Source organism: Nocardioides ginkgobilobae (assembly GCF_054781275.1).
The window spans coordinates 1-56712 of sequence record NZ_BAAGUS010000019.1 but is presented as its reverse complement, the minus strand read 5'-3'; the positions used below and the strand labels follow the sequence as shown (position 1 = coordinate 56712).

General features: G+C 72.0%; 50 protein-coding genes and 3 tRNA genes (1 of these 53 only partly in view). 15 read left to right on the top strand and 38 right to left on the bottom strand.

Translation table 11 applies throughout. The features are described from left to right. The 4 genes in view from ACYVID_RS15810 to ACYVID_RS15795 are tightly spaced (at most 26 nt apart) and all read left to right on the top strand, a layout consistent with a single transcriptional unit that may run on beyond the window. Positions 1-615 carry the 3' portion of a hypothetical protein gene (locus ACYVID_RS15810; protein WP_460738658.1) on the top strand. It extends 255 nt beyond the left edge of the window, so 615 of the gene's 870 nt are visible here — the last part of the coding sequence; its start codon lies beyond the left edge, outside the window; it ends in the stop codon at positions 613-615. Then, positions 612-1781, top strand: coding sequence for a hypothetical protein (locus ACYVID_RS15805; protein WP_460738656.1), 1170 nt, complete (start codon positions 612-614; stop codon positions 1779-1781). Before ACYVID_RS15810 ends, ACYVID_RS15805 begins: the two co-directional genes overlap by 4 nt. After that, positions 1778-3238, top strand: a complete 1461-nt coding sequence (locus ACYVID_RS15800) for a PstS family phosphate ABC transporter substrate-binding protein (protein WP_460738654.1) — start codon at positions 1778-1780, stop codon at positions 3236-3238. Before ACYVID_RS15805 ends, ACYVID_RS15800 begins: the two co-directional genes overlap by 4 nt. Before the next feature lie 26 nt (positions 3239-3264). Then, on the top strand, positions 3265-4293 hold the full coding sequence (locus ACYVID_RS15795; protein WP_460738652.1) for a hypothetical protein: 1029 nt from the start codon (positions 3265-3267) through the stop codon (positions 4291-4293). A 256-nt stretch (positions 4294-4549) separates the two neighbouring features. Here ACYVID_RS15795 and ACYVID_RS15790 read toward each other — a convergent pair whose 3' ends face one another. The 17 genes from ACYVID_RS15790 to rplJ form a co-directional block, all read right to left on the bottom strand. Beyond that, positions 4550-5335, bottom strand: coding sequence for a lysophospholipid acyltransferase family protein (locus ACYVID_RS15790; RefSeq protein WP_460738650.1), 786 nt, complete (start codon positions 5333-5335; stop codon positions 4550-4552). Between the two features lie 32 nt (positions 5336-5367). Beyond that, on the bottom strand, positions 5368-6660 hold the full coding sequence (locus tag ACYVID_RS15785; RefSeq protein WP_460738648.1) for a geranylgeranyl reductase family protein: 1293 nt from the start codon (positions 6658-6660) through the stop codon (positions 5368-5370). A gap of 174 nt (positions 6661-6834) precedes the next feature. Next, positions 6835-10713 carry a DNA-directed RNA polymerase subunit beta' gene (locus tag ACYVID_RS15780; protein ID WP_460738646.1) on the bottom strand — a complete coding sequence of 1293 codons (3879 nt, stop codon included), beginning with the start codon at positions 10711-10713 and terminating at the stop codon, positions 6835-6837. Between the two features lie 92 nt (positions 10714-10805). Next, on the bottom strand, positions 10806-14279 hold the full coding sequence (rpoB, locus tag ACYVID_RS15775) for a DNA-directed RNA polymerase subunit beta (RefSeq protein WP_460738644.1): 3474 nt from the start codon (positions 14277-14279) through the stop codon (positions 10806-10808). A 243-nt stretch (positions 14280-14522) separates the two neighbouring features. Beyond that, complete coding sequence (locus ACYVID_RS15770; RefSeq protein ID WP_460738642.1) at positions 14523-15467, bottom strand: DnaJ domain-containing protein; 945 nt, start codon at positions 15465-15467, stop codon at positions 14523-14525. After that, the gene (locus tag ACYVID_RS15765) at positions 15464-16183 is read right to left on the bottom strand and encodes a hypothetical protein (RefSeq protein ID WP_460738640.1); all 720 of its coding nucleotides are present in this window, start codon (positions 16181-16183) and stop codon (positions 15464-15466) included. Before ACYVID_RS15765 ends, ACYVID_RS15770 begins: the two co-directional genes overlap by 4 nt. Then, the gene (locus ACYVID_RS15760; RefSeq protein WP_460738638.1) at positions 16180-17472 is read right to left on the bottom strand and encodes an MCE family protein; all 1293 of its coding nucleotides are present in this window, start codon (positions 17470-17472) and stop codon (positions 16180-16182) included. The genes ACYVID_RS15765 and ACYVID_RS15760 overlap by 4 nt, the downstream gene beginning before the upstream one ends. Further along, positions 17469-18890, bottom strand: a complete 1422-nt coding sequence (locus ACYVID_RS15755; protein WP_460738636.1) for an MCE family protein — start codon at positions 18888-18890, stop codon at positions 17469-17471. The genes ACYVID_RS15760 and ACYVID_RS15755 overlap by 4 nt, the downstream gene beginning before the upstream one ends. Continuing rightward, entirely contained in the window at positions 18887-20035 is a 1149-nt protein-coding gene (locus tag ACYVID_RS15750) for an MCE family protein (RefSeq protein ID WP_460738634.1), read from the bottom strand. The genes ACYVID_RS15755 and ACYVID_RS15750 overlap by 4 nt, the downstream gene beginning before the upstream one ends. Continuing rightward, positions 20032-21018 carry an MCE family protein gene (locus ACYVID_RS15745; RefSeq protein ID WP_460738632.1) on the bottom strand — a complete coding sequence of 329 codons (987 nt, stop codon included), beginning with the start codon at positions 21016-21018 and terminating at the stop codon, positions 20032-20034. The genes ACYVID_RS15750 and ACYVID_RS15745 overlap by 4 nt, the downstream gene beginning before the upstream one ends. Beyond that, positions 21015-22049 (bottom strand): MCE family protein, encoded by a 1035-nt coding sequence (locus tag ACYVID_RS15740; protein ID WP_460738630.1) that lies wholly within the window; start codon positions 22047-22049, stop codon positions 21015-21017. Before ACYVID_RS15740 ends, ACYVID_RS15745 begins: the two co-directional genes overlap by 4 nt. Then, on the bottom strand, positions 22046-23326 hold the full coding sequence (locus ACYVID_RS15735) for an MCE family protein (protein WP_460738628.1): 1281 nt from the start codon (positions 23324-23326) through the stop codon (positions 22046-22048). The genes ACYVID_RS15740 and ACYVID_RS15735 overlap by 4 nt, the downstream gene beginning before the upstream one ends. 3 nt (positions 23327-23329) lie before the next feature. Next, positions 23330-24157, bottom strand: coding sequence for an MlaE family ABC transporter permease (locus tag ACYVID_RS15730; RefSeq protein WP_460738626.1), 828 nt, complete (start codon positions 24155-24157; stop codon positions 23330-23332). 5 nt (positions 24158-24162) lie between these two features. Continuing rightward, positions 24163-24948 (bottom strand): MlaE family ABC transporter permease, encoded by a 786-nt coding sequence (locus tag ACYVID_RS15725; RefSeq protein WP_460738624.1) that lies wholly within the window; start codon positions 24946-24948, stop codon positions 24163-24165. Between the two features lie 16 nt (positions 24949-24964). Then, positions 24965-25918, bottom strand: a complete 954-nt coding sequence (locus ACYVID_RS15720; protein ID WP_460738675.1) for an ABC transporter ATP-binding protein — start codon at positions 25916-25918, stop codon at positions 24965-24967. A 264-nt stretch (positions 25919-26182) separates the two neighbouring features. Next, positions 26183-26575, bottom strand: coding sequence for a 50S ribosomal protein L7/L12 (gene rplL, locus ACYVID_RS15715; RefSeq protein WP_460738622.1), 393 nt, complete (start codon positions 26573-26575; stop codon positions 26183-26185). Between the two features lie 83 nt (positions 26576-26658). Further along, the gene (gene rplJ / locus ACYVID_RS15710) at positions 26659-27336 is read right to left on the bottom strand and encodes a 50S ribosomal protein L10 (protein ID WP_460738620.1); all 678 of its coding nucleotides are present in this window, start codon (positions 27334-27336) and stop codon (positions 26659-26661) included. A gap of 267 nt (positions 27337-27603) precedes the next feature. Here rplJ and ACYVID_RS15705 point away from each other — a divergent pair, with 267 nt between their 5' ends. After that, positions 27604-28887, top strand: coding sequence for an aminotransferase class I/II-fold pyridoxal phosphate-dependent enzyme (locus ACYVID_RS15705; protein ID WP_460738618.1), 1284 nt, complete (start codon positions 27604-27606; stop codon positions 28885-28887). A gap of 301 nt (positions 28888-29188) precedes the next feature. Here the strand turns inward: ACYVID_RS15705 and rplA are convergent, their stop codons facing one another. From rplA to ACYVID_RS15680, 5 genes are all read right to left on the bottom strand, one after another. Continuing rightward, a complete protein-coding gene (gene rplA / locus ACYVID_RS15700; protein ID WP_460738616.1) occupies positions 29189-29911 on the bottom strand; it encodes a 50S ribosomal protein L1 in 723 nt (240 codons plus the stop codon). A gap of 113 nt (positions 29912-30024) precedes the next feature. Further along, on the bottom strand, positions 30025-30453 hold the full coding sequence (gene rplK, locus ACYVID_RS15695; RefSeq protein ID WP_460738614.1) for a 50S ribosomal protein L11: 429 nt from the start codon (positions 30451-30453) through the stop codon (positions 30025-30027). Between the two features lie 130 nt (positions 30454-30583). After that, positions 30584-31429, bottom strand: a complete 846-nt coding sequence (gene nusG / locus ACYVID_RS15690; RefSeq protein ID WP_460738612.1) for a transcription termination/antitermination protein NusG — start codon at positions 31427-31429, stop codon at positions 30584-30586. 72 nt (positions 31430-31501) lie between these two features. Continuing rightward, entirely contained in the window at positions 31502-31735 is a 234-nt protein-coding gene (gene secE, locus ACYVID_RS15685; RefSeq protein WP_300641381.1) for a preprotein translocase subunit SecE, read from the bottom strand. 107 nt (positions 31736-31842) lie between these two features. Beyond that, positions 31843-31915 (bottom strand) — tRNA-Trp (locus ACYVID_RS15680). Positions 31916-32093: 178 nt separating this feature from the next. On the opposite strand from ACYVID_RS15680, the gene ACYVID_RS15675 reads away from it, so the two are divergent. Both ACYVID_RS15675 and ACYVID_RS15670 read left to right on the top strand, forming a co-directional pair. Then, positions 32094-33137, top strand: a complete 1044-nt coding sequence (locus ACYVID_RS15675; RefSeq protein ID WP_460738609.1) for an adenosine deaminase — start codon at positions 32094-32096, stop codon at positions 33135-33137. A 57-nt stretch (positions 33138-33194) separates the two neighbouring features. Then, positions 33195-33698 (top strand): DUF4190 domain-containing protein, encoded by a 504-nt coding sequence (locus ACYVID_RS15670; protein ID WP_460738608.1) that lies wholly within the window; start codon positions 33195-33197, stop codon positions 33696-33698. Between the two features lie 55 nt (positions 33699-33753). On the opposite strand, the gene ACYVID_RS15665 is transcribed toward ACYVID_RS15670, so the two are convergent. From ACYVID_RS15665 to ACYVID_RS15655, 3 genes are read right to left on the bottom strand one after another with little or no spacing between them, the layout of a single operon-like run. Continuing rightward, the gene (locus tag ACYVID_RS15665) at positions 33754-34809 is read right to left on the bottom strand and encodes a UDP-N-acetylmuramate dehydrogenase (protein WP_460738606.1); all 1056 of its coding nucleotides are present in this window, start codon (positions 34807-34809) and stop codon (positions 33754-33756) included. Continuing rightward, entirely contained in the window at positions 34802-35182 is a 381-nt protein-coding gene (locus ACYVID_RS15660) for a MaoC/PaaZ C-terminal domain-containing protein (RefSeq protein ID WP_460738604.1), read from the bottom strand. Before ACYVID_RS15660 ends, ACYVID_RS15665 begins: the two co-directional genes overlap by 8 nt. Then, on the bottom strand, positions 35179-35634 hold the full coding sequence (locus tag ACYVID_RS15655; protein ID WP_460738603.1) for an FAS1-like dehydratase domain-containing protein: 456 nt from the start codon (positions 35632-35634) through the stop codon (positions 35179-35181). Before ACYVID_RS15655 ends, ACYVID_RS15660 begins: the two co-directional genes overlap by 4 nt. A 173-nt stretch (positions 35635-35807) precedes the next feature. Between ACYVID_RS15655 and ACYVID_RS15650 the strand changes: the two genes are divergently transcribed. Beyond that, positions 35808-36680 carry a hypothetical protein gene (locus tag ACYVID_RS15650; RefSeq protein ID WP_460738601.1) on the top strand — a complete coding sequence of 291 codons (873 nt, stop codon included), beginning with the start codon at positions 35808-35810 and terminating at the stop codon, positions 36678-36680. Between the two features lie 156 nt (positions 36681-36836). Here the strand turns inward: ACYVID_RS15650 and rpmG are convergent, their stop codons facing one another. From rpmG to ACYVID_RS15635, 3 genes are all read right to left on the bottom strand, one after another. Next, positions 36837-37007 (bottom strand): 50S ribosomal protein L33, encoded by a 171-nt coding sequence (rpmG, locus tag ACYVID_RS15645; RefSeq protein ID WP_179529838.1) that lies wholly within the window; start codon positions 37005-37007, stop codon positions 36837-36839. A gap of 37 nt (positions 37008-37044) precedes the next feature. Then, positions 37045-37121, bottom strand: a tRNA-Met gene (locus tag ACYVID_RS15640). Between the two features lie 49 nt (positions 37122-37170). Next, a tRNA-Thr gene (locus ACYVID_RS15635) sits at positions 37171-37243 on the bottom strand. A 48-nt stretch (positions 37244-37291) separates the two neighbouring features. Here ACYVID_RS15635 and ACYVID_RS15630 point away from each other — a divergent pair. Further along, entirely contained in the window at positions 37292-38080 is a 789-nt protein-coding gene (locus tag ACYVID_RS15630; protein WP_460738599.1) for a thioesterase family protein, read from the top strand. A gap of 132 nt (positions 38081-38212) precedes the next feature. Here ACYVID_RS15630 and ACYVID_RS15625 read toward each other — a convergent pair whose 3' ends face one another. From ACYVID_RS15625 to ACYVID_RS15600, 6 genes are all read right to left on the bottom strand, one after another. Continuing rightward, entirely contained in the window at positions 38213-39616 is a 1404-nt protein-coding gene (locus ACYVID_RS15625) for an amidase (RefSeq protein WP_460738597.1), read from the bottom strand. A 102-nt stretch (positions 39617-39718) separates the two neighbouring features. Beyond that, complete coding sequence (locus ACYVID_RS15620; protein ID WP_460738595.1) at positions 39719-40414, bottom strand: LrgB family protein; 696 nt, start codon at positions 40412-40414, stop codon at positions 39719-39721. Beyond that, positions 40411-40764, bottom strand: coding sequence for a CidA/LrgA family protein (locus ACYVID_RS15615; RefSeq protein ID WP_460738593.1), 354 nt, complete (start codon positions 40762-40764; stop codon positions 40411-40413). The genes ACYVID_RS15620 and ACYVID_RS15615 overlap by 4 nt, the downstream gene beginning before the upstream one ends. A gap of 103 nt (positions 40765-40867) precedes the next feature. Beyond that, positions 40868-41449, bottom strand: coding sequence for a DNA-3-methyladenine glycosylase I (locus ACYVID_RS15610; protein ID WP_460738591.1), 582 nt, complete (start codon positions 41447-41449; stop codon positions 40868-40870). A 228-nt stretch (positions 41450-41677) separates the two neighbouring features. Further along, on the bottom strand, positions 41678-42673 hold the full coding sequence (locus tag ACYVID_RS15605; protein WP_460738589.1) for a pirin family protein: 996 nt from the start codon (positions 42671-42673) through the stop codon (positions 41678-41680). Then, the gene (locus tag ACYVID_RS15600) at positions 42670-45081 is read right to left on the bottom strand and encodes an FdhF/YdeP family oxidoreductase (protein ID WP_460738587.1); all 2412 of its coding nucleotides are present in this window, start codon (positions 45079-45081) and stop codon (positions 42670-42672) included. Before ACYVID_RS15600 ends, ACYVID_RS15605 begins: the two co-directional genes overlap by 4 nt. 298 nt (positions 45082-45379) lie before the next feature. On the opposite strand from ACYVID_RS15600, the gene ACYVID_RS15595 reads away from it, so the two are divergent. Both ACYVID_RS15595 and ACYVID_RS15590 read left to right on the top strand, forming a co-directional pair. Next, complete coding sequence (locus tag ACYVID_RS15595; RefSeq protein ID WP_460738585.1) at positions 45380-45976, top strand: hypothetical protein; 597 nt, start codon at positions 45380-45382, stop codon at positions 45974-45976. A 207-nt stretch (positions 45977-46183) separates the two neighbouring features. Beyond that, positions 46184-47245, top strand: coding sequence for a hypothetical protein (locus ACYVID_RS15590; protein ID WP_460738583.1), 1062 nt, complete (start codon positions 46184-46186; stop codon positions 47243-47245). A gap of 85 nt (positions 47246-47330) precedes the next feature. On the opposite strand, the gene eda is transcribed toward ACYVID_RS15590, so the two are convergent. Genes eda through zwf form a run of 3 tightly spaced genes read right to left on the bottom strand, consistent with a single transcriptional unit; the run spans position 47331 to position 51344 of the window. After that, positions 47331-47948 (bottom strand): bifunctional 4-hydroxy-2-oxoglutarate aldolase/2-dehydro-3-deoxy-phosphogluconate aldolase, encoded by a 618-nt coding sequence (gene eda, locus ACYVID_RS15585; RefSeq protein ID WP_460738581.1) that lies wholly within the window; start codon positions 47946-47948, stop codon positions 47331-47333. After that, on the bottom strand, positions 47941-49830 hold the full coding sequence (gene edd / locus ACYVID_RS15580) for a phosphogluconate dehydratase (protein WP_460738579.1): 1890 nt from the start codon (positions 49828-49830) through the stop codon (positions 47941-47943). The genes eda and edd overlap by 8 nt, the downstream gene beginning before the upstream one ends. After that, complete coding sequence (gene zwf / locus ACYVID_RS15575) at positions 49827-51344, bottom strand: glucose-6-phosphate dehydrogenase (protein ID WP_460738577.1); 1518 nt, start codon at positions 51342-51344, stop codon at positions 49827-49829. The genes edd and zwf overlap by 4 nt, the downstream gene beginning before the upstream one ends. 82 nt (positions 51345-51426) lie before the next feature. On the opposite strand from zwf, the gene ACYVID_RS15570 reads away from it, so the two are divergent. Continuing rightward, on the top strand, positions 51427-52617 hold the full coding sequence (locus tag ACYVID_RS15570) for an ROK family protein (protein WP_460738575.1): 1191 nt from the start codon (positions 51427-51429) through the stop codon (positions 52615-52617). A gap of 57 nt (positions 52618-52674) precedes the next feature. Here the strand turns inward: ACYVID_RS15570 and ACYVID_RS15565 are convergent, their stop codons facing one another. Next, on the bottom strand, positions 52675-53850 hold the full coding sequence (locus ACYVID_RS15565; RefSeq protein WP_460738573.1) for a homogentisate 1,2-dioxygenase domain-containing protein: 1176 nt from the start codon (positions 53848-53850) through the stop codon (positions 52675-52677). A gap of 76 nt (positions 53851-53926) precedes the next feature. Between ACYVID_RS15565 and ACYVID_RS15560 the strand changes: the two genes are divergently transcribed. From ACYVID_RS15560 to ACYVID_RS15550, 3 genes are all read left to right on the top strand, one after another. Continuing rightward, complete coding sequence (locus ACYVID_RS15560) at positions 53927-54760, top strand: hypothetical protein (RefSeq protein WP_460738571.1); 834 nt, start codon at positions 53927-53929, stop codon at positions 54758-54760. Further along, positions 54757-55926 carry a fumarylacetoacetate hydrolase family protein gene (locus ACYVID_RS15555; RefSeq protein WP_460738569.1) on the top strand — a complete coding sequence of 390 codons (1170 nt, stop codon included), beginning with the start codon at positions 54757-54759 and terminating at the stop codon, positions 55924-55926. The genes ACYVID_RS15560 and ACYVID_RS15555 overlap by 4 nt, the downstream gene beginning before the upstream one ends. Before the next feature lie 161 nt (positions 55927-56087). After that, entirely contained in the window at positions 56088-56555 is a 468-nt protein-coding gene (locus ACYVID_RS15550; RefSeq protein WP_460738567.1) for a nitroreductase family deazaflavin-dependent oxidoreductase, read from the top strand. The last annotated feature ends 157 nt before the right edge of the window (positions 56556-56712 follow it).

The following is a 56712-nucleotide window of genomic DNA, read 5'->3' as shown; positions in this document are numbered from 1 at the left end:
CCGGACGACGTGCCGGGCGACGGGGCGCGCGAGGACGCCGGCGCGGACGACGTGGCGGACGAGGACGCCGGCTCCGGCGCCGACGAGCTGCCGGTCGAGCACGCCGCTGAGCACCCCGCCGTGCAGACCGACGCGCGCGTGGAGCAGCAGGACCCCGACGACTTCCTGCTCGCCCCGCCCGCGGACGACTCCCCCGCGGCACACGCCCGCACCGAGGCGTCGGCGCAGGTCGCGGCCCTGCTCTCGCTCGTGCCGGCCGAGGACGTGGACACCGTCACCGAGGACGTCACCGAGGTCGTCGAGGGCGTGCTGGCCCGCATCCGCGAGGTCCAGTCGGCGACCCTGGCCCACCTCGAGGCGATCGAGGTCGAGGCCGCCCTGCGCTGCGAGATGCTCACGGCGCAGGCCGAACTCGACGCCGAGCTGATCCGCCTGCACGCCCGCCGCGAGGCCCACGCCATCCTCGCGGCCGCCCGCGCCCGCTCGGGGATGCCGCCCGCGGCCCCCGACGACGTACGCCGCCTGGAGCACCTCGCCGGCACCGCCTCGCGCTTCGTCGAGTCCCTCGAGGGGCCCGACGCGCCCCGCTCCTCCGACCACCCGTTCCTGCCATGAGCACGCCGCACGCCGCCCCCGGTCCCCGCCCCGACGCCGACCGCCGGCGCCCGGCACGCGCGACCACACGTCCCGCCCGGGCGACGGGGGCCACCGCGCTGGCAGCCGTGCTGGCTCTGGGCCTGGCCGCCTGCGGCGACGACGCGCCGCAGCAGTCGGGTCGCACCCCCGCTGCCGAGGTGACCGTCACCGCGGGCACCGTCGAGGAGACCGGTGGCGTGGTCCTGGCCGAGGAGCGGCTCTTCTCCGAGGACTCCCCGTGGAACCAGCGCGTCGACGCCGCCCCGGTGGACCCCGACTCCGACCGGATGATCGACCGCGCGCAGTACCGCATCGGCGTGGTCGAGGACGCCACCGGCGTCCGCACGGTCCCGCGCCGGATCGACGACCCGCTCTACATCAACACCGAGGCCTGGACCGTGCCCGTGGTGGCAGGTGGCGAGCCGACCGCCGTCGTGTGCCGGCAGGACCAGTGCGGCGACGGCGACGACACCGTCACCCTCACGATCCCCTCCGACATCGACCCCGACCCGCGCTACGACGGCTGGTTCACCATCGTCGACGCGAGCGAGGACGTGGCCTACGACCTGTGGCGGGCCCGCCGCGAGGACGACGGCTCGATCTCCTACCACTACATGAAGCGCTGGGCGCTCGACGGACCCGGCTACCAGGAGCCCGGCCAGGTGTCGGCCCGCGGCTCGGGCCTGCCGCTCTTCGGCGGGCTGATCCGCCCCCGTGAGCTCGAGGCCGGCCTGATCGAGCACGCCCTGGCGATCAGCATCCCGGGCCCGGCCCAGGGCTCGTTCGTGCAGCCCGCGTCCTCGACCGACGGCAACGGCGAGGTCACCTCGGTGCCGGAGGGAGCCCGCATCCGGCTCCGTGCCGACGTCGTGCCGGAGCGCCCCCGCGACCCCCGCACCGGGAAGCTCATCGCGTTGACCGCGCAGCAGCAGCGCCTGGCCGACGCCATCGTCCTGACCCTGCGCACCTACGGCGCCATCGTGGTCGACCGCGCGGAGGTCCCGACGCTCTACGCCCAGCGCGACGTCACCGCAGGACTCATCAACGGCAACGAGCTGCAGGGGCTGACCCTCGACGACTTCGAGGTCGTCGAGCTCGGCCCGCGCTACGACTACCCGCCGATGGAGCGGAGGAGGAACCGATGAGCACCCGGATCCCCGGCCGCTCCGCCCGGATCGCCGCCCCGCTCCTCGCGCTGGGCCTGCTGGCGGGCTGCTCGGAGCAGCCGGCGCAGGAGGCCAGCGACATCGTGGCCGACGCCCAGGCCCAGGACTACGAGGCCGACCGGGCCGAGAGCGCGCGGGTCCGTGCCGCCTACCGGGACCTGCCCCAGCCCGTCGCCGGCGTGGTGCTCATCAGCGGCAACCGCGGCTCGCTGACCCCGGACGAGGTCGTGGCGTTCGGCCAGAGCGGCACCGCCACCGACGTACGTCTCTCGTACGACGGCGAGGACGCCGCCTTCGCGGCGCTGTGCCGCGGGGAGATCGACGTCGTCGACTCCTCCCGCACCGTCAGCGAGGCCGAGCTCGAGGCGTGCCGACGCGTGGGCCTGGACCTGGTCCAGCTCCAGGTCGCCTCCGACGCCGTCGTCGTCGCCACCAAGAACGAGTCCGACGTGGGCGGCGACTGCCTGAGCACCGACCAGGTGCGCGAGGTCTACCGGGCCGGCTCCCCCGTCACCCGCTGGTCCCAGCTGGGCGGCGGGTACGACGACGTCCCGCTGCACGTCGCGGGGCCGGACCCGGAGAACAACGCCTTCTCGTTCTTCGGCCAGTACGTCCTCGACGCACCCGAGCCGTCGCTGACCAACCTGCGCTCGGACTACAAGGCCTTCGACACCGACCAGGGCTCCCGGCTCTTCGTCGTGGGCCGCGACCGCGACGAGCTGCTCGCCGCCCAGCTGCGCGACCGCACCCGGCGCCGCGACCTCGCCAAGGCCGAGCTCGAGACACAGTGGCAGGTCGTCAACGACGCCCGTGCCGAGGTCGAGGAGGCGTCCGCTGAGGTCGAGAAGGGCATCCGCGACCAGCGGCCGCTGGCCACGCAGCGGGCCGACCAGGAGCGCAAGGACCGCGCCTGGGAGGCGCTCAGCCTGGCCCAGGCCCGGATGCGGGAGCTGGAGGCGCGCAAGCGTGGGCTCACCGTCGTCTGGGAGCGGTCGGTCCGGGCCCGCGAGCGCCTCCAGCGCGCCCGCGGCAACGTCGCCTACTTCCGCTTCAGCTACTACGAGCTCTTCGAGGAGCAGCTGCGCCCCTTCGAGGTGACCCTGCCGCCGGGCGAGGGCGCCGAGCGCAGCTGCATCTTCCCGAGCCAGCAGACGATCACCAGCGGCGAGTACCCCCTCGCCCGCCGGCTCCTGCTCACCACCACGGTGCGCTCGCTCGAGCGGCCCGAGGTCCAGGAGTTCCTCCTGCACTACCTCGACAACGCCGAGGACCAGGCCACCCGGGCCCGCCTCGTCTCCGTCCCCGCGGCCGACGTGGCCACCCAGCGAGCCTGGGTCACCGACCGCGAGGAACCGGTCCTCGTCACCCTCGACCCCGCCCCCGTCCTCTCCGCCGAGGGCGACGGCGAGTCCACGACGCTCCAACCGGCCCGATGATCGGCGCACGCAGGATCCGCGCACGCATGACCACGGCGCTCCTGGCGACGGCGCTCCTCGTAGCCGGTGGCCTGGTCGGGACCACGACCGCCGCGCCCGCGGCACCGGGCCCCGCGGGGCGCCGGGCCCCCGACGACGTCGTCACCAAGACCCTGACCCTCTCCTGGCAGGGCAGCACCCCGAGGTCCCGCCTCGACCAGACCGCCTCCACGCGGGTGCCGGGCATCGGGCAGCTGAAGCTCGTCTGCAAGCCCAACAACACGATGGTCAAGATCGTCCCGGACGACCGGAACCGCGAGACCACCATGTGGCTGGCGAAGTACGAGAAGAAGGGCGGACGCCCCGTCGTCGCGGTCAAGAACGTGCGGGTCTACCGCTTCGACACCGCCCTCGACGAGGGCACCGGCGGCACCGGCCGCGCGGCCCACGAGGGCCTCAACCAGGAGACCCCGGTCGAGACGTTCTCCAGCGGGTACGCCGAGGGCGTCATCAGCACCCGCACCGGACGGCACCTCCCGGGCGGGGCGATGCCGGCCGTCCCTGCGACCGCGCTCAAGCTCAGCTGGTGGTGGGAGAACTTCCGCGAGCCGCAGGAGTACCGCACCTGCCGGATGGACGCCACCCTCAGCACCGATCCCTCCCAGGCGGCCCTGCTCACCTGGCACGGCGACCAGGACGCGGGCAGCGTCGACGGGAGCAGCGACCGCACCGTCGTGACCGCCGACCTCGCCCCCCTCGGCACCCTCGAGCTGCGCTGCGAGCCCGGACGCCGTGGCGTCCGCTGGGTCTCGCTGCTCACCGACGACCCGGCCGCCACCGTCCTCGCCCGCACCATCTCCGGCGAGGGCGAGGTCCGCGACCACGTCGAGGAGGACTCCCTCGACGCCGGCGGCGGGCGCGTCGGCCCGCTCGACCTCCCCGAGAACGGGATGATGGAGCTGGGCTGGACCGCCCACGGCCGCACGAGCAGCATGTTCCTGTCGTCGTACTGGATCACCAACGACGAGACCTCCCCCGCCCTCAACCTCTGCGAGGTCGCCGCCGCCCCCTTCTGAGGGCACGCCGACCTGACGGACCGACCGGGCCCCACGACATCGGCGGGCGGTGCCGTGGCCGGCCTCGGGTGGGCGGGGCGACGGTCGACCGAGGCGCCCCGGAGGAGCGTGGATGGGCCTGGCCCCCTTCTCGTGAGGGACGAACGAGAAGGGTGGTTTGCGACGAAGGGGCGCCTCGGTCGACGGTCGCCCCGACCGCCCGTCCGCCGGTTACGGCACCGCCCGCCCCACCCACCAGCGCCCCCACACACCAGCCTCAGACCTGCGGACCCCAGGTGGGGCGGATCGCGGAGCGGGGCAGCAGGTCGAGCGGCTCGGCCGCCGTGCGGGTCGGGGCGGTCCCGCCGAGGTGCGCGGGGTGCCACCGGGCCTGCTCACCGGGGCGCGGTCGCTGGTGCGGCAGCGACTGCAGCCCTTCCAGCAGCACCGTCATCCGGTGGCCCAGGTGGCGGGTGACCTCCACGAGGTCGGCGTCGGGTCCGACCGAGAACGCCGGGCCGAACGCCACGTCCACCCGCACCCCGCGCCGCAGGGAGAGCTGCGCCCGCTCCTCGAGGTGGCGCCGCAGCGGCCACAGCCGCTGCTGTCCCCACACCGCGACCGGGACGACCGGGACCCCGGTCTCGCGCGCGAGCGCCGCGACCCCGGGCATGAGCGCGCGGATCGTGTAGCTGTGGGAGACGCCCGCCTCGGGGAACGCACAGACCGGCTCGCCCTCACGCAGCAGCCGCCGCGCCGAGAGGTACGCCGCTGCCGGGGCCTCGCGGTCGACCGGCACGTGCCGCATCGACCGCATGGCCCGCCCGACGACGGGGACGTCCCACATGTCGTGGCGGCACAGGAAGCGGATCCGTCGCCCCCGCGAGAGACCCGCCTCCCCGACGAAGGCGAAGTCCGGGAAGGAGGCGTGGTTGCTCGCGAGCAGCACCGGTCCGTCGGTGGGCAGGTGCTCGGTGCCGTGCCAGGCCCGCTCGACGTCCAGGCCGCGCAGCAGCCCCTTGCCGAGGAGGATCGTGCCGGCGTACCACGGCTCGCGTGCCACCGCGTTGGCCATCGTCCGGCTGAGCGTCCGGCTCAGCTGAACGGCGGGCGGGCGTCGACCGCCAACGAGCGCCGCCCGGCCCAGCGCCAGACCCGGGCCGCGGTGTCACGGTCCTCGTCGGTGACCAGGTTGCCCATCCACCGCAGCGCGAGGGTCATGAGCAGGTCAGAGCGCATCCCGGCGGGACCGAACCGGGGCAGGACCCACGGCACGGTGACGAGCCCCGCGAGGCGGCGGGCGATGGAGAAGGCCTCGCCGTAGTGCTCACGCAGCAGCTCCGGCCAGCGGGTGCTGAGGCCGGCGGCCCCGGGCCCGAGCTCGACCAGCAGGTCGGCGACCATCCGGCCGGTCTCGAGACCGTAGTCGATGCCCTCGCCGTTGAGCGGGTTCACGCACCCGGCGGCGTCCCCGATGAGCGCCCAGTTGGCCCCGGCGACACCGCTGACGGCGCCGCCCATCGGCAGCAGCGCCGAGGTCGGCATCCGCAGCTCGCCGGAGAGCCCGAAGTCCTCCTTGCGCTGGTCGGCGTAGAACTGCATGAGGGGCTTGATCGCGATGTCCGCCGGGCGCTTGGCGGTGGCCAGCGTGCCGACGCCGACGTTCACCTCGCCGGTGCCGAGCGGAAAGATCCAGCCGTAGCCGGACAGGACGGCACCCTTCTCGTCCCGCAGCTCCAGGTGCGAGCTGATCCACGGGTCGTCGGTCATCGTCGAGGTGACGTAGGAGCGACCTGCGACGCCGTAGACGGTGTCGCGGTGCCACTCGCGGCCGAGCACCTTGCCCAGCGGCGAGCGCACGCCGTCGGCGACGACCAGGCGTCGGCAGGCGATCTCGAAGCGCTGCGTCGTGGCGCGGGCGCCGTCGACCCGCGGGCCGCGCCGCTCGAAGACCACGGCGGCGACGCGGGCGCCGTCCCAGCGCACGTCGACGGCGCGGGCGTCCTCCACCCCGATCGCCCCGGACTTCAGCGCGGTGGTGCGCAGGTGGTCGTCGAGCTCGGTGCGGGCGACCGCGCTCCCCCACGTGGGGAGGTTGCCGCCGGGCCACGGCAGGTGCAGCACCTGGCCGAAGCCGTGGGCACGCAGGCCCTGGTTGACCTTGTGGGCGCGCAGCCAGTCCTCCAGCCCCAGCCGGGAGAGCTCGTGGACGGCCCGGGGCGTGAGCCCGTCACCGCACGTCTTGTCCCGGGGGTACGTCGCCGCGTCGGCCAGCACCACCTCGACCCCCGCGCGCGCCAGCCAGGCCGCGGCGGCCGAGCCCGCGGGGCCGGCGCCGACGACCAGGACGTCGGTCTCGGTCGGGAGGGTGGGGGTCGTGCTGCTCACGGGTCAGATTCTCCCAGATGGTCGGTAGCGGGCCTGAGCCGCCGGCGGCGGTCGGGCGACCGTTCTCGGACAGCGACTGGATCTCGACACACGACACGACCCCGCCGGCGCGAGCGCCGGCGGGGTCGTGTCTCGCTCGATCTGGTTCCGGGTTACCAGAGCCAGCGCTTCGCGCTAGCTCTGGTAGGAACCAAAGTCGAAGTCGTCGAGGGCGACGGCCTGGCCGCCGCTCCCGCCGAACTCGTAGTCGTAGGAGTCGTAACCGGTGACGGAGTACGCCGCCGCGCGGGCCTCCTCGGTGGGCTCCACCCGGATGTTGCGGTACCGCTCGAGGCCGGTGCCCGCCGGGATCAGCTTGCCGATGATCACGTTCTCCTTCAGGCCACGCAGCGAGTCGCTGCGCCCGTTGATGGCCGCGTCGGTGAGCACCCGGGTGGTCTCCTGGAAGGAGGCCGCCGAGAGCCACGACTCGGTCGCCAGCGAGGCCTTGGTGATGCCCATGAGCTCGGGACGACCCGCCGCGGGCTTGCCGCCCTCGGAGACGACCCGACGGTTCTCCTCCTCGAACCGCACGCGGTCCACGAGGTCGGAGGGCAGCAGGTTGGTCTCGCCCGACTCCAGCACCGTGACCCGACGCAGCATCTGCCGCACGATGATCTCGATGTGCTTGTTGTGGATCGACACGCCCTGCGAGCGGTAGACCGCCTGGATCTCGTGCACCAGGTGCTCCTGTGCCTTGCGCACACCGAGGATGCGCAGCACCTCCTTGGGGTCGGGGGTACCGCTGGTCAGCTGCTTGCCGACCTCGATGTGCTCGCCGTCGGCGACCGCCAGGCGGGTACGCCGGCTGACGGCGTACTCGATGACGTCGGAGCCGTCGTCGGGGGTGACCAGGACCTTGCGGGCCTTGTCGGTCTCCTCGATCTGCACGCGACCGGCGACCTCCGAGATCGGCGAGACGCCCTTGGGCGTCCGCGCCTCGAAGACCTCGACCACGCGGGGCAGACCCTGGGTGATGTCGTCGGCCGAGGCCACACCACCGGTGTGGAAGGTACGCATCGTCAGCTGCGTGCCGGGCTCACCGATCGACTGGGCGGCGATGATGCCGACCGCCTCACCGATGTCGACGAGCTTGCCGGTGGCCAGCGAGCGGCCGTAGCACTTGGCGCAGGTGCCGGTGCGGGCCTCGCAGGTCAGCACGGAGCGGATCTTGACCGAGTCGACCCCGGCCGCGATCAGCTCACCGATCTTGACGTCGCCCAGGTCCTCGCCGGCAGCGGCGAGCACCTCCCCGGTCTCGGGGTGGGCGATGTCCACGGCCGCCGTGGTGGCGTAGACCGAGGTCTCGACGTCGTCGGCCGCCACGAGCGTGCCCGACTCGGTGCGCGTGGCGATCGTGCGGGGCAGGCCGCGCTCGGTGCCGCAGTCCTCCTCGCGGATGATGACGTCCTGCGACACGTCGACCAGGCGACGGGTGAGGTAGCCCGAGTCGGCGGTGCGCAGCGCGGTGTCGGCCAGACCCTTGCGAGCACCGTGGGTGGAGATGAAGTACTCCAGGACCGAGAGGCCCTCACGGAAGTTCGCCTTGATCGGGCGCGGGATGATCTCGCCCTTCGGGTTGGCCACGAGGCCACGCATGGCGCCGACCTGGCGGATCTGGTTCATGTTCCCGGACGCACCCGAGTGGACCATCATGTAGATCGGGTTGGTCGGGTCGAAGGCCTTCTCCATCGCGTCACCGACGCGGCGGCTGGCCTCGGTCCAGATCTCCACGAGCTCCTGGCGACGCTCGTCGTCGGTCATCAGACCGCGCTCGAAGTCCTTCTGGACCTTCGCGGCCTGCTTCTCGTAGGACTCGAGGATCTGCAGCTTGTCCGCCGGGGTGGTCACGTCGTCGATGGAGACGGTGACGCCCGAGAAGGTCGCCCACCGGAAGCCGGCGTCCTTCAGCGCGTCCAGGGACGCAGCGACCACGACCTTGGTGTAGCGCTCGGCGAGGTCGTTGACGATCTGGCCCAGGCGCTTCTTGCCCACCTCGCCGTTCTCGAACGGGTAGTCGGCCGGCAGCGTGTCGTTGAACAGGATCCGGCCCAGGGTGGTGTCGAGGGTGATGACCCGCGACTCCTCCCAGTCCGCACCGAGCTCGAGGTCCAGCGGCGGGACGATGTCGTCGAGACGGACCTTGACCCGGCTCTGCAGCGAGATCTCGCCGCGGTCGAAGGCCATGATGGCCTCGGCCGGGGACGAGAAGACGCGACCCTCGCCGGGCTCGCCCTCGCGGTCGGAGGTCAGCCAGAACAGGCCGATGATCATGTCCTGCGAGGGCATGGTCACCGGACGGCCGTCCGAGGGCTTGAGGATGTTGTTGGTCGACAGCATCAGCACGCGGGCCTCGGCCTGGGCCTCGGCGGACAGCGGCAGGTGCACGGCCATCTGGTCACCGTCGAAGTCGGCGTTGAACGCGCCGCAGACGAGCGGGTGGATCTGGATGGCCTTGCCCTCGATCAGCTGCGGCTCGAAGGCCTGGATGCCGAGGCGGTGCAGCGTGGGCGCACGGTTCAGCAGCACCGGGTGCTCGGTGATGACCTCCTCGAGCACGTCCCACACGACCGGGCGCGCGCGCTCGACCATCCGCTTGGCGGACTTGATGTTCTGCGCGTGCGAGAGGTCGACCAGGCGCTTCATCACGAAGGGCTTGAACAGCTCCAGCGCCATCTGCTTGGGCAGACCGCACTGGTGCAGCTTCAGCTGCGGACCCGACACGATGACCGAGCGGCCGGAGTAGTCCACGCGCTTGCCGAGCAGGTTCTGGCGGAAGCGACCCTGCTTGCCCTTGAGCATGTCCGAGAGCGACTTCAGCGGCCGGTTGCCCGGGCCGGTGACGGGGCGACCGCGGCGACCGTTGTCGAACAGCGAGTCGACGGCCTCCTGGAGCATCCGCTTCTCGTTGTTGACGATGATCTCGGGCGCACCGAGGTCGAGCAGCCGCTTGAGGCGGTTGTTGCGGTTGATGACGCGGCGGTACAGGTCGTTGAGGTCGGAGGTCGCGAAGCGGCCACCGTCGAGCTGCACCATCGGACGCAGGTCCGGCGGGATGACCGGGACGGCGTCGAGCACCATGCCCTGCGGCTTGTTGCCGGTCTTGCGGAAGGCGTCGACGACCTTGAGGCGCTTGAGCGCACGGACCTTCTTCTGGCCCTTGCCGGTCGCGATGGTCTCGCGCAGGTTCTCGACCTCGGCGGCGATGTCGAAGGACTCCAGGCGCTTCTGGATCGCCGTGGCGCCCATGTGGCCCTCGAAGTACTTGCCGAACCAGTTCTTCATCTCCCGGTACAGCATCTCGTCGCCCATGAGGTCCTGGACCTTGAGGCTCTTGAAGGTGTCCCACACCTCCTCGAGACGGTCGATCTCGCGCTGCGCACGGTCGCGCAGCTGCTTCATCTCCCGCTCCGCACCGTCCTTGACCTTGCGGCGCTGGTCGGCCTTGGCACCCTCGGCCTCGAGGGCCGCGAGGTCCTCCTCCAGCTTCTGCTGGCGGTCCGAGAGCGACTGGTCGCGGCGCTTCTCGAGGCGCTCGCGCTCCAGGCCGACCTTGCCCTCGAGCGAGGACAGGTCGCGGTGACGGGCGTCCTCGTCGACCGAGGTGATCATGTACGCCGCGAAGTAGATGACCTTCTCCAGGTCCTTCGGGGCGAGGTCGAGCAGGTAGCCCAGCCGCGACGGCACGCCCTTGAAGTACCAGATGTGGGTCACGGGAGCGGCGAGCTCGATGTGGCCCATCCGCTCGCGACGCACCTTGGAGCGGGTCACCTCGACGCCGCAGCGCTCGCAGATGATGCCCTTGAAGCGCACGCGCTTGTACTTGCCGCAGTAGCACTCCCAGTCCCGGGTGGGACCGAAGATCTTCTCGCAGAAGAGGCCGTCACGCTCGGGCTTGAGCGTGCGGTAGTTGATGGTCTCCGGCTTCTTGACCTCACCGTGGCTCCAGCCGCGGATGTCCTCCGCGGTGGCCAGGCCGATCTGGAGCTGGTCGAAGAAGTTCACGTCGAGCACGATGGCTGCAACCCTTCAGTGGTTCTTGGAAAGTGAAGTAGTGGGGGCGGAGCCGGTACGCCGGCACGCGGTGCGCGCCGGCGTACCGGGACTCACACCTCTTCGACCGAGCTGGGCTCGCGACGGGACAGGTCGATGCCGAGCTCCTCGGCGGCGCGGAAGACGTCCTCCTCCGCGTCACGGAGCTCGATGCTGGTGCCGTCCTGGGAGAGGACCTCCACGTTCAGGCACAGCGACTGCATCTCCTTGACGAGCACCTTGAACGACTCGGGGATGCCGGAGTCGGGGATGTTCTCGCCCTTCACGATCGCCTCGTAGACCTTGACGCGTCCGGGGACGTCGTCGGACTTGATCGTCAACAGCTCCTGCAGGGCGTAGGCGGCGCCGTACGCCTCCATGGCCCAGACCTCCATCTCGCCGAACCGCTGGCCGCCGAACTGGGCCTTACCGCCCAGGGGCTGCTGCGTGATCATCGAGTAAGGGCCGGTGCTGCGCGCGTGGATCTTGTCGTCCACGAGGTGGTGCAGCTTCAGGATGTACATGTAGCCGACCGACACCGGGTCCGGGAACGGCTCGCCGGAGCGACCGTCGAAGAGCCGCGCCTTGCCGGTCTCGTCGATCATCCGCTCGCCGTCGCGGTTGGGGTAGGTCGCACCGAGCAGGCCGGTGATCTCGTCCTCGCGGGCGCCGTCGAAGACCGGGGTCGCGACCTTGGTGCCCGGGGCGGACTTGTCGGCGTGGATCGACATCAGCCGCTCCGCCCACTCGCCCTTGTCGCCCTGGTGCAGGTCGAGGTCCCAGCCCTGCTTGGCCAGCCAGCCGAGGTGCAGCTCGAGGATCTGCCCGATGTTCATGCGTCGCGGCACGCCCAGCGGGTTGAGGATCACGTCGACCGGGGTGCCGTCCTGCATGAACGGCATGTCCTCGACGGGCAGGATCTTGGCGATGACGCCCTTGTTGCCGTGGCGGCCGGCCAGCTTGTCGCCGACCGAGATCTTCCGCTTCTGGGCGACGTAGACGCGCACCAGCTGGTTGACGCCCGGGGGCAGCTCGTCGCCGTCCTCGCGGTCGAAGACCCGGACGCCGATGACGGTGCCGGACTCGCCGTGGGGGACCTTCATCGAGGTGTCGCGCACCTCGCGCGCCTTCTCGCCGAAGATCGCGCGCAGGAGGCGCTCCTCGGGGGTCAGCTCGGTCTCGCCCTTGGGGGTCACCTTGCCGACGAGGATGTCACCGGTGGTGACCTCCGCGCCGATCCGGATGATGCCGCGCTCGTCGAGGTCGGCCAGGCCCTCCTCGGAGACGTTGGGGATGTCCCGGGTGATCTCCTCGGGGCCGAGCTTGGTGTCGCGGGCGTCGACCTCGTGCTCCTCGATGTGAATCGAGGTGAGCACGTCCTCCTGCACGAGGCGCTGCGACAGGATGATCGCGTCCTCGTAGTTGTGGCCCTGCCACGGCATGAAGGCGACCAGCAGGTTCGTGCCCAGCGCCATCTCGGCGTCGTCGGTGCACGGACCGTCGGCGATCGGCGAGCCGACCTCGACCCGGTCGCCCTCGGCGACCAGCGGACGCTGGTTGATGCAGGTGCCCTGGTTGGAGCGCTTGAACTTGGCCAGGCGGTAGGAGGAGTAGGTGCCGTCGTCGTTCATCGTCTCGATGAGGTCGGCGGACACCTCCTTGACCACACCGGCGGCCTCGGCGACGACCACGTCACCGGCGTCGACCGCGGCGCGGTACTCGATGCCGGTGCCGACCAGCGGGCTGTCGCTGCGGATCAGCGGCACGGCCTGGCGCTGCATGTTGGCGCCCATGAGCGCACGGTTGGCGTCGTCGTGCTCGAGGAAGGGGATCAGGGCCGTCGCGACCGACACCATCTGGCGCGGCGAGACGTCCATGTAGTCGACCTCCTCGGCGAGGAGCTCGGAGACCTCCCCGTCGCGCTGGCGCACCAGCACCCGCTCGTCCACGAAGCGGCCGTCGGCGTCGAGAGCGGCGTTGGCCTGGGCGATGACGACCCGGTCCTCGTCGTCGGCGGTGAGGTAGTCGATCTGGTCGGTGACCCGGCCGTTCTCCACCTTGCGGTAGGGCGTCTCCACGAAGCCGAACGGGTTGATGCGTCCGTAGGAGGCCAGCGAGCCGATCAGACCGATGTTGGGACCCTCAGGGGTCTCGATCGGGCACATGCGGCCGTAGTGCGAGGGGTGGACGTCGCGGACCTCCATGCCGGCGCGGTCGCGGGAGAGACCACCCGGGCCGAGCGCGGAGAGGCGGCGCTTGTGGGTCAGACCGGCGATCGGGTTGGTCTGGTCCATGAACTGGCTCAGCTGCGAGGTGCCGAAGAACTCCTTCAGCGCCGCGACGACGGGCCGGATGTTGATCAGCGACTGCGGCGTGATCGCCTCGACGTCCTGGGTCGTCATCCGCTCGCGGACCACGCGCTCCATGCGGGCCAGACCGGTGCGGAGCTGGTTCTGGATCAGCTCGCCCACGGTGCGCATGCGGCGGTTGCCGAAGTGGTCGATGTCGTCGGCGGAGATGTCGAGGGTGCCCTGGGGCGCCTCGATCTGCTCGCGGCCGTCGTGCAGCGCGACGATGTACTTGATCGCGGCGACGACGTCGTCGACGGTCAGCGTCTGCTGGTCGAAGGCTTCGGTCAGGCCGAGCTTCTTGTTGATCTTGTAGCGACCGACCTTGGCCAGGTCGTAGCGCTTGGGGTTGAAGTAGTAGTTGTTCAGCAGCGTCTGCGCGGCCTCACGCGTCGGGGGCTCGCCCGGGCGCAGCTTGCGGTAGATGTCGAGCAGCGCGTCGTCCTGGCCCTGGGTGTGGTCCTTCTCCAGGGTCAGCATCATCGACTCGAACTCGCCGAACTCCTCGCGGATCTGCTCGTTGGTCCAGCCGAGGGCCTTGAGCAGCACGGTGACGTTCTGCTTGCGCTTGCGGTCGAGACGGACGCCGACCATGTCACGCTTGTCGATCTCGAACTCCAGCCACGCGCCACGGCTCGGGATGAGCTTGGCGGTGTAGATGTCCTTGTCGGAGGTCTTGTCGGCGGTGCGCTCGAAGTAGACGCCCGGGCTGCGGACCAGCTGGGAGACCACGACGCGCTCGGTGCCGTTGATGACGAAGGTGCCCTTGGGCGTCATGAGCGGGAAGTCGCCCATGAAGACCGTCTGGCCCTTGATCTCACCGGTGTCGTTGTTGGTGAACTCGGCGGAGACGTAGAGCGGCGCGGAGTAGGTGAAGTCCTTCTCCTTGCACTCGTCCACGGAGTACTTGGGGTCGTAGAAGACCGGGTTCTCGAACGAGAGCGACATGGTCTCGGAGAAGTCCTCGATCGGGGAGATCTCCTCGAAGATCTCCTGGAGACCGGACTTCTCGGAGACGTCCTCGCCCTCGGCCCGCCGACGCTCGACCTCGGCGGTCCACTTGTCGTTGCCGACGAGCCAGTCGAAGCTGTCGGTCTGCAGGGAGAGGAGCTGGGGAACCTCGAGAGGTTCGGCGATCTTCGCGAACGAGATGCGGCGGGAGCCGGAGGGGTTGAGCGGGGTGGAGGCAGGCGCAGCCAAGAGGGATCCTTCGACGGGTCAACTCATCGATGGCGCACGGCCCCCCACTTCGACAGCCACCGGACAGGCTGAAGAGCATTTGAGGGCAGGCGCAAGGCGCCACGTTACCCGAACGTCGGGCGCGCCACAAGATCGGCGTCCACTCAGATCGACGTCCCGACGAGTGTGCGGCCCGCGGCGCCCGAGGTCAAGCACCTCGCGGCGACGGTGTGGAGGACGCGGCGGGTCGCCGGCCCTCCAGCCTCACTCCTGGATCGGCGAGGTGCGCAGGTCGTCGACCAGCCACTGGCCGTCGACCTCCGCCATGGTCAGCGTGGCCTGGTCCTTGTAGACGACCGGCTCCTGGCTGTCCCGGTTGGTGGTCGGCCGGTCCACGAAGAGCAGGATCTCGACGCGGCCGTCGCCGGTCCGGGTGACGGCGGAGTCGACGACCTGGACCTCGACCACCGTCTGGGTGTTGTCCGCGTTCTCCTGGATCACCTCGAACAGCGGGTCGTACTTCTCCTCCTGGTAGGAGGAAGTCATGTAGGACCGGGCGGCCGCCGCGTCCTCCTCCAGCGTGCGGTAGTCGAAGGACAGCACCGGCACGACCGCGCGGACGGCGGCGTTGCGCGCCTCCTCCGCAGACTGCTCCACCAGCGCACCGCCCTCGTCGCTGACCGGCTCGCCGGCCTGGACCGAGGCGAGGGTCGCGGCGACGACACCGAGGGTCGCCAGGACCGCGGCCAGGATCAACGCCCACGACGGCACCAGCGGGAGGCGCGAGGGGGTCTCGTGGCTCGCTGCGCTCGCACCTCGACCGGCGGAAGGGGTGCTCCCACCTCGACCAGCGTCGGCGGCAGCCGCCGCCTTCTCGCGGCGGCGCAGACGGGGGCGCTGGCGCTCGGCTGCTGCCGGCTCGGGGTCCGCAGGGGTCTCGTGGCTCGCTGCGCTCGCACCTCGACCGATGGTGGGAGCGTCCGCGCCTCGACCGGCGGAGAGTGCGGGACCCGCGCCCGCCAGCTCGGCGTCGTACGCCGCCCGGGACTGCTCGTCGAGCAGCACCTCCGCGGCCTGGTTGAGCGAGCGGAAGCGTCGCTCGGTCGGGTCCAGCTCGGCGATGGCCGCCCGCCACGCGGCGCGGATCTCCGCGGCGTCCGCGGTGGGCTCGACGCCCAGGACGTCGTACCAGCTGGGGCCGGCGCTCACTGCTGCTCCTCCGGGGCCTCGTCGGTCGGCGGGGCGGTGGGGTCGGCGGGCTCACCGGGCGCTGCGGACGGGTCGAGCGAGAGCCCGGCGCCGGTCACGGGCGCGAAGTCGTCGACCAGCCACTCCCCCGCGATCTTGACCAGGGAGATCCGCACGCGGAACGGGGCCGGCTCGGACTCCACCCTCTCGCCGGCCCGGCGGCCGTTGCCGGGATAGCTGTTGGTGAAGACCCCGGCGACCAGCGCGGTGGCGGAGTCGGCATCCATCGTGGAGACGCCCACGCCGTAGACCTCGCACTCCCGACCCAGCTGCGCCTGCGCGACGGTCTGCTCGGCGGTGCCGACCTGCGTCTCGAAGTCGGCACGGAAGGCGGGGGTGATCAGCTCTCCGACGCGCTCGCGGTAGTCCGGCATCGTGCCGTCCTCGGCCAGGTCGTCGGGGCCGTAGGTGTTGACCCGGAGCATGAACTGCGAGGCGACGTCCATGACCCGCTCGCGCTGGGCGGCGATCGCGTCCTCCCCGCTCAGCACGTCACCGACCCGCTCGGGCAGGCTCCCGCTGGCGCTGGAGGTCCGTGTCGCCACCAGGTAACCGGTCCAGGCGAGCGAGCCCACCAGGACCAGGACGAGGACGACGAGCAGCCCGAGGCGGAACCCGTGCGAGGCCGAGGTGGCTCCGGAGGTCCCGCTTCCGGGGGTCCCCTCCTCCTGGGTCACCGACCCGACGCGAGGGGCTGGAGGTACAGCCACTTCCAGGACTCCTTCCCCAGGGTGGACGGAGCCACCGTACCGGGGGAGGACTGGGAGCCGGGGACCCGGTCGCCCCAGGTGAGGCGGCCGCTGTCGGAGTCGTAGGAGGCCACGACGGGAGCGTCGTAGTCGGCCGGGGCGCGGAACCGGTCGTAGACGGTGTGCGCACCGCGGGCGTTGGTGACCGCCGGCGGCTCCTCGCAGCGGGCCTGCTCGTTCATCGGCCGGTTCTCGCCGTTCTGCGGGGGTCGCCTGTCGGTGCCCTCGTAGCCCTCGGTGCAGATCGGCTGGTCGGTGATGATCAGGCCGAAGTGCGCGTCGTAGAGCCCGGTGTCCGGGGACTTGGAGACGACGGTGAAACCGCCCTCGACCACGTAGGGGTAGATCACCAGGATCTGCTCGATCCCGGGCAGGCGACGCGTGACGATCTCGCCGGTGGTGATCAGGTTGTTCACCAGGTCGCCGAGCTCGACCTCGTTGTCCTCGATCAGCCGGCGCAGCGCGACGGCGGCGGTGGAGCCGTTGTCGAGCAGGCGGTTGATCGCCGGGTCGGCGTCGGCCAGCGCACCGGTGAACAGCGACAGGTCACGGGCGAAGGAGCGGATGGAGCTCTCCGACTCGATCTGGCCCGTCAGCACCGTGTTGGCGTCGCGGATGAGCGCCGTGGTGGTGTCGAAGTTGTCGTTGGCAGCGTTGATGAAGCCGTTGCCGGTGTCGATGATCTGCTGCAGGTCCTCGCCGGTGCCCGCGAAGGCCGCGCCCAGCTCGGAGACCGTCGTGCGCAGCGCGTCGAGGTCCACCGAGCCGACGGTGGTGGCGAGGTTGGAGAGCAGGGTCTCCACCTGGATCGGGGTCCGGGTGTCCTCGACGGCGATCTCCGAGCCGTCCTCGAGGTAGGGGGCCTCGTCCGAGGTCGGCTGGAGCTCGACGTACTGCTCGCCGACCGCGGACTTGTTGCCGACCAGCGCCAGGGTCTCGGCGGGGATGTCGTCGAACTCGTTGTCGATCGCGAGGTCGACGTCGACCCCCTCGTCGGTGAGGGTCATGCTCTCGACGGTGCCGATCTTGACGCCGCGGTAGGTGACCTCGCCGCCGGCGAAGATGCCGCCGGAGGCCGCGAAGTGGGCAGTCACGGTGTAGCTGCTGTCGTAGAACAGCCGGTCGAGCTTGGCGTAGCGCGCGCCGACGAAGCTGACGCCGACCAGCGTGATCACCACGAAGACCAGCAGCTGCACCTTGGTGCGACGGGTGATCACGACACCACCATCCCCGGGACCATCAGGCCGACGAGGTCGGCGTCGTAGAGCTCGGTCAGCTGGCCCACCGTGGGCCCGCGCTGGGCACGGCCACCCTCGCCGGGGGCCGGCCGCAGCAGACCGCCGGAGGAGCCCAGCAGCGGCAGCGGCAGCTCGTTGAGGCCACCGATCCCCGGGAGCCCGGGCACCTGGTTGAGCGCCGTGCAGACCGCGACGTCCTCGTTCTTGGGCTTGGCGCACTCCTCACGCAGCTCCAGGACCAGCGCCAGGTCGTCGAGCACCTTCTGGCACGGCTTGGACTCCAGGTCGCCGCTGGCCAGGCACCGGGCGACCAGGTCGAGCACCGCCGTCGGGTCCAGCTCGGTGGGCAGCACCGTCGGGAGCTCCGACGGGACCCCCGTGACACCGCCGGAGAGGTCGACCTCGAGCTGCATGGAGAGGTTGGTGTAGTCACCCATGTGCAGGTTGCGGGCCACCTGCGGGTCGCGGCCGACGACCTCGTCGACGAAGGGGTAGGTCAGCGCCGCGTTGAAGGACTTCACGAAGGCGTCGCCGGAGTTGGCCAGCTCGGTCAGCACCGGCTGCAGCTGGCGGATCGTCTCGATCGTGGTGTCCTTGGACTGCTCGATGACCCGGACGCCCACGTCGCCGAGCTCGTTGAGCGCCTGGAGCATCTGCACGAGGTCCTCGCGCTGGCTGTCCAGGGATCGCAGGGCGCTCGGCAGCTCGTCGAGCGCGTCGTCGATGGTGCCCTGCTGCTGGCGCACCGCGATGGCCAGCTGGTTGAGGCGCTGGATCGCGTCGACGATGTCGTCCTTGTTGTCGTCGAGGGTGCCGACCAGGGTGTCGACCTGCTGGAGCACGGAGCGGGCGGAGTCCTCGCGCCCCTCCAGGGCGTTGTTGAGCTCGGAGGAGATGGTCTTGAGCTGGGCCACGCCGCCGCCGTTGAGCACCAGGGACAGCGCCCCCAGCACCTCCTCGACCTCGGGGTTGCGCCCGGTGCTCTCGATCTCGATGACGTCGCCGTCGCCCAGGCGCTCCTCGGAGCCGCCCGTGGGCGGCTCGTCGAGCTCGACGAACTTCTCACCGAGCAGCGAGGTCTGGCGCAGGCGCGCGACCGCGTCGTCGGGGAGGTCCACGTCGTTGCGCAGCTCCATGGTGACCGTGGCGGTGTAGCCCTCGAGGTCGACGTCGGTCACCTTGCCGACGGTGACGTCGTTGACCTTGACCGTCGACTTGGGGACCAGGTCGAGGACGTCGGCGAACTGGGCGGTGATGGTGATCGGGTCCTCGCCGGTGTCGGGACCACCCGGCAGCGGTAGTGAGTAGACGTCGAACTCGCAGGCCGAGAGGGTGACCGAGGCGAGCACCATGCCCAGCACCAGCCGGGTGCGTCGCAGCGTCGTACGGCGCGTCATCGGGTCACCTCCACGAGACCACCCAGGGTCGGGTCCGAGACCGGCGGGGCGACGAGCGGGGTCGCGCCTCGCAGGGCCCCGGCACGCGGCGCCTGGGACTGGACCAGGTCGCAGAGCGCCCCGGTCGGGTCGATCTGGTTGACCACGGTGCACAGGATGAGCCCCGGGTCGTTGGCGAGCTGGGTCTCGACGTTGCCGATGTTGGCGTTGGTGTCGAGCGTGCCGGCCTGCGGGTTGTAGGTGAGCGCGAGGTTGTTCAGCGCGAGCGGAGCGACCGCGAGGATCTCCTCGACGTTGGCCCGCTGCTTCACCAGCACGCGCGCGACCCGGTTGAGCTTGGTGATGTCGCGACCCAGCACGGCCTCGTTGGTCTCCACGAAGTCCTTGACCTGGCCCAGGGCGGTGCCGAGGTTGTCGAGGGAGGCCACGAGCTCCTCGCGCTCCCCGGCGAGCAGGTCGCTGACCGAGGCCAGCGAGGTGTTGAACTGCCGCACGGTCTCGTCGTTCTCGGCCAGCGTGCTGACGAAGGCCTGGACCTCGGTCAGGGAGGAGAAGAGCTCCTCCTTGTTGTCGTCCAGGGTCGCGCTGAGGTCGCTGAAGTCGGAGATCGTCTGGTTGAAACGGGCTCCCTGGCCGCCGAAGTTCTCCGCGGTGACCTCCAGGAGGTCGGTGAGCGCGCCGTCCCGGTTGGCACCGTTGGGGCCCAGCGCGACGTTGAGGTCGTCGAGGCTGGCGTAGATGTCGTCGAGCTCCAGCGGGGTGGCGGTGCGGTCGACGCCCAGCACCTCCCCGGACTCCAGCACCTCTCCGCCGGTGTAGGCCGGGGTGAGCTGGATGAACCGGTCGCCCACGATGGAGGGCGCGATGATGACGGCCGTGGCGTCGGCCGGCAGCTGCACGTCGGCGTCGTAGCTCATGGTCACCAGGACCTCGGTGCCCGAGGGGGTCACGGTCTCGACGGTGCCGACCGGCACGCCGAGCACCCTCACGTCGGAACCCTCGTAGACCGAGACCGTGCGCGGGAACGCCGCGGTGAGCATCTTGCGCTCCTCGCCGCCGAGCATCGTCACCGCGGCCGCGACCACGAGGGCCAGCAGCACCAGCGGCACGGCCACCTTGCGCAGGACGTCCAGTGCGCCGCTCATCCGATGCCCCCTCCGTCGGTCACGTCCGGCAGCGGGGCCAGCGGGAAGTTCTGGATGTAGGTGTCGAACCACGGCCCGCTGCCCAGGGTGTTGGCGAAGACGCGGTAGAAGGGCGCCATCAGCCGCAGGCTGTCGTCGATGTTGTCCTCGTTCTTGTTCAGGACGTCGAGCACCTCCTCGAGGCTCTCGAGGGCCGGACGCAGGTCGGCCTCGGTGTCCTGCACCAGGGCGGTCAGCTCCCGGGACAGCTGGGTGGTCGAGACGAGCAGCCGGTTGACCGCGTCGCGCCGGGCGACGAGCGCCTGGAAGAGCACGTCGGCGTCGCGCATGAGCTCGATGATGTCCTCGTCGCGGTCGTCGAGGACCGTGGAGACCCGCTCGAGGTTCTGCAGCAGGCTGTTGATCTGGTCGTTCTTGGCCGCGACGTTCGCCGAGAGCGCCGAGACGCCCTCCAGGGCCCCCTGGAACTCCTCGGGGGTGTTGCGGGTCAGGTCGGCCAGGACGGTCAGCGACTGCGCCAGCTGGTCGGTGTCGATGTCACCGGCGGTCTCGGCCAGGCCCTCGAAGGCCTCGACCACGTCGTAGGGGGAGCTGGTGCGCTCGACCGGGATCGTCGCGCCCTCCTCCATCTGACCCGAGCCGGCCGGCTCGACGGCGAGGAACATGTCGCCGAGCAGCGTCTTGACCTTGAGGTCGGCGCGGGACGTCGGACCGAACTGGGAGTCGGTCTTGACCCGGAAGCCGACCCGCACCTGGTCGCCGTCGAGCTCGATGCTCTCCACGGCGCCGACGCGGACGCCCGCGATGCGGACCTCGTCGCCGACCTTGATCCCGCCGGCCTCGGAGAAGTTGGCGTAGTAGGTGTCCCCGCCACCGATCAGCGGCAGGTCCTGGGCCCGGAAGCCGCCGACGAGGAGCAGCGCCAGCACGGCGATGCTGATCGCGCCGATGACGACCGGGTTGCGCTCACGGAAGGGCTTCATCCGAGGTCACACCTCGCTCCACCCACGTTGTAGTCGACCGGGACCGGCGTGCCGCCAGGGAGGCGGACCCGACCCTCGAAGTGGCACAGGTAGAAGTTGAAGTAGGAGCCGTAGATCGCGGTCCGACCCAGCTTCTCCAGCTTGATCGGGAGCACCTGCAGCGCACGGTCCAGCTCACCCTTGTTGCGGTTGATGTTGTCGGCGAAGCGACGCAGCTGCTTGATGTCGTTGGTGAAGGGCTTGCGGATGCCGGTGACCAGCGAGGCGGTCTCCTCCGAGAGCGCCGAGATCTGCTCCAGGGAGTCCAGGATCGGACCACGGTCCTGCTTGAGCCCCTTGACCAGCTGCTTGAAGGTGAGGATCAGGTCGCTGAGCTCCTCGTCGCGGTCGGCGACCCGGTCCAGCACGTCGTCGAGGTTGACGATCAGGTCGGTGATGACCTCGTCGCGGTCCGCGAGCGTCTGGGTGACCGAGGCGGTCGAGGCCAGCAGGCTCTCGAGCGTGCCGCCCTCGCCCTGGAAGACCTGGACGATCTCGAAGGACAGCTGGTTGATGTCGTCGGGCGAGAGCGCCTGGAACAGCGGCTTGAAGCCGTTGAAGAGCACTGTCAGGTCGAGCGCCGGGCTGGTGTTGCGGACGTCGATGACCGCGTTCTCCTCCAGCGGCGTGGTGTCCCCCACCTGCTGGGTCAGCGAGATGTAGCGCTGCCCGACCAGGTTGCGATAGCGGATGGCGGCGTTGGTGGCCAGGGTGACCGGGACGTCGGCATCGACGTCGAAGGTCACCAGCGCCCGCGTGCGGTCGATGATCTCGACGTCGCTGACGCTGCCGACCTTGACCCCGGCCACCCGCACGTCGTCGCCGTCGACCACGCCCGTGGCGTCGACGAACTCGGCCTTGTAGGTCTTGGACTCACCGAAGGTGAGGTTGCCGACCATGATGACCAGGAGGCTGGTGGCCAGCGTCGTGACCACGATGAAGACCAGCAGCCGCGCGAGGTCGGCGGAGGTCTTGGCGTCGAGCAGCTTCATCGCATGCTCACCTCCGCGCCACGCGCCAGGGGCCCGAGCAGGAGCGGACCGAGGTCGGGGACGTCGTCGGTGGTCACGCCCAGGCCGGGGGCCAGCAGCGACTTCAGCAGGTCGGACTCACCGGGCGTGCCGGCGTACCCCTCGCTGCTGCGGAACCACGGCCCGGGGGCCACGCGGCTGGTGCCCTTGCCGGTTGGCTCGTCGACGCCGTCGTCGAAGTTCGGTTGCGCTCGCACGGGGTTGTCCTGGTTCCAGGGCGGGTTGGGCAGGTTCAGGCAGGTGGGGCCGCGGTCCTCGCCGAAGCGCGCCCGGTCGTTGACGTTGTAGGCGCGTGGCTGGTTGGGCAGCGTCTCCAGCACGATGTGCAGGGTGAAGTTGCGGTAGGCCTCGGCCTGCAGCTTGCCGGCGTTGACGATGCCCCTGGTCAGGCAGGAGAACTGCGGGGCGTACTTGGCGAGCATCCGCACCTGCGGCTCGCTGACCTCGCCGAGGCGGATCAGGTTGTCGCCGTTGGTGCGCAGGAAGTCCTCGGTGGTGCGGGAGAAGGCCGAGACGTCGTTGAAGAGCGCGTTGAGCGTGTCCTCGCGGGCCTCGAGCGTGCCCAGGGTCGTGATCTGGTCACGCAGGATCTGCCCGACCTCGGGCAGCACGTCGGCGTAGATGTCGGAGAACTCCGAGGTCAGGCGGAGGTCTTCGACCAGGGCCGGCAGCTGGGGGTTGAAGCGCTTGAGGTAGCTGTCGACGGTCTCGAGGTTCTCGCCGAGCTGGTCGCCGCGGCCCTCCAGGGCTGTGGCCAGGGCGTTGAACGTCATGTTGAGCTCGGCGGGCTGGACAGCGCGCAGCAGGGGAAAGAGGTCGTTGAGGACGGCCTCGACCTCGGTCGCGGTCTTGGTCTGCTCGATGACGTCGCCGGCCTCGATGGACTCGCTGCTCGGCGACTCGGGGATCTCCAGGGAGACGTACTTCTCGCCGAAGAGGGTCTTGGGCACGATCTGGCCGGTCACGTCGGCCGGCACGGTCTCGGTCTCCTCGGGGTAGATACCCAAGGTGACCTCGGCGCCCTCCTCGGTCGGGCGGAAGTCGAGGACCTCCCCGATGATGACGCCTCGGATCTTGACGTCGCCGCGCTCGGGCAGCTGCAGGCCGAGGGTGGAGGTCTTGAGGGTGACCTCGTCGTACTCGGCGAACTGCTTGGTGAACACGGCGTAGGTCAGCCACACGCCGCCGAGGAGCAGCGCGAGGAAGACCACCCCGAGGAGCTTGAACTGCTTCAGCATCGCCTATCCCGCCAGTCTCACGGTCGTGGTGGTGCCCCAGATCGCCATCGACAGGAACAGGTCGATCACGTTGACGGCCACGATGGACGTCCGCACCGCGCGTCCCACGGCCACACCCACGCCGGCCGGGCCGCCGGAGGCGGTGTAGCCGTAGTAGCAGTGGATGAGGATGACGACGACGGCGAAGACCAGCACCTTGCCGAAGGACCACAGCACGTCGCCCGGTGGCAGGAACTGGTTGAAGTAGTAGTCGTAGGTGCCCGCGCTCTGGCCGTAGAACTGCGTCACCGTGAGCCTGGTCGCGAAGTACGACGAGAGCAGGCCGACGACGTAGAGCGGGATGATCGCGATCAGGCCGCCGACGATGCGCGTGGAGACGAGGTACTGCATCGAGGGGATCGCCATGACCTCGACGGCGTCGATCTCCTCGGAGATGCGCATCGCGCCCAGCTGGGCGGTGAAGCCGCAGCCGACGGTCGCGGCCAGCGCGATGCCCGCCACCAGCGGGGCGATCTCGCGGGTGTTGAAGTAGGCCGAGACGAAGCCGGCGAAGGGCGCGGTGCCGATCTGGTCGAGCGCGGCGTAGCCGGAGAGGCCGACCTGGGCGCCGGTGAAGAAGGTCATCGAGAGGATGACGCCGACGGTGCCGCCGATGACGGCCAGGGAGCCCGAGCCGAGGGTGACCTCGGCGAGGATCCGCAGGACCTCCTTCTGGTAGCGCACGGCGGCCTGGGGAGCCGCGGCGAGCGCACGGAGGTAGAAGGAGAGTTGCTTGCCCAGGTCGTCGAGGGACGAGAGGGGGCGCGTGTAGACCGACTTGAGGTTCGCCATCGTGATCAGCCCGTCTTCGGGGGGACGACCTGGAGGTAGATCGCGCTGATGACGAAGTTGACGATGAACAGCAGGACGAACGTGATGACGACCGACTCGTTGACCGCGTCACCCACGCCCTTGGGCCCTCCTCCTGCGTTCATGCCCTTGTAGGCCGCCACGATCGCGGCGATGAGGCCGAAGATCCCGGCCTTGATCAAACCGACCCAGAGGTCGGGGAGCTGGGCCAGTGCGGTGAAGCTGGCGATGTAGGCGCCTGGTGTGCCGTCCTGGAGCACCACGTTGAAGACGTAACCGCCGGCCACGCCGACCACGGAGACCAGGCCGTTGAGGAAGACCGCCACCAGGATGGCGGCCAGGACGCGCGGGACGACCAGGCGCTGGATCGGGTCGATGCCCAGCACCATCATGGCGTCGAGCTCCTCGCGGATCTTGCGGGCGCCGAGGTCGGCGGCGATCGCCGAGCCGCCGGCACCGGCGATCAGCAGCGCGGTCGCGATTGGCGCGGCCTGCTGCACGACCGCGAGCACCGAGGCCGAGCCGGTGAAGGACTGCGCACCGAACTGCTTGATCAGGCCACCGACCTGCAGTGCGATGACCGCACCGAAGGGGATGGCGACCAGCGCGGTGGGGATGATCGTGACCGACGCGATGAACCAGGCCTGCTGGATGAACTCCCGCAGCTGGAAGGGGCGACGGAACAGGCCTCGCAGCACGTCGAGGGCGAAGGCGAAGAGCTTGCCTGCCGCTCCGACGGGGGCGAGCGCCCTGGTCGCGGTGATGGACGCCACTGGTGTCTCGTGCTCCTCAGGCGCCCGTGGTCATGGTCATGTTCTCCTCGAACGAGCCCGGCGGCGGGGTCACGCCGTGCTCGCGGCACCAGGCGCCGGGCTCCCGCTGGGAGCGGCGCGGGATGCCGTTGGAGGGCTCGAGCTGCAGCGGGATCGGCGGCAGCGGCGGCAGCTCCTGGTCGGCCTCGGCCGCGAGCTCGTCGGCGTCCTTCTCCTCGGACATGCCGATCGGGCCCACGCGCTGGGCGTTGAGGAACTGGCGGACCACGGGCTCCTCGGAGGAGAGCAGCATCTCGCGCGGGCCGAACATCGCCAGGTGCTTGTGGTAGAGCAGTCCGATGTTGTCGGGCACCGTGCGAGCGGTGTTGATGTCGTGGGTGACGATGAGGAACGTCGCGTCGATCTGGGCGTTGAGGTCGACGATGAGCTGGTTCAGGAACGCGGTGCGCACCGGGTCCAGGCCGGAGTCGGGCTCGTCGAAGAGGACGATCTCGGGGTCCAGCACCAGCGCGCGGGCCAGGCCGGCGCGCTTGCGCATGCCGCCGGAGATCTCGCCCGGGAGCTTGTCCTCGGCGCCGAGGAGACCCACGAGGTCCATCTTCTCCATCACGATGGAGCGGATCTCGGACTCGGACTTCTTGGTGTGCTCGCGCAGCGGGAAGGCGACGTTGTCGTAGAGGTTCATCGAGCCGAACATCGCGCCGTCCTGGAACAGCACGCCGAACAGCTTGCGGATCTCGTAGAGCTCCTTCTCCGAGCAGGAGGCGATGTCGGTGCCCTCGATGATGATCGAGCCCTGGTCGGGCTTCAGCAGCCCGATGAGGGTCTTGAGGAAGACCGACTTGCCGGTGCCCGAGGGACCGAGCATCACGCAGATCTCGCCCGCGGGGACGGTCAGGGTGACGTCACCCCAGATGAGCTGCTTTCCGAAGGACTTGCTCAGGTGCTCGACCTTGATCTCCACGCCCATGTACGTGTGCTCCTTCGTCATGCTGCTCCAGGCGCTGCCTCCCTCGTGGCTGCGCACACCCACGAGTAACAACGCCGTTGTCGCCGCGAGGTTACGGCAGTTTGTCACGCGCGTCACTCGGCTGCCGATGTTTGGGACACAACCTTGACCGGCGGTGCACGGCACCGTGGTGACCTGCGCAAATGCACCTCGGCCCCGCCCCCACGAGGGGGACGGGGCCGAGGTGGTGGCCGGCGCCCGAGGAGTCGGGCTACGGCCGGTGGGTCACTTGACCGAGACGGTGGCGCCGGCGGCCTCGAGGGCCTCCTTCGCCTTGTCGGCAGCGTCCTTGGCGACCTTCTCGAGGATCGGCTTCGGGGCGGCCTCGACGAGCTCCTTGGCCTCCTTCAGACCGAGGGAGGTCAGGGCGCGCACCTCCTTGATGACGTTGATCTTCTTGTCACCGGCGGCCTCGAGGATGACGTCGAACTCGTCCTGCTCGGCAGCGGCGGCCTCGCCACCGCCGGCACCGCCGGCAGCAGGGGCGGCGGCGACGGCGACCGGGGCAGCGGCGGTGACGCCGAAGGTCTCCTCGAACTGCTTCACGAACTCGGAGAGCTCGATGAGGGTCATCTCCTTGAACGCGTCGAGGAGCTCGTCAGTGCTCAGCTTCGCCATGGTGGCGTTCCTTCCGTGTGGTGGTCGCGACCTCGTGGTCGCCACCGGGTTTCAGGTGGTGGTGTGCCGGGGTGAGCGGATGCTCAGGCCTCGGCGGTGTCGCCCTCGTCGGAGGCCTCGGCGGCGTCGGCAGCCGGGGCCTCGTCAGCGGGGGCCTCGTCCGCGGCGTCCGCGGCAGGGGCCTCCTCGGCGGCGGCCGGGCTGTCCACATCGGACGCGGCGGCACCACCTGCGAGGATCGAGGGGTCCTGCTCGGCCTTGGCCTGGAGCGCACCCGCGAGGCGGGCGGCCTGGGCCAGGGGGGCGTTGAGCAGGTAGACGGCCTGGCTGAGCGACGCGAGCATCGCACCAGCCATCTTGCCCAGGAGCACCTCACGCGACTCGAGGCTCGCCAGCTTGGCGATCTCGTTCGCGTCGAGGGGCTTGCCGTCCAGGACACCACCCTTGATCACGAGGGTGGGGTTGGCCTTGGCAAAGTCACGCAGGCCCTTGGCGGCCTCGACCACGTCGCCGTTGATGAAGGCGATCGCGGTGGGGCCGGTCAGCAGGTCGTCGAAGCCGGAGATGCCGACCTCGTTGGCGGCCAGCTTGGCCAGCGTGTTCTTGACCACGGCGTACGTGGCGTTCTCGCCGAGGGAGCGGCGGAGGTCCTGCAGCTCCTTCACGGTGAGACCGCGGTACTCGGTCAGCACGGCACCAGCGGAGGCGTTGAACGACTCAACGATCTCCGCGACGGCCGCCTGCTTGTCTGCCCGCGCCATGGGTCTCCTCACTTCTGCTGGAGAGACCGCGCCAAGCACCCGCGCAAATCACGAACGCCCCGAGCGCGGGCGCTCAGGGCGTGGAACCGGCGGACCGGGTCTGGCTCTGCTCACCTGCGCAGGTCGCCCGCTCTCGCGGGGCCTTCGGACCGGCTGCCGGAGCAGCCCGCCGACCGGCGGTCTCTGGTTACGAGCGTGAACTGTACGGCGGTCCACGCGGGCCCACCAAATCCACCGCCCCTCCCCCGGGCTGGCAGGATCGGCACCATGACCGACCGCGCCCCGCTGTCCTCGCTGTCCGCCGACGAGCTCGCCGCCTTCCTGGCCGAGAAGCAGGCGGCGTACGCCGCCCTCAAGGAGCGCGGGCTGACGCTGGACCTCACCCGGGGCAAGCCGGCCAGCGACCAGCTCGACCTCTCCGAGGCACTGCTCTCGCTGCCCACCGGCCACACCGACCGCTCCGGCGCGGACGTCCGCAACTACGGCGGCCTCGAGGGCCTGCTCGAGCTGCGCGAGATGTTCGCCGAGCTGCTGGGGGTCGAGACGGCGCAGGTCATCTGCGGCGGCAACTCCAGCCTCACGATGATGCACCAGGCGCTCGTCGACCTCCTGCTCTGGGGCGGCCCCGGCTCCGAGCGCCCCTGGAAGGACGAGCCGGTCGTGAAGTTCGTCTGCCCGGTCCCCGGCTACGACCGCCACTTCTCCATGCTGGCCGACTTCGGCATCGAGATGGTCACCGTCCCGATGAACGAGGACGGCCCCGACGTCGACGCCGTCCGCGCCCTCGTCGCCGACGACCCGGCCTTCAAGGGACTGTGGATCGTCCCGACCTACGCCAACCCCACCGGCGCGGTCTGCTCGGTCGAGGTCGCCACCGCCCTGATGTCGATGCCCACCGCCGCTCCCGACTTCCGGGTCTTCTGGGACAACGCCTACGCGCTGCACCACCTCACCGACACCGAGGTCAAGAGCGCTGACGCCCTGTCCATCGCCGCCGCCAACGGCCACCCCGACCGGCCGATCATGTTCGCCTCGACCTCCAAGATCACCTTCGCCGGCGCCGGCGTCGCGGTCATGGCGATGTCGGAGACCAACAAGGCCTGGTTCCTGAAGCACCTCGGGATGGCCTCCATCGGCCCCGACAAGGTCAACCACCTGCGTCACGTCGAGTTCTTCGGCGACGCCGACGGCGTCCGCGCCCACATGCGCAAGCACCGCGAGCTCATCGCCCCGAAGTTCGCCGCCGTCCAGGACGCCCTCACCAGCGAGCTCGAGGGCCTCGAGGTCGCCGAGTGGACCCAGCCCACCGGCGGCTACTTCGTCAACCTCGACGTCATGGACGGCACCGCCACCCGGGTCGTGCAGCTGGCCAAGGAGGCCGGCATCGCCCTCACCCCCGCCGGCGCCTCCTTCCCCCACGGCCAGGACCCCCGCGACCGCAACATCCGCCTCGCCCCCACCTTCCCGCCCCTGGACCAGGTCGAGACCGCCATGGCCGGCGTCGCCACCTGCGTCGCCCTCGCGGCCGCCGAGGCGCTCAGCAACCGCTGACACCAGCACCCCACGACAGCAACCCGGCCCCCAGCACAGCGGGGGTCGGGGTCGGTGCGCTGCCCCCGGCGCCGTCGGGCGGGCGGGGCGCCCCCGGAGGAGCGTGGCTGGGTCTGGCGGGGCCGCTCGTGAGGGACGAGCGAGCGGCCTGGTAGCGACGAAGGGGGTGTCCCGCCCGCCCGTCGGCGCCGCGCAGCGGCGCACCGACCCCGACCCCCGCCCCCACCGCAACCACCCCCACGACGACACGAAGGCCCGGCCCCCGCGAGGGGGCCGGGCCTTCGACGTACGTGCGCGGGACTCAGGCGGTGGGGGCCTCGTCCTCGACGGCGACGTTCTTCACGCGGTTGGGGTCGACCTGGATGCCGGGGCCCATCGTCGTGGAGACAGTGACCTTCTTGATGTAGCGGCCCTTGGAGCTGGCCGGCTTGAGCCGCAGCACCTCCTCGAGGGCGGCGGCGTAGTTCTCGGCGAGGTTGACCTCGGAGAAGGACGCCTTGCCGATGATGAAGTGCAGGTTGGCGTGGCGGTCGACGCGGAACTCGATCTTGCCGCCCTTGATGTCCGTCACGGCCTTGGCCGGGTCGGGGGTGACCGTGCCGGTCTTGGGGTTCGGCATGAGGCCGCGGGGACCGAGCACGCGGCCGAGGCGGCCGACCTTGCCCATGAGGTCCGGGGTCGCGACCACGGCGTCGAAGTCGAGGTAGCCGCCGGCCACCTTCTCGATCAGCTCGTCGCCACCGACCTCGTCGGCACCGGCGTCGAGGGCGGCCTGGGCCTTGTCACCGACGGCGAAGACGAGGACCTTGGCGGTCTTGCCGGTGCCGTGGGGCAGGTTGACGGTGCCGCGCACCATCTGGTCGGCCTTGCGGGGGTCGACGCCGAGACGCATGACGACGTCGACGGTCTCGTCGAACTTCTTCTTCGAGGTGGTCTTGGCGATCTTGATCGCGGCGAGCGGGGCGAAGACCTCGTTCTTGTCGAACGAGGCGGCCGCTGCGCGGTAGGTCTTGCTGCGCTGCATGTCTGGGTTCCTTCTTCTGTGATCCAGGTGTGGTCGCTCGGGCCAGCGCGGCCCTGCCACAGGGGTACGACGCCGGCTGACGTCGGTGTCCGACCGGGCGGAGCCCGGGGACGTCAGTCGGTCGTGATGCCCATCGAGCGGGCGGTGCCCTCGACGATCTTCATGGCGGCCTCGACGTCGTTGGCGTTGAGGTCGGGCAGCTTGGTCTGGGCGATCTCGCGCACCTGGTCCTTGGTCAGCGAGCCGACCTTGTCCTTGTGCGGGACCGAGGAACCCTTCTGCAGCCCAGCGGCCTTCTTGATCAGCTCGGAGGCCGGCGGCGTCTTCGTGATGAAGTCGAAGGTCCGGTCCTCGTAGATCGTGATCTCGACCGGGATGACGTTGCCGCGCATGGACTCGGTCTGGGCGTTGTACGCCTTGCAGAAGTCCATGATGTTGACGCCGTGGGGACCCAGGGCGGTACCGACCGGCGGGGCCGGCGAGGCGGCGCCGGCCTGGAGCTGCACCTTGACCAGGGCAGCGATCTTCTTCTTCGGAGGCATGCTGCTTCTCTTTCCTACTCGTGGTCATGTCGAGGACGCCGTGTGCGTCCTCTGCCACCTGCGCCCCGCGGGGCGCAGCGAACAGTGTGGGTCGGGAGGGTCCCCCGACCCAATTCCGGGCGGGGCCGGCTCAGACCTTCTGCACCTGGCTGAAGGAGAGCTCGACGGGGGTCTCGCGACCGAAGATCTCCACGAGCGCCTTGACGCGCTGGCTCTCGGCGTTGATCTCGGTGATCGTGGCGTGGAGCGTGGCGAAGGGCCCGTCGACGACCATGACGGAGTCGGAGACGGCGAAGTCGGCCACCTCGACCGGCTTCTTGGCGGTGGTGGCGCTGCCGGCGGGGGCGGTGCCGGCGGCGACGGCCTCGGCCTGGGCGCGGGCCACGACGGCGGGGGCGAGCATGTCCTCGACCTCACCCATCGTCAGCGGCACGGGCTGGTGGGAGTTGCCGACGAAGCCGGTGACCGAGGGCGTGTGGCGCACCGCGGACCAGGACTCGTCGGTGAGGTCCATGCGGACCAGGACGTAGCCGGGGAGGACGGTGCGCTTGACCATCTTGCGCTGACCGTTCTTGATCTCCGCGACCTCCTCGGTGGGGACCACGATCTCGTGGATGTAGTCCTCCATGTTGAGGGAGATGGCGCGGTTCTCCAGGTTCTGCTTCACCCGGTTCTCCATGCCGGAGTAGGTGTGCACGACGAACCAGTCACCCGGCTTGGCCCACAGCTCGCGGCGGAAGCGCTCGAGCGGGTCGTCCTCGTCGGGCTCGTCCGCGGCGTCCTCGTCGAGGTCGTCGGCGTCGGAGTCCTGGTGCTCGGCGGCGGAGGCCTCGGCGTCCGCCCCGTCGCCGTCGACCTCGTCGGCGAGGGCGGTCGCGTCCTCGGCGCCCTCGGGGGCGTCGGTGTCGGCGGCGCCCGCGTCCAGGGACTCGTCGGTCTCGGCGGGGTCGAACTGCTCAGTCACGTCCTGCTCCATCACGTCGTACGTCGCTCCCGGCGCTGCGGCCGGGGACGGTGCGGGCGGCTGCCCACGGGTGGTCGGTGGGCCCTACTCGGCGTTGCCGCCGAAGACGGCGAAGGCCAGGCGGCCCAGACCGAGGTCCAGGGAGGCGATGATGGCCATCATCACCAGCACGAAGACCATCACCACGAAGAAGTAGGTGACCAGCTGCTCCTGCGTCGGGTAGACGACCTTGCGCAGCTCGGCGACGACCTGCCGGTAGAAGGTCACCGGGCTGGTGCGCGCGGGCTTCTCGTCGCGGACCGCGTTCTGCTCGCTCACGCCGGTCACCTCTCCCTGTCCTCGTGCTGCTGGCTGGTGCTGCCTGGTCCTGCTCGATCGGTGCTGCTGGTGCTGCTGCGCCACCGGCCGGGACCGGTGACGTGGAGCAGGGCACGAGGGACTTGAACCCCCAACCTTCGGTTTTGGAGACCGATGCTCTGCCAGTTGAGCTAGTGCCCTCCGACGACCTCCCCGGGGGCATGCCGAAGCATGCGGGGAGACCACCAAGTGGGGAGTCTACGGGTCGGCTCCGCGCGCCGTCCAAACGCCTCGCGCCGGGAGCCGTCGTGCAGGTGCCGTCGGACCGGTGCCGGGGAGGCGGGGCCGGCCGTCGGCGTGTCCCGCCTAGGGTGGCGCCGTGCGCGACCTCCACACCCTGCCCAAGGCGCACCTGCACCTGCACTTCACCGGCTCGATGCGCCACCAGACGCTGCTGGAGCTCGCCGAGCGCGACCGGATCGCGCTGCCAGACTCGCTGGTCGAGGAGTGGCCGCCGCACCTCTCGGCGGCCGACGAGAAGGGCTGGTTCCGCTTCCAGCGGCTCTACGACGTGGCGCGCTCGGTGCTGCGGACCGAGGGGGACGTGCGACGGCTCGTGCTCGAGGCCGCCGAGGACGACGTGCGCGACGGCGGACGCTGGCTGGAGATCCAGGTCGACCCCAGCGGCTACGCCGCGCGCTTCGGCGGGATCACGGCGTTCACCGACCTCGTGCTGGACGCGGTCGCCGACGCCTCGCGCACGACCGGACTGGGGATGGCGGTGGTCATCGCCGCCAACCGCACCCGGCACCCGATGGATGCGCGGACGCTGGCGCGGCTGGCGTCGCAGTACGCCGGTCGCGGGGTCGTCGGGTTCGGGCTGTCCAACGACGAGCGGCGCGGCACGACCTCGGAGTTCGGGCCGGCCTTCGCGATCGCCGAGAGAGCCGGGCTGGCGCTGGTCCCCCACGGCGGCGAGCTGCTCGGCGCCGACCACGTGAGCACCTGCCTGGACCACCTGCACGCGGACCGGTTGGGCCACGGCGTGCGCTCGGCCGAGGACCCGGCCGTGCTGGAGCGGGTCGTGGCGGCCGGGGTGGCGCTCGAGGTCTGCCCGGTCTCCAACGTGGCGCTCGGCGTCTACTCGGACCTCACCTCGGTGCCGCTGCCGGACCTGCTGGCGGCGGGCGCGACCGTCGCGCTGGGGGCCGACGACCCGCTGCTCTTCGGGTCCCAGCTGGCCGCGCAGTACGCCACGATGCGTGCCGCCCACGACCTCGACGACGCGACGCTGGCCGAGCTGGCCCGGATGTCGGTGCGGGCCTCGCGGGCGCCCTCGGACGTGCGGCAGCGGGTGCTGGCCGAGATCGACGCGTGGCTGGCCGGCCCCGAGGAGCCGGCCGGGCCGGTCGGCGCGCGCTGACCCGTGCCCGGACCCCGGGGGCGGTCACCCTGGCCGTCGCGGTGAGAGGATGCCGACGTGAGCGAGCCGGACGACCAGAACACGCCCTGGACCCACCAGCCCTACGGCAGCGGTCCGGGCGAGCCCGACCGCCGGCCCCAGGACCCGCCGGCTCCCCCGGCGTACCCGACCAACCCCTACGCCGAGGCGCAGCCCCCGCAGCCGGGTCCCGACCAGGGCCAGGCCTACTCGCAGGGCTACGGCCAGCCGGCGTACGGCCAGGGCTACGCGCAGCCGTTCCCCTCGGTGCCCAACCACCCCTCCGCCAACACCGCGCTCGTGCTGGGCATCGTCGCGCTCGGTGGTGGCTTCGTGTGCGGCCTGCCGGTCCTGGCCGGGCCGTTCGCGTGGTACATGGGCGCCAAGGTCAAGCGCGAGATCGACGCCGAGCCGATGCGCTACGGCGGTCGCGGGGAAGCCAACGCGGGCATGATCCTGGGCATCGTGGCGACCGTGCTGCTGGGCCTGGCGGTGCTCGTCGTCATCGCCGTCGTCGCCATCGCGGCCGGCACGTCGGTCTAGGTCGTCGGCCGGAGGGGACGACGACCCGGCGGTGCGTTCCTGACTGCTCGGCGGGTCAGAGCTCGCAGCCGAGGAGCACCGGCTCGTTGACGAGTCGTACGCCGAAGCGCTGCTCGACCCGGTCGCGCACCTCGCGGGCGAGGGCCAGCAGGTCGGCGGTCGTGGCCCCGCCGCGGTTGGTGAGCGCGAGGGTGTGCTTGGTCGACAGGGTGGCCCGGCCGCCGGTGACCTCCGCGCCCCAGCCCTTGCCGAGCCCGGCGTGCTCGATCAGCCACGCGGCGCTGGTCTTGACGCTGCCGTCGGGCTGCGGCCAGGCGGGCGCACCCGCGGGCACGTCGGCGGGGTCGAGGACGGGATTGGTGAAGAAGGAGCCGGCGCTCCACGTGTCGTGGTCGGGCTCGTCGAGGACCATCCCCTTGCCGCGGCGCAGCGCGAGGACCGCGGCGCGCACGTCGGCGAGCGGGGCACGGGCGCCCGGCTCGACGCCGAGGGAGCGGGCCAGCTCGGCGTACGCGACCGGGGCGCCGAGGGTGCCCAGGCGCAGCTGGAAGGTCACCGAGACCACGACGTAACGGCCGGGCTCGGCCTTGAAGCGGGAGTGGCGGTAGCCGAAGCCGCAGTCGGCGTGGGCGAAGGTGCGCCAGGCGCGCTCGACCCGGTCCCAGGTGCGCACCGACGCGACGGTCTGGGAGACGTCCTGGCCGTAGGCACCGACGTTCTGGACGGGCGTGGCCCCGACGGAGCCCGGGATGCCGGAGAGCGCCTCGACACCGACCCAGCCGCGCTCGACGGCGGTGGCGACGAAGCCGTCCCAGGACTCCCCCGCGGCGACGGTGACCATCGCACCGCCGCACGTCGGGTCGTCACCGTCGACGTCGCTGGTGACACCTCGCGTGGCGACCTCGACGACCGTGCCGGCGAATCCCTCGTCGGCCACGACCAGGTTGCTGCCGCCGCCGAGCACGAGCAGGGGCTCGCCGGCCTCGTCGGCGGCGCGGACCGCGCCGACGAGCTCCTCGTCGTCGCGGGCGACCACCCAGCGTGCGGCCGGTCCGCCGAGACGCAGGGTGGTGCGCTCCGCCAGGAGCGGCGCGGTCGCAGCGTCAGCCACGGCGCAGGACCGCCTTCGGCATGCCGAGGACCTTCTGGCCCTCGTGGGTGACGGTGAGCGCGACGGTGGTCAGGCCGTCGTCCCCCACCTTCTCCTGACCCGCGACGACGACCTCGGCACCACCGTCGGCGGGCACCACGACCGGGGAGGTGAACTTGCAGCCGAGCGAGACGACCTCGTGGTCGGGGAACCACTCGGCGACGGCGCGGGCGGCCAGGGCCAGGGTGTACATCCCGTGCGCGATCACGCCGGGCAGGCCGACCGAGGTGGCGACGGCCTCGTCGGTGTGGATCGGGTTGTGGTCGCCGCTGGCGGCGGCGTACGCCGCGAGGTCGGCGCGGGTGACGGTAAAGGTGCGCGGCTCCAGGCTCATGCTCCGGCCCCCTCGTCGCCAGCGTCGTGGTCGGCCTCGTGGTCGGCCTCGTGGTCGGCCTCGCCCCGGTGGACCAGCGTCGCGCCGGTCGTGCAGACCAGGGCCCCGGTGGCGTCGGTGACCTCGCTGGTGGTGCCGATGATGTCGTTGCCGCCGATCTGGCGCAGCGACGTGACGGTGAGGGTCGCGGTCAGCTCGTCGCCCTCGACCACCGGGCGCTCGTAGGCGAAGCGCTGCTCGCCGTGGACGATGCGGTGCAGGGAGACCTGCTCGGCCTCGAGGAAGGCGTTCATCGCCTCGAAGGCGGTCACGATCGGGAAGGTCGCCGGCGCCGGACCCCCGGTCCATGCACCGCCCGTCGCGGCCGCGAAGGCATGCAGCGCCTCGGCGGTCACGGCATAGGGTCGGGTGGGTGGGAAGCTCCGACCGACGATCGATGGGTCCACGGGCATGGCTTCAACCTAGGCGATCTCGTGCGGCCGCCCTGCTGCTGGTCGCGGCCCTCGTCGGGTGCAGCGGTGCCACTACCGGACCGGTCGGCCCCGGCTCGGCCGGCAGGAGCGATGACGCGCCGGTAGCGGGCCCGGCGCGGCTCTCCGACTGCCGCCCGCTCGAGGCGGGTGCGGTGCGCGGTCGGCCGCCGGCGTACCTCCCCGACGGGGTGGGGCTGGAGCCGCTGCCGGTCTCGGACGCGGTGTGCGCGGGCGTGTGGGCGCCGCGGGCCGCGGCCGCGCTGGTGCCGCAGGGCGTGGCGGTGCGGGGCGGGACGGCCTGGTTGACGGGGTACGACGAGGGCGAGCCCGGCAGCCTGTGGTGCCGGGTCGTGCGGCTGGACCTGCGCACCGGCGCGCTGCTGGCCGACCGCCGGCGCGTGAGTGGCCAGGTGGGCACGGGTCCCGAGGTCTCCTGCCGCCACGGCGGCGGCGTGGCCCTGGACCGCCACGGGCTGTGGCTGACCGAGAGCGCTCGGCTGTGGCTGATGGACCCCGAGACCCTCGAGGTGCTGCGGGGCTGGCGGCTCGCCGACCCCGTGCAGGGCTCCTTCGGGCTGCTCGACGGCCGGGGCCGGCTCGGGCTGGGCCGCTTCCGCCCCAGCCGCGTGCACCCGGGGCGGGCGGCGCTGGACTGGTTCGACCTCGACGCGGTGCTCGCGCCGGGGGTGGTCGAACTCGGGTCGGAGGACGCCGTCGCCACCAGGAAGGTCCCCTCGCACGCCCAGGGCGCGGTGTGGGCCCGGATCGCCGGGCGCACCGGGGTGTGGTTCGCCCGCTCGAACACCCGTTGCGGGGTGCTCGAGGGGCCGGGCGGGCTGCGCCGGGGGTTCCTGCCGGGTGCCGAGGGGATGGCAGCCGGCCCGGGGAGCCTGTGGACGGTCAGCGAGTCCGCGGCCCGGAGCTTCTGGCGGCTGGGCGGGCGACCCGTCGTCCCCACGTTGAGCCGGCTCGACACCGGGCGGCTGCGGGCGTGGCCCGAGCCGACCTGCGACCCGGGGGACTGACGGCACGCCGGGCCTGGGCGTCGGTCGGGCCCGGGCGTCGGTCGGGCCCGGCACGGGCCGGTCGCGCGTCGCGGCGGTCGCTGTCGGCGTACCCATAGGAACGCCGACGGCCCGCCAGGAGGACCTGGCGGGCCGTGCGGTGCGAGTGCGCTGGGGTCAGCGGGTCTCGCGGTGGTCGGTGTGGGTGCGGCACCGCGGGCAGAACTTCTTCATCTCCATGCGGTCGGGGTTGTTCCGACGGTTCTTCTTGGTGATGTAGTTCCGCTCCTTGCAGTCCACGCAGGCGAGCGTGATCTTGGGGCGAACGTCAGAGCTCTTGCTGGCCACGGGATGTCCTTGCTGATCGGAGGCGGTGCGGGATCTGTGGTAGCGGGGGCGGGACTCGAACCCGCGACACCACGATTATGAGCCGTGTGCTCTAACCACCTGAGCTACCCCGCCACATGGATGAGGGTCGACCCCGGTCTGCACCGGCGACGACCCGACCCAGAGCCCCTTTACGGAATCGAACCGTAGACCTTCTCCTTACCATGGAGACGCTCTGCCGACTGAGCTAAAGGGGCAACGACGCAGAACCATACAGAGTCTTCGGCGTAGGAGAAAATCGGGGCATGGCCCAGCCCTTCTTCGTCCCCGACGGCACCCTTGACGACGGCTCGGAGCGGTTCGTCCCGACCCCCTCGGCGGCCGGCCCGTGGTCCCCGGACGCCCAGCACGGGGGTCCGCCGGCGGGTCTGCTCACGCGGGCGCTGGAGCGTCTCCCGGAAGCGGCCGACCGGGTGGTCGGGCGGCTGACGATGGAGCTGCTCGGGCCGGTCCCGGTCGCGCCACTGGTCTGCTCGGCCCGGGTCCTGCGGCGCGGCCGCTCGGTGCTGATGGCCGAGGCGGTGCTGCACGACCCGGCCGCCGGTCGCGACGTGGCCACCGCCCGCGCGTGGCTGTTCCCCCGCGGCACCGGCCCCGCGAAGGTCGGACCCGCCCCGGCGCACGGACCGGCCGACGGCGTGGTCAAGGCCTCCCCCGCGACCTGGCACCCGGGCTACGTCGAGGCGGTGGAGTGGCGGTGGACCGCCGGCTCCGTCGACACCCTCGGCCCCGGCACGGCCTGGATGCGCGCCCCCGAGCTGGTCGAGGGCGAGAGCACCTCGCCGCTGGCGCGGATGATGACGTGCGTCGACTCGGCCTCGGGGGTCAGCGCCGCTCTCGACGTCACGCAGTGGGGCTTCCAGAACACCGAGCTCACCGTGCACGTGCTGCGCGAGCCGGTCGGCGAGTGGGTCTGCATCGACGCCGAGACCACCCTCGGGCCCGGCTCGGTCGGGGTCGCGACCTCGACGGTCCTCGACCGGCTCGGACCGGTCGCCCGGTCCGCGCAGGCGCTCCTCGTCGTACCCCGCTGAGGGTGCGCACCGCTGGTCGAGGTGCGAGCGCAGCGAGCCACGAGACCCTCGTCGCGCACCTGGGGTCTCGTGGCTCGGCGCTGGCGCGCCTCGCACCTCGACCAGCGGGCGGGCGCTCGTCCTGGGCCTGCTTCAGCGCGGGGCGAGCGTGGGGAAGGGGACGGCCTGCTCGAGCTCGTAGGCCAGCTCCAGCAGCAGCGCCTCGCGGCCGGAGCCGGCGCCCAGCATCATCCCGAACGGCAGTCCGTCGGGGGTGGTGGCCAGCGGCAGGGAGACCGCCGGGTCGCCGGAGGCGTTGTGCCAGGGGGTGAAGACGACCCACTCCAGCAGCCGCTCCATGACCTGGTCGAAGCCGGGTTCGGGCGAGAGGTGGCCCACCGGCGGCGTGGCGGTGGCCAGGGTGGGGCAGAGGGTGACGTCCCAGCGCTGGTGGAACTGCGCGGAGATCGCCGTGGTGCGGCGCAGGCGCGCGATCGCCCCGGGCACGCGGTGGGCGTTGCGGCGCGCGTGCCGGGCCAGGCCCAGGGTGAGCGGGTCGAGCCGCGCCTTGTCGAAGGTGCGGCCGTGGTTGCGCCGGCCGCCGGCCACCAGGGCCCCGGCGAGGACCGACCAGTAGAGGAGGAAGTCGTCGGGGAAGGTGTCCGGCACCGGCGCCGCGACCTCCTCCACGTGGTGGCCCAGGTCCTCCAGCACCCGGGCCGTGCGCCAGGTCGCCTCGACGGCGTCGGGGTCGCCGGTGCGGCCCGCGCCGGAGGTGAAGACCGCGACCCTGAGTCGCCGGCGTCCGGGGCGGGTGATGTCGCCGATCGGGCGCAGCCGCAGCGGGCGGTAGACCTTCTCGGCCTCACGCAGGAACGCCGCGGTGTCGCGCACCGACCGGGTCACGACCCCGTCGCTGACGATCCGCACGGGCTGCCCGCGCAGCATCGCGTCCTGGGCCAGCCGCCCGCGGGTCGGCTTGAGGCCGACCAGGCCGTTGACCGCCGCCGGGATGCGGATCGAGCCACCGCCGTCGTTGGCGTGGGCGATCGGGACGGCACCGGTGGCGACGAGGGCCGCGGCCCCGGCCGAGGAGGCGCCCGCGGTGCGCTCCGGTGCCCACGGGTTGCGCACGGGGCCGAGCCGGGGGTGCTCGACGGCGGCGTTGAAGCCGTACTCCGAGAGGCGGGTCTTGCCGAGGGTGACCAGCCCCGTGGCGTGGTACATCCGGGCGAAGTCCCCGTCCCGGGGCGCCGGCCTGCCGACGTACGCGTCGGTGCCCTGGAGGGTGGGCAGGCCCTCCACGTCGACGTTGTCCTTCAGGAAGCCGGGTACGCCGGCGAAGTAGCCGCCCCGCAGCGCGCGTGCCTCCGCACGGGCCCGGTCGTAGGCGCGCCAGGCGACCGCGCCGAGCGCCGGGTCGACCGCCTCGGTCCGCGCGACGGCGGCCTCGACGACCTCGGGCGCGGAGACCTCTCCGCGGTGGAGGGCCTCGACCAGCCCGACCGCGTCGTGGGTCCCGAGGGCGTCGTCGGAGAAGGCGTGCACGCGTGGCATGCCGCCGCACGCTAGCCGCCCCGCACCCGGGCGGGGAGGGAGCCCGGCATCCGGTCCGGGCACGGCAACCTGGCGCCGGGTCATCCGCAACCTGACGACGGGTCAGCGCAGGAACAGGGGGACCAGCACGGGGAGCAACAGGCTGGTGGCGAGCGCGGTGAGCCCCATCGCCAGGCCGGAGAACGCACCCTCGACGGGGTGCTCGTGCAGCATCCGCGAGGTGCCGATGCCGTGGGAGACGGCGCCGGTGGCGAGGCCGCGCGCCCGGTGCTCGCGCACGCGCAGCCACGTCAGGACCGTGGGAGCGGCGACGGCCCCGAGGATGCCGGCGGTGATGCCGATCGCCGCGGTCAGGGGGGCGACCCCCTCGATGGTCCGCGACAGGGCGATCGCGACCGGGGCGGTCGTGGCCTTGGGGGCGACGGTCCGCGCAAGGAGCTCGTCGCCGCCCAGCAGCTGCACCAGCAGCATCGCCGAGCCGACGGAGACGACCACCCCGACCAGGAGACCGATGACCAGCGGCAGCGCGTAGCCCCGCAGGCGGCCGAGCTGGCGGTGCAGCGGCACGGCCAGGGCGACCGTCGCGGGGCCGAGCAGGAAGGTCACGATGGTGGCGCCCTCGGCGTACGTCTCGTAGTCGACGTCGAGCAGCATCAGCGCCGCGGCGAGCAGCACGACGCCGACCAGCACGGGCTGGGCCACCGGGTGCCCGGTGCGGTCGCGCAGGTGCACGCCGAGGCGGTAGGCCAGCAGCGTGGCGACCAGCCAGGTCAGCGGGTGCGAGAGGAACCAGCTCACCCGGCGCGCTCCCGGGTCAGCAGCTGGGCGGTCCAGCCCACCGCGGCCAGCCCGAGCAGCCACGAGACGACGAGCGCCACCAGGATCGCCGGACCGTCCTGGCGCAGGACGGCGCCGTAGACCACGACGCCGACCCCGGCGGGCACGAAGAGCAGCTGCAGGTGCGGCAGGAGCGCGTCCGCAGCCTGGTGGACCGAGCTGCCCTCGGGCGGACGGCGCACGAGCAGCACGAGGAGGAGCACGACCATGCCGACGACCGGGCCGGGCACGGGGGCGTCGAGGGCGTGGACGACGACCTCGCCGACCAGCTGGCACCCCAGGAGCCAGGTCAGGCCGGAGACGACGCGCACGCCGGCGAGTGTGGCAGCCCGGAGGCCCGGCGGCGCAACCGCCGGGGACCCCGTCGCCGCACCGCCGTCCCCGTGGACGGCTCGACCGTGCCGTGGGCCACGGTCAGCCGCGCCGGTGGCAGCCGACGAGGTGCGGGTCGAAGACGCCGGTCGCCTCCATGAGCGCGAACATCGTCGTGGGGCCGACGAAGGTGAAGCCGCGCCGCTTGAGCTCCTTCGAGAGCGCCAGCGACTCCGGCGAGGTCGTCTGCTGCTCGGCGGTGTCCTGCGGCGCGGGCGGGTCCACCGGGGCGTGGGCGCGGACGACCCGCTCCAGCGCGCCCTCTCCCTCGGCACCGACCAGGGCGAGCGTCGCCCGGGCGTTCGTCACCGCCGCCAGCACCTTCGCGCGGTTGCGCACGATCCCGGCATCGGCCATGAGCCGGGCGACGTCCGCGTCGTCGTACGCCGCCACGCGCGCCGGGTCGAAGCCGTCGAAGGCCGCGCGGAAGGCTGGCCGCTTGCGCAGGATGGTGACCCACGAGAGCCCGGACTGGAACGCCTCGAGCGTCAGCCGCTCGAACCAGGCCGCGTCACCCTCGATCGCGCGGCCCCACTCCTCGTCGTGGTAGTCGCGCATCAGACCGGGCTCGGCCCCGGCCCACGGGCACCGCGGCACGCCGTCCTCACCGGTCAGGGGTCCCATGGCGGCAGCGTGCCACGGCGCACCGACAGCCGGGTCAGCGTTGGTCGAGCAGGCGAGCGCCAGCGAGCCGTCGTCGAGACCGCTGCACCGGCCCGTGGTCGCCGACCACAGGCAGCTCACGCGGTCTCGACGACGCCCTCGCTGGCGCTCGGGCTGCTCGACCAACGGAGGACCGACGCCCTCGCTGGCGCTCGGGCGGGAGAGACCAACTGTGGAGCGACGGCCTCGTCAGGAGCGGGGGCGGAGGCGGGCGTTGGGCAGGGCCGGGGAGGGGATGGGGGCGAGGTGGTCGCCGGGGACGACGCCGAAGCGGCCGTCCGCGACGTCCTGGGAGTCGCCGACCACGGTGCCGTCGCGGGTGATCTGCGCCTGCCACTCCTCGCGGTAGCCCGCGACCTCCTCGTGGGTGGCGCCGATGAAGTTCCAGAACATCACGATCGACTCGCCGAGCGGCTCCCCGCCCAGCAGCAGGGCGCGGACCGGCTCCTCGCCGGCCCGCAGGCGCACGGTGGCGCAGCCGGTCGGCACGTGGACCAGGTCCGAGGGCGTGCCCGGGACCCCCTCGACCTCGACCCGGCCCGCGTCGACGAGCACCCCGTGCTCGTGGTCCGGGTCGACCGCCACCTCCAGCGAGGTGCCGGGCTCGAGCAGGAGCTCGGCCCCGACCAGCGGCGAGAAGGTCTCCACCGGCGACCGGTCACCGAGCAGGGAGCCGAGGAAGACGCGCGCCTCCCACCCCTCCCCCGCGACCGGGTCGGGTGCGTAGTGGCGGAAGGCGGGGTCGGTGCCCCGCGCCTCGGCGGGCAGCGCCACCCACAGCTGGGCGCCGTGCAGCACGCTCGTCGCCGCGGTCGAGACCTCGGAGTGGGAGATGCCGCGACCGGCGGTCATGAGGTTGAGCTCGCCGGGGCGCACCATCGCGTGGTGGCCGGCGGAGTCGCGGTGCTCGATCTCGCCGGTGAAGAGCCAGGAGACGGTCTGCAGCCCGGTGTGCGGGTGGGGCGCGACCACCATCCCGCCGGTCTCGGCGACATCGTCGGGGCCGTAGTGGTCCACGAAGCACCAGGCGCCGATCATCGTGCGGCCGCGCTGCGGGAGGGTGCGCCGCACGGTCATCGCCCGCGGCCCGCCGAGCGGCACCTCGCGCGCGGTCATGACGCTCACGCCGGACTCGTCACCGCTGGCGCACTCGACCTCCTCGCTGGGCCGGTCCAGGCGGGTCACGACAGCTGCTCCGGCGAGACCGCCCGCTTGTCCTCGTCGCCGCGACCCGAGGGCACCACGTGGCCGGCGTCGCTGGCCCACAGCGTCGTGGAGTCGTGGGTGGCTGGGTCCAGCCGGACCACGATCGACTTCGAGGTCGGGGTGTTGCTGCCCAGGGCGGTGCTGGCCAGCGGCACGAGCGGGTTGGTCTCGGGGTAGTACGCCGCGGCACAGCCGCGCGGCTGGTCGTAGGAGACGACCCGGAACGCCGGGGCCTGCCGCTCCACGAGCGACGCGGTCTCGTCGTCGGGGTCGCGCCACTCGCTGACCAGGTCGACGAGCTGGCCGTCCTCCAGCCCCAGCGCGGCGACGTCCTCGGGGTGGACGAAGACGACCCGGCGGCCGCCCTTGACGCCTCGGTAGCGGTCGTCGAGGCCGTAGATCGTGGTGTTGAACTGGTCGTGGCTGCGCATCGTCTGCAGCAGCAGCCGCCCCTCCGGCACGTGCAGCACGTCGAGCGGGCTGACGGCGAAGACGGCCTTGCCCTGCGGCGTCGGGAAGGTGCGGCTGTCGCGGGGCGGGTGCGGCAGGACGAAGCCGCCCGGCTGGTCGACCTTCTCGGCGTACGCCGCCGCGCCGGGCACCACGCGGGAGATGCGGTGCCGGATCTCGGTGTAGTCCGCCCGCAACTGCTCCCACGGGACCGGGTGATCCGCGCCGAGGGTCGCCAGGGCGATGCCGCACACGATGTCGACCTCCGAGCGCAGGTGCTCCGAGGCGGGCTCGAGCGGACCGTGGGAGGCGTGGACCGCGGACATGGAGTCCTCGACCGTGACCCGCTGCTTGCGACCCCCGGTGAGGTCGCGCTCGCTGCGACCCAGGGCCGGCAGGATGAGCGCCTCGCGGCCGTGGACCACGTGGGAGCGGTTGAGCTTCGTGGAGACGTGCACCGTCAGCGCCGCGCGCCGGAACGCCTCCTCGGTGACGGCGGTGTCGGAGACGGCCGAGACGAAGTTGCCCCCCATGCCGATGAACACCGAGGCGTCGCCCTCGTGGAGGGCGGTCACGGAGGCGACGGTGTCCAGGCCGTGCTCCCGAGGCACGGGGATGCCGAACTCCTGCTCCACGGCGGCGAGGAAGTGCTCCGGCGAGCGCTCCCAGATGCCCATGGTCCGGTCGCCCTGCACGTTGGAGTGCCCGCGCACCGGGCAGAGGCCGGCACCGGGCTTGCCGATGTTGCCCTGGAGGAAGGCGACGTTGGCGAGCTCCTTGACGGTGGCCACCGAGTTGCGGTGCTGGGTGATCCCCATGGCCCAGCAGGTCACGGTGGCCGAGGAGTCGGCGAACATCCGGGCCGCCTCCTCGATCTGCTCCCAGGTCAGGCCGGTCGCCCGCAGGACGGCGTCGCGGTCGAGGGTGCGCAGGTGGGCGGCGTACTCCTCGAAGCCGACGGTGTGGGTGTCGATGAAGTCGTGGTCGAGGGCGTCCCACTCCAGCAGCAGCGAGCCGATCGCCTGGAAGAGGGCGAGGTCGCCGTTGATCCGCACGGGGAGGTGCAGGTCGGCCAGGGCGGTGCCGTTGCCAACGACCCCGCGGGGCACCTGGGGGTTCTTGAACCGCACCAGCCCGGCCTCGCGCAGCGGGTTGATCGCGAGGATCCGTCCGCCGTTGCGCTTGACCTTCTCCAGCGCCGTGAGCATCCGGGGGTGGTTGGTGCCGGGGTTCTGCCCCGCGATGACGACCAGCTCGGCGGTCTCGACGTCGCGCAGGCTCACCGAGCCCTTGCCGATGCCGATCGACTCCGCCAGCGCCACCGAGGTCGACTCGTGGCACATGTTGGAGCAGTCGGGCAGGTTGTTGGTGCCGAAGGAGCGGGCCAGCAGCTGGTAGACGAACGCCGCCTCGTTGGAGGTCTTCCCGGAGGTGTAGAAGATCGCCTCGTCGGGGCTGGACAGCCCGCGCAGGTGGCGACCGATCGTCTCGAAGGCCTCCTCCCAGCTGACCGGCTCGTAGTGGGTGCCACCGGGACGCAGCGCCATCGGCTCGGTGATCCGGCCCTGCTGGCCCAGCCAGTAGTCGGTGCGCTGCGCCAGGTCGGCGACCGGGTGCTCGGCGAAGAAGGACCGGTCGACCCGCCGCAGGGTGGCCTCCTCCGTGACCGCCTTGGCGCCGTTCTCGCAGAACTCCGCGGTGTGCCGGTGCCCCGCCTCCGGGTCCGGCCAGGCGCAGCCCTGGCAGTCGAAGCCGTCGACCTGGTTGAGCCGCAGCAGCGTGCGCGCGGTGCGGATCGGGCCCATCTGCTCCACGGCCCGCTTCATCGCCACGGCCACCGCCGTGGGACCCACGGCGTGGTCCTTGGGCTTGCCGACCACGAGCTCGCGCTCGTCGACGTCGCGGGTGGGTGCGGAGAAGGACAGACCGAACGGCATGGCCCCATCATGCGCGGCGCGACCCAGGCCCCAGCCCACCCACGGGGTACGGACCAGTCGCGGCGCGGCTCGCGAATCCCTTCTCGGCGACCTCTCAGCGCCGCTAGCGTGCTGGGCACGACCGACCCACCTGCCGGGTCACCGAGGCCCGGCCCCCTCCAGGAGGACCACCGATGTCGACCACCCCACCGCCTCCCCCGCCGCCGCGCGAGCCGCCCTCGGGCGGGGACGGAGGGTACGGCGCTCCGGCTACGGCGGCCAGCCGGCGTACGGCGGCCCGCCCGCTCCGGCGTACAGCGTGGGCGACGCGCTCTCCTTCGGCTGGGCGAAGTTCCAGGCCAACATCGGGTCGATCGTGCTCTCGGCCCTGGTGCTGCTGGTCGGCGTCGGCCTCGTCGCCGTGCTCGGCTTCTTCGCGGGGCTGGTCCTCCAGGCGGTGCTCGCCGCGGTGCTGCTGGTCGTCTTCCAGGTCATCGCCGCCGACCTGATCCGGGCGGCGCTGACCGTCATCGACGGCGGCAGCTGGGAGTTCTCCGAGGTGCTGCGCACCGACAAGATCGGCAAGGTCGTCGTGACCGCGCTGATCGTCGGCGCCATCACCGTCGTCGGGACGCTGCTGTGCTACTTCCCCGGCCTCATCGCCGGCTTCATGCTGTCCTACAGCCTCTACTTCGTCGTGGACCGCGACCTCGAGCCGATGGCGGCGGTCAAGGCCAGCGTCGAGCTGACCAAGAACAACCTCGGCAACACGCTGGTCTGGTACATCGTCGGCGCGATCGTCGCCTTCGCCGGCTTCCTCGCCTGCGGCGTCGGCGCCCTGGTCAGCCTGCCGGTGGTGCTGCTCGGCACGGCGTATTCCTACCGGATGCTCACCGGCGGCACGGTGGTGCGCTGAACCGCGCAGCGGCCGTGCGCAGGCCCGTCGACCGACCCGCGCACGGCCGTTCTTGCGGCCCCAGCACCCGCCCCTCGCGGTGAGAGACCCCTCACACCCCGGGGTGAAACAGGGTTGGGCCGCACGACCCCGTGGTAAATAACGCGTCAAGGACGCAGGCGTTCACTGGCGCCGCCTCGCCGCACATCCCCCACCAGAAGGGTCGACATGAGAACGCGACGCACGACACGGATGACCATGGCCATGGCTACGGCGGTCGCCACCGCCCTGCCGCTGGTCGCCCTCCAGCCCACCCCCGCCCAGGCGGCACCCGCACGTAGTGGTGAGGGCATCCAGAAGTACCAGCACCGGGCCAAGGTCGGTGCCCAGGTCCTGCGGGTCATCGCCCTGGACCAGACGCCCGGCATCGAGGGCGGCAAGGTCGTCGACCTCCGCGTGGGTCGCGCCTCGTCCATGCTCAACACCCGCAAGGCCACCCCGGCGGTCTCGACCTCCAAGAGCCTCGGTGGCCGCGGCCTGGCCGACAACGACCTGTCCGGCCTGCTGACCGCACTGGTCGCCAAGGCGGGCCCGACCAAGGGCACCGACGAGATCCCCAGCCAGACGCTGGTGCCGGTCGCGGCGGAGCCGCTGCTGTCCGCCGGTGTCAGCTCCGGTGAGGCCATGGCGCGCTGGGCCGGCAAGCGCTCGTGCGTGCCGGGCGGCCAGGACGCCACCTCCTCGACCTCCTCCACCACCGACGTGACCGTCCTCCCGGGCGCCATCCCGGACGCCGGCTCGCTCCTCGCGCTGGATGGGACCGCCTCGGCGTTCCAGCGCACGCAGTACCTCCCCCGCGGTGACCGCGCCGGCCTCAAGGGGGTCGCCACCGCCGGGCTCGCCGACCTCGCGCTCTTCGGCGGCGCTGTGGGCGTCGAGGTCGTCTCCGACCCGAAGATGGTCGCCACCGCGACCGGTCGCGAGGGCGGCGCGAAGATCGAGTACACCCCGGCGGTCCTGGAGATCACTGGTCCCGACGGCCAGCCCGTCCCGATCCCGACCGATGGCGCCCCCGCCGAGATCTCCTTCCCCGAGAACCCGCTGCTGGGCCTGACCGTGCAGTTCCCGGGCGTCATCAAGGAGAAGGTCACCGAGAACGGCCGGATGGCCAAGGCCAAGTCGGTCACCCTGCGCGCCGTGCTCTCCCTCGGTGGCCAGGTGATCGCCGACGTCGCGGTCGCCCCGCTGCAGACCAAGGTCAAGGTGCCCAGGAACGGCATCGCCTGCTGACCCGCTCGACCTTCTGACCCGAGCAGCGGCTCCGACGGCCCCGCCCTCGTGGCGGGGCCGTCCTGCATTTCGAGCGGGGAACGGATCAGCGCAGGGCGGCCGCCTCGCGGGCCAGCCGCTCGACCCGGCCCCAGTCGCCGGCTGCCAGGGCGTCGCGCGGGGTGAGCCACGAGCCGCCGACACAGCCGACGTTCGGCAGCGCGAGGTAGTCCGGGGCCGTCGCGGCGGTGATGCCGCCGGTGGGGCAGAAGCGGGCCGCGGCGAGCGGCGAGGCCAGCGAGGAGAGGTACGCCGTGCCGCCGGACGCCTCCGCGGGGAAGAACTTCATCTCCGTCACGCCGGCCTCGAGCACGCGCAGCACCTCCGAGACCGTGGCGGTCCCGGGGAGGAACGGCAGCCCGGTGCCGAGCATCGCCTCCAGCAGGGTCGGCGTGGTGCCGGGCGAGACGAGGAAGCCGGCCCCGGCCTCGGCCGCGGCCTCGGCCTGGGCGGGGGTGCAGACGGTGCCGACACCGAGGGTGATCTCGGGGACCTCCGCGGCGATGGCGCGCACGGCGTCGAGCGCGACCGGGGTGCGCAGGGTCAACTCGACGACCGGCAGGCCGCCGGCCACCAGGGCACGGGCCAGCGGGACGGCGTGGTCGAGCTCCTCCACGACGACCACCGGCACGACCGGGACGGGGTCGAGCAGGGACTCAGGCATGGGCAGGGACTCCGTGGTGGACGGGGACAGGCGGGAAGACGCTCGCGCCCTGGTCGGCCGGGCCGACCGTGGCACGGAAGGTCGCGAAGAGCTCGCGGCCGGTGCCGGCGAACTCCTCGGCGGTGGGGGCGGCCCCGGTGGAGGACCGGGCCAGCACCGCGTCCACGTCCTCGACCGTCAGGACCCCTCGGTCGGCGTCGACGGTGACGAGGTCACCGTCGCGCAGCCGCGCCAGCACGCCGCCGAGCGCAGCCTCGGGGGTGACGTGGATGGCGGCCGGGACCTTGCCCGACGCCCCGGACATCCGGCCGTCGGTGACGACCGCGACCCGCTGGCCCCGGTCCTGGAGCACCCCCAGAGCCGGGGTCAGCTTGTGCAGCTCGGGCATGCCGTTGGCGGCCGGGCCCTGGTAGCGGATCACCGCCACCAGGTCGCGCCCGTCGAGGGTCCCGTCGGCGAAGGCCTGCAGGAAGTCGGCCTGGTCGTCGAAGACCAGCGCCGGGGCCGTGACGACCCGGTGCTCGGGTGCGACGGCCGAGGTCTTGATGACGGCCTGACCCAGCGGCCCGGTCAGGACGCGCAGCCCGCCGTCGACGGAGAACGGGTCACCGGCCAGGCGCAGCACGTCCGGGTCGAGGGACGCGGTCGGCCCCTCGACCCACTCGACGCCACCGTCGGCGCCCAGCCGCGGCTCCCGGGTGTAGCGGCGCAGGCCCGGGCCCGCGACGGTCTGCACGTCCTCGTGCAGCAGCCCCGCGTCGAGCAGGGTCCGCACCAGGAAGGCGATGCCTCCGGCGGCCTGGAAGTGGTTCACGTCGGCGGAGCCGTTGGGGTAGATCCGGCACAGCAGCGGCACGACGGCGGAGAGGTCGGAGAGGTCCTGCCAGGTCAGCTCCACGCCGGCCGCGCGGGCCATCGCCACCAGGTGCATCGTGTGGTTGGTCGAGCCGCCGGAGGCCAGCAGCGCCACGCAGGCGTTGACCAGGACGCGCTCGTCGACGAGCTCCCCGATCGGCGCGGCCCCCGCCTGACCGGTCTGCTGGCGGTGGGCCAGCTCGGTGACCCGGGCGGCGGCCGCGTCGGTGAGGGCGGTGCGCAGCGGGGTGCCGGGGTTGACGAAGGAGGCGCCGGGCAGGTGCAGACCCATGACCTCCATCAGCAGCTGGTTGGAGTTGGCGGTGCCGTAGAAGGTGCAGGTGCCGGCCGAGTGGTACGACGCCGCCTCGGCCTCGAGCAGCTCCTCGCGGGAGGCCAGCCCCTCGGCGTACCGCTGGCGGACCGCAGCCTTCTCCTTGTTGGGCAGGCCGGACTCCATCGGCCCGGCCGGCACGAGCACGGTCGGGAGGTGCCCGAAGGACAGGGCACCCATCACCAGGCCGGGCACGATCTTGTCGCAGACGCCCAGGAGCAGGGCGCCGTCGAACATGTCGTGGGAGAGCGCGATCGCGGTCGACATCGCGATGACGTCGCGGGAGTAGAGCGAGAGCTGCATGCCGGCGCGGCCCTGCGTGACGCCGTCGCACATGGCGGGCACACCGCCGGCGACCTGGGCGATGCCGCCGGCGCGGACGACCGCCTTCTTCAGGGCAGGCGGGTAGGTCTCGAAGGGCTGGTGGGCCGAGAGCATGTCGTTGTAGGAGGTGACGATCGCGAGGTTGGGCTTGACCGTGCCGCGCAGTGCCGCCTTGTCGACCGGGCCGGCCGCGGCGAAGCCGTGCGCGAGGTTGGCGCAGGCCAGGCGCCCGCGCGCCGGGCCGGTCTCGGCGGCGGCGCGGGTGCGGGCGAGGTAGGCCGCCCGGGTCGCGGCGCTGCGCTCGACGACGCGCTCGGTGACGGCCGCCACGACGGGGTGGAGGCCCTGGTGGTCCTGCTCGGTGCTCACTGGTCGGTCTCCTGCCAGGCTCGGCCGTCGCGCTCGAGCAGCGCGGCGGCGGCGAAGGGGCCGGGGGTGCCGGCGGGGTAGCGGCGCGGGGCCTCCGGCGACTCCGCCCACCGGTCGAGGATGGGCGCCACCCACTGCCAGGCCGCCTCCACCTCGTCGCGGCGCATGAACAGCGTCGGGTTGCCGCGCACGACGTCCATGAGCAACCGCTCGTAGGCGTCGGGGCTGCGCTGGTCGAAGGCGGTGGCGTAGGACAGGTCGAGGGAGACCGGGCGCAGCCGGATGCCGCCGGGGCCGGGCTCCTTGGCCGTCAGGTGCAGGCGCATGCCCTCGTCGGGCTGGACGCAGATGTGCAGCCGGTTGGCCGTCGTGGCGCCCTCGGAGCCGGGGAACATCGCGTGCGGGGGCTCCTTGAAGACCACGACGATCTCCGAGACGCGGCGGTCCATCCGCTTGCCGGTGCGCAGGTAGAACGGGACGCCGGCCCAGCGCCAGTTCTGCACCTCGGCCTTCAACGCCACGAAGGTCTCGGTGCCGCTCCCGGCGCCGCCGTGCTCGCCCAGGTCGTCCTGGTAGGAGGCGGCCCGCTCCCCCTCGACCAGCCCGGCGACGTACTGGCCCCGGACGGTGTCGCGGTCCACGTCGGCCGGGCCGAGCGGCTTCAGCGCCTGGAGCACCTTGAGCTTCTCGTCCCGGACGTTCTCGCGCCCGACGTACGTCGGGGGCTCCATCGCCACGAGGCACAGCAGCTGGAGGAGGTGGTTCTGCACCATGTCGCGCAGGGCGCCCGCGTGGTCGTAGTAGCCACCGCGCGTCCCGACCCCGACGGTCTCGGAGACGGTGATCTGCACGTGGTCGATCCACCGGGAGTTCCACAGCGGCTCGAGGAAGGTGTTGGCGAAGCGCGTGACCAGGAGGTTCTGCACGCTCTCCTTGCCGAGGTAGTGGTCGATGCGGAAGACCTGGTGCTCGGCGAAGACGCGGCCCACGGCGTCGTTGACCTCGCGCGCGGAGGCCAGGTCGTGACCGATCGGCTTCTCCATCACGACGCGGGCGCGCTCGTCGACGACGTCGATCTCCGCGAGCCGCTCGCAGGTCGGGCCGAAGAGGCGCGGCGCCACGGCGAGGTAGAAGACGCGGACCGTCTCGTCCTCGCGGGGCCGGTCCTTGAGCAGGCCGTGCAGCAGGTGCCAGTCGTCCGGGGTGCCGGAGTCCAGGCAGAGGTGGTGGAGGCGGCCGAGCAGCCTGGTGATCGCCTCCTCCTCCAGCAGCGCGGGCTCGACGAAGCGCTCCAGCGCGGCCCGGACCTCGCGGCGGTAGCCGGCGTCGTCGATCTCGGAGCGGGAGACGCCGATGATCCGGGTGTCCGCGGGCAGGTGGCCCTCGAGGTCGCGGTGGTAGAGCGCGGGCAGCAGCTTGCGCAGGGCGAGGTCGCCGGTCCCGCCGAAGACGGTGAAGTCGCAGACCGGCGGGAGGGTCGCGGTCACGGCGGTCGGGTCTGCCGAGGTGTGCATGGGTCAACGGTCCCAGGACTTTTGGATCGATACAAGCACTCTTACGCTATTTTCTGACTTAAGTGTGTGCTTCACTCGCCGCATGGCCACCGACGAGACCTGGGTCGACACCTCCCCGGGCGGCCTGCTGCACCTGCTGCGGACCGGGCGCGCGGCCACGCGCGCCGACCTGGTGCGGCTGACCGGGCTCTCGCGCGGCGCGGTGACGGCACGGGTGGGCGCGCTGGCGGCCGCCGGCCTGCTGCTCGAGGGCGCCGACCTCGCCCCGACGGGGGGACGACCGGCTGCCGCCCTGCGCCTGGACCCCGACGCCGGGGTCGTGCTCGCCGTCGCCGTCGGTCGCTCCCGCAGCCAGGTCGGGGTCTTCGACCTGGCCGGTCGCGAGGTCGCCGGCGACACCCGCGACCACGAGCCCGGCACCGGCGCCCGCGACCTCATGCCCGACGTCGCCGCCCGACTGGACTCCCTGCTCGACGGCCTCGTCGCTCCCTCGGCCCCTCGCGCACGCGTGCTCGGCGTGGGGCTGAGCCTGCCCGGCTCCGTCGACCCGGCCTCGGTCACCGCGACCGACGCGCCCGTGATGCGCGGGTGGGACGGGGTCGCGCTCGCTCCCTACCTCTCCCCCGTCACCGACGCGCCGGTCCACCTCGACAACGACACCTCGGTCCTGGTGCGCTCCGAGCTCTTCGGCCGGGTGCCGGTGGCCCGGGACATGCTGGTCCTCAAGGCCTCGACCGGCCTGGCGCTCGGCATCGTGGCCGACGGCCGGCTGGTCGGCGAGGGTCGCGGCACCACCGGCGAGCTCGGGCACACGCGCGTCGATGCGGCAGAGGACCTGCTGTGCCGGTGCGGCGCGACCGGCTGCCTGGAGACGGTGGCCGGCGGTTGGGCCCTGGTGGCCCGGTTGCAGGAGGCGGGTCGTCCCGACGTACGCCACGTGCGCGACCTCACCACGCTCGCCCTCGCCGGCGACCCCGAGGCACGGCAGCTGCTGCGCGAGGCCGGGCGACACCTCGGCGAGGCGCTGGCCGTCGCGGTCAACCTGCTGCACCCCGAGGCGGTCGTCGTCGGCGGGGACATGGCCACCGCGTTCGACCTGCTCACCGCGGGGGTCCGCGAGTCCCTCCACGCCCGCGCCCACCCGGCTGCCGCCCGGGCCCTGCGCTTCGTGCCGGCCACCCACGGCGAGGCCGCCGGGCTGCACGGCTGCGCGGCCCTCGCCATCGACCGGGCACTCGACCCGCGGGCCGTGGACGCGCTGCTGCGGGAGTGAGCGCACCCACGGTCGGCGGAGACAGCGGCGCGCGGGGACGCGCGCCCCTCTGCAGCGTCAGCCCTGGTCGCGAGCCCACGTCCAGGCGTACTCCGGGTCCTCGACGGTCAGCGCGGCCTCGCCGAGCTCGAGCGGGGCGAAGGTGTCGACCATGACGGCGGTCTCCTCGAAGCGCTCGGCACCGAGGCTGGCCTCGATGGCGGAGGGCTGGGGGCCGTGGGCGTGGCCGCCGGGGTGCAGCGAGACCGAGCCGAGCCCGATGCCGGAGCCCTTGCGCGCCTCGTAGTCCCCGGCGACGTAGAACATGACCTCGTCGCTGTCGACGTTGGAGTGGTAGTAGGGCACCGGGACGGCCAGCGGGTGGTAGTCGACCTTGCGCGGGAGGAACGCGCAGACCACGAAGTTCCAGCCCTCGAAGACCTGGTGCACCGGCGGCGGCTGGTGGACCTTGCCGGTGATCGGCATGTAGTCGTCGATGTTGAGCGTGTAGGGGTAGAGGCAGCCGTCCCAGCCGACCACGTCGAAGGGGTGGGTCGCGTACGTCATCCGGGTGCCCACGATCCCCCGGCTGGTGCGGTGCTTGACCAGCACCGGCACGTCGGCACCCTCGCGCAGCAGCGGCTCGGCGGGGCCGTGCAGGTCCCGCTCGCAGTACGGCGCGTGCTCGAGCAGCTGGCCGAACCTGCTGAGGTAGCGCTTGGGCGGCGCGACGTGGCTGCTGGCCTCGGTGGCGTAGAGCCGGCTCGGCTCGGCCGGGACCCAGCGGTGGGTGGTGGCGCGCGGGATGACGACGAAGTCGCCGGCCCGATAGGGGACGGCGCCGAAGACCGTCTCCACGACGCCGGAGCCGGACTCGACGAAGACGCACTCGTCCCCGATCGCGTCGCGGTAGTAGGCGCTCGGCTCGGTGCCGGTGACGACGTAGGTGATCCGGACGTCGTTGTTGGCCAGCACGGTCCGGCGGTCCGCCACGGCGTCGGTGCCGGTCTCGAGGTCGTGCAGCCGCAGGTGCCGCGGGGCGAGCGGGTGGTTGGGGGTGCGCGACTGGTCGGGCAGCTCCCAGACCTCACTCGCAGTGATCGCCGACGGGACCCCCCGGTGGTAGAGCAACGAGGAGTCGGAGGAGAAGCCCTCCTCCCCCATCAGCTCCTCGCGGTAGAGGCGCCCCTCGGCATCGCGGTGCTGGGTGTGGCGCGTCCGCGGGACGTCGCCGACACTGCGGTAGTAGGCCATGCTGTCTCCGGACCCCTCGATGACGCGTCCGACTATCGGACGATCTGGTGCGCTATCCGTTCGCTACAGTAGCGCGGTGACCCGCTTCGAGGAACCGCCCACGGACCCCTTCTGGGTCGGCCTGGTCGACGACGCCGCCACCTTCCCGCCCGGCGACGCCCCGCTGGACCAGGCGCTGACGGCGTACGCCGGCCGCTCCGGCCCCGCGGCACGGCTGGTCCGCTCGCTCGCCGTGCGCGACACCGACCTGCCGGCCGTGCCGAGCGGGACGCCGGTCTCGGTCGTGCTGACCGGGGGCGCCGGCCAGGTGCTCGGCCCCGCCCGACTCTGCGCCCAGCGCGACCTCCCCATCGCCGGCCTGGAGATCGCCCTGCGCGACGTCGAGGACCCGGCCGGCAACGCCCGCCGCGTGGTGGCCGCCGTCGACGCGGCCCGCGCCGAGGGCGCCCTCGACGAGGACACCCGGGTCTTCGTCGAGCTGCCCGCGACCGACCCGACGCACTCCTGGCTGGCCGCCGCCGACGAGGTCGCCGCGGCCGAGCTGCGGCTCAAGCTGCGCACCGGCGGCCTGGACGCCGAGGCGTTCCCGACGCCGGAGCGGCTGGCCGCCTGGATCGATGCCGCGCTCGACCGGGAGCTGCCGTTCAAGTGCACCGCGGGCCTCCACCGGGCGCTGCCCCACACCTCCCCGGAGGGCTGGCGGCACCACGGCTTCCTGGCGGTGCTCGCCGCGACCCGGATCGCCTTCGACGGCGCCTCGCGCGCGGAGGTGGTCGAGGTGCTGGGCTGCGGGGACGCTCCCGACCTGCTGGCGCTGGAGCTGGCCGGCGCGCGCAGGTGGTTCTCCTCGTTCGGCTCGTGCAGCGTCGAGGAACCCCTGGCCGACCTCCGGGAGATGGTGGACCTGTGAACACTCCTCCCGCCGACCACGGCACCGACGACCACGGCACCGACGACCACGGCTCCGACGATCTCGGGGGCTTCGGCCTCGACCACCTGCCCTACGGCGTGTTCTCCGTCGACGGCGGGCCGCGCCGGGTCGGCGTACGACGGGGCGAGGAGGTCCTCGACCTGGCGCACGCGACGGGTCGACCCGAGCTGGCCGAGCCCTCGCTCAACGCGCTGATGGCGCGTGGGCCCTCGACCTGGCGCCAGCTGCGCGAGCAGGCGCTCGACCTCGCGCCCGACCTGCCCGGCATCCCGCTCTCCGACGTGGTCATGCACCTGCCCTTCGAGGTGGCCGACTACGTCGACTTCTACGCCTCCGAGCACCACGCCACGAACCTCGGTCGGATGTTCCGTCCCGACTCCGAGCCGCTGCTGCCGAACTGGAAGCACCTGCCGGTCGGCTACCACGGCCGCGCCGGCACGGTCGTGCCGAGCGGTACGCCGGTGGTGCGACCCTCGGGGCTGCGACCCGCGGGACCCGGCGAACCGCCGTCGTTCGGACCGACCCGGCGCCTGGACATCGAGGCCGAGCTCGGCTTCGTCGTCGGCGCGCCCTCGGCCCTCGGCTCGCGGGTGCCGGCCGCCGCACTGGCCGACCACGTCTTCGGGGTCGTGGGGCTCAACGACTGGTCCGCGCGCGACATCCAGGCCTACGAGTACGTCCCGCTCGGGCCGTTCCTCGGCAAGTCCTTCGCCACCTCCATCAGCTGCTGGGTCACCCCATTGGCCGCCCTCGACGCAGCCTGGTGCGACCTGCCCGGCCAGGACCCCGAGCCGGCGGCGTACCTCGAGCCGGGTCGCACGCGCGGCCTCGACATCGACGTGGAGGTCGTGCTCGACGGCGAGGTGGTCAGCCGACCGACGTACGCCTCGACCTACTGGTCGCCCGCGCAGATGCTGGCGCACCTCACCGTCAACGGCGCCAGCGTGCGCACCGGCGACCTGTTCGCCAGCGGGACGATCAGCGGGCCCGAGCCGGGCCAGGAGGGCTCGTTCATCGAGCTCTGGCGCGGCGAGCGGTTCCTCGAGGACGGACAGGAGGTCGTGCTGCGCTACTCCGCGCCGTCGACCTCCGGGGGCCGGCTGAGCCTGGGCGAGGTCGTGGGGCGGGTCGAGCCGGCGCGCTGACGCGGCCATCCCGCGAACCGGCGACGACTCACGCTCGAACCAGCGCCGAGTCACCGTCGAACCACCGCCGAGTCACGCTTGAAGCAGCGCCGACCCAGCCGTCCGGACCGGTGGTCGGATCGATGGAGCCCGGCGACAGAACCTGTTCTAGATTTCGGGCCATGGGACTCCTGACGCCGCTGGCCGTGAAGATCGGCGCCATCGAGTGGATGCCGAAGCTGCTCCCCCAGATCGTGTGGGTGGACACGAACCTGCAGAAGGCCTCGCGCGGGCGGGTCAGCGTGCTCGACATCGCCGGCCTGCCCAACCTCATGCTCACGGTGGTCGGTCGCAAGAGCGGCATCCCGCGGCAGACGCCGCTGCTGTGCGTGCCCGACGGGGACACCTGGCTGATCGCGGGCTCCTACTTCGGCGGCCCGAAGATGCCGGTCTGGGTCTTCAACCTGCGAGCCGCCGAGAAGGCGCACATCCGCTTCGGCAAGGTCGAGACCGACGTGACCGCCGAGGAGCTCTCCGGTGAGGACCGCGCCGCCGCGTGGCGGACGATGCTCGCCACCTGGCCCAACTACGCCAAGTACGAGGAGCGCACCGACCGGCTCATCCCGGTCTTCCGATTGCGCCGCACCTGAGTTCGTAGCCTCGGCGCTCGAGCGCCCCGAGCGGCAGATCCGGATGTTCAACGAAGGGCGTAGAACCAACTTCCCTCGAAGTCGCGGGCGACTGTTTCCTCTGACTGCACGGTCACTCCGCTGACGTCGTGGGCAGGGAAGCCGTGACGCTCCGCGA

Excerpts from the sequence above, each read along its gene's own strand:
- ACYVID_RS15660 (WP_460738604.1), bottom strand. The coding sequence starts at position 35,182 with ATGAGCCTGGAGCCGCGCACCTTTACCGTCACCCGCGCCGACCTCGCG.
- ACYVID_RS15730 (WP_460738626.1), bottom strand. The coding sequence starts at position 24,157 with ATGGCGAACCTCAAGTCGGTCTACACGCGCCCCCTCTCGTCCCTCGAC.
- rplJ (WP_460738620.1), bottom strand. The coding sequence starts at position 27,336 with ATGGCGCGGGCAGACAAGCAGGCGGCCGTCGCGGAGATCGTTGAGTCG.
- ACYVID_RS15745 (WP_460738632.1), bottom strand. The coding sequence starts at position 21,018 with ATGAAGCCCTTCCGTGAGCGCAACCCGGTCGTCATCGGCGCGATCAGC.
- ACYVID_RS15740 (WP_460738630.1), bottom strand. The coding sequence starts at position 22,049 with ATGAAGCTGCTCGACGCCAAGACCTCCGCCGACCTCGCGCGGCTGCTG.
- ACYVID_RS15655 (WP_460738603.1), bottom strand. The coding sequence starts at position 35,634 with ATGCCCGTGGACCCATCGATCGTCGGTCGGAGCTTCCCACCCACCCGA.
- ACYVID_RS15630 (WP_460738599.1), top strand. The coding sequence starts at position 37,292 with ATGGCCCAGCCCTTCTTCGTCCCCGACGGCACCCTTGACGACGGCTCG.
- ACYVID_RS15705 (WP_460738618.1), top strand. The coding sequence starts at position 27,604 with ATGACCGACCGCGCCCCGCTGTCCTCGCTGTCCGCCGACGAGCTCGCC.
- ACYVID_RS15755 (WP_460738636.1), bottom strand. The coding sequence starts at position 18,890 with ATGACGCGCCGTACGACGCTGCGACGCACCCGGCTGGTGCTGGGCATG.
- ACYVID_RS15800 (WP_460738654.1), top strand. The coding sequence starts at position 1,778 with ATGAGCACCCGGATCCCCGGCCGCTCCGCCCGGATCGCCGCCCCGCTC.
- rplL (WP_460738622.1), bottom strand. The coding sequence starts at position 26,575 with ATGGCGAAGCTGAGCACTGACGAGCTCCTCGACGCGTTCAAGGAGATG.
- rplK (WP_460738614.1), bottom strand. The coding sequence starts at position 30,453 with ATGCCTCCGAAGAAGAAGATCGCTGCCCTGGTCAAGGTGCAGCTCCAG.
- ACYVID_RS15795 (WP_460738652.1), top strand. The coding sequence starts at position 3,265 with ATGACCACGGCGCTCCTGGCGACGGCGCTCCTCGTAGCCGGTGGCCTG.
- ACYVID_RS15570 (WP_460738575.1), top strand. The coding sequence starts at position 51,427 with ATGGCCACCGACGAGACCTGGGTCGACACCTCCCCGGGCGGCCTGCTG.
- nusG (WP_460738612.1), bottom strand. The coding sequence starts at position 31,429 with ATGGAGCAGGACGTGACTGAGCAGTTCGACCCCGCCGAGACCGACGAG.
- ACYVID_RS15625 (WP_460738597.1), bottom strand. The coding sequence starts at position 39,616 with ATGCCACGCGTGCACGCCTTCTCCGACGACGCCCTCGGGACCCACGAC.
- ACYVID_RS15735 (WP_460738628.1), bottom strand. The coding sequence starts at position 23,326 with ATGCTGAAGCAGTTCAAGCTCCTCGGGGTGGTCTTCCTCGCGCTGCTC.
- ACYVID_RS15600 (WP_460738587.1), bottom strand. The coding sequence starts at position 45,081 with ATGCCGTTCGGTCTGTCCTTCTCCGCACCCACCCGCGACGTCGACGAG.
- ACYVID_RS15750 (WP_460738634.1), bottom strand. The coding sequence starts at position 20,035 with ATGAGCGGCGCACTGGACGTCCTGCGCAAGGTGGCCGTGCCGCTGGTG.
- ACYVID_RS15565 (WP_460738573.1), bottom strand. The coding sequence starts at position 53,850 with ATGGCCTACTACCGCAGTGTCGGCGACGTCCCGCGGACGCGCCACACC.
- eda (WP_460738581.1), bottom strand. The coding sequence starts at position 47,948 with ATGCCTGAGTCCCTGCTCGACCCCGTCCCGGTCGTGCCGGTGGTCGTC.
- zwf (WP_460738577.1), bottom strand. The coding sequence starts at position 51,344 with ATGCACACCTCGGCAGACCCGACCGCCGTGACCGCGACCCTCCCGCCG.
- ACYVID_RS15550 (WP_460738567.1), top strand. The coding sequence starts at position 56,088 with ATGGGACTCCTGACGCCGCTGGCCGTGAAGATCGGCGCCATCGAGTGG.
- rplA (WP_460738616.1), bottom strand. The coding sequence starts at position 29,911 with ATGCAGCGCAGCAAGACCTACCGCGCAGCGGCCGCCTCGTTCGACAAG.
- ACYVID_RS15805 (WP_460738656.1), top strand. The coding sequence starts at position 612 with ATGAGCACGCCGCACGCCGCCCCCGGTCCCCGCCCCGACGCCGACCGC.
- ACYVID_RS15610 (WP_460738591.1), bottom strand. The coding sequence starts at position 41,449 with ATGGGACCCCTGACCGGTGAGGACGGCGTGCCGCGGTGCCCGTGGGCC.
- ACYVID_RS15590 (WP_460738583.1), top strand. The coding sequence starts at position 46,184 with ATGAGAACGCGACGCACGACACGGATGACCATGGCCATGGCTACGGCG.
- ACYVID_RS15720 (WP_460738675.1), bottom strand. The coding sequence starts at position 25,918 with ATGGGCGTGGAGATCAAGGTCGAGCACCTGAGCAAGTCCTTCGGAAAG.